The organism is Sulfitobacter sp. 1A12157 (assembly GCF_043557345.1).
GTDB lineage: Bacteria > Pseudomonadota > Alphaproteobacteria > Rhodobacterales > Rhodobacteraceae > Sulfitobacter.
Genome location: NZ_JBIFFV010000006.1, coordinates 55,472 through 108,898 on the forward strand (window position 1 = coordinate 55,472; position 53,427 = coordinate 108,898).

The 53,427-nt window shown below is 64.3% G+C and carries 61 protein-coding genes (2 of these 61 only partly in view); 31 read left to right on the plus strand and 30 right to left on the minus strand.

What is annotated here, in order from left to right; all coding sequences use genetic code 11:
• From sdhA to ACGYLC_RS11680, 6 genes are all read right to left on the minus strand, one after another.
• Window positions 1-629 carry the 5' end (the start) of a succinate dehydrogenase flavoprotein subunit gene (gene sdhA / locus ACGYLC_RS11655; RefSeq protein ID WP_394423067.1) on the minus strand. 1,177 nt of this gene lie to the left of the window's left edge, so only the first 629 of its 1,806 coding nucleotides appear in the window; the start codon lies at window positions 627-629; its stop codon lies beyond the left edge, outside the window.
• A 29-nt stretch (window positions 630-658) separates the two neighbouring features.
• A complete protein-coding gene (sdhD, locus tag ACGYLC_RS11660; protein ID WP_067261896.1) occupies window positions 659-1,030 on the minus strand; it encodes a succinate dehydrogenase, hydrophobic membrane anchor protein in 372 nt (123 codons plus the stop codon).
• Between the two features lie 11 nt (window positions 1,031-1,041).
• A complete protein-coding gene (sdhC, locus tag ACGYLC_RS11665) occupies window positions 1,042-1,425 on the minus strand; it encodes a succinate dehydrogenase, cytochrome b556 subunit (RefSeq protein ID WP_067261898.1) in 384 nt (127 codons plus the stop codon).
• 253 nt (window positions 1,426-1,678) lie between these two features.
• Window positions 1,679-2,641, minus strand: a complete 963-nt coding sequence (gene mdh, locus ACGYLC_RS11670) for a malate dehydrogenase (RefSeq protein ID WP_394423068.1) — start codon at window positions 2,639-2,641, stop codon at window positions 1,679-1,681.
• A gap of 154 nt (window positions 2,642-2,795) precedes the next feature.
• Complete coding sequence (locus ACGYLC_RS11675) at window positions 2,796-3,911, minus strand: PRC-barrel domain-containing protein (protein WP_394423069.1); 1,116 nt, start codon at window positions 3,909-3,911, stop codon at window positions 2,796-2,798.
• Window positions 3,912-4,088: 177 nt separating this feature from the next.
• The gene (locus tag ACGYLC_RS11680) at window positions 4,089-4,415 is read right to left on the minus strand and encodes a hypothetical protein (protein ID WP_394399053.1); all 327 of its coding nucleotides are present in this window, start codon (window positions 4,413-4,415) and stop codon (window positions 4,089-4,091) included.
• Between the two features lie 304 nt (window positions 4,416-4,719).
• Between ACGYLC_RS11680 and ACGYLC_RS11685 the strand changes: the two genes are divergently transcribed.
• The 14 genes from ACGYLC_RS11685 (at window position 4,720) to lpdA (ending at window position 18,404) form a co-directional block, all read left to right on the plus strand.
• Entirely contained in the window at window positions 4,720-5,586 is an 867-nt protein-coding gene (locus ACGYLC_RS11685) for an HpcH/HpaI aldolase/citrate lyase family protein (protein ID WP_394423070.1), read from the plus strand.
• Window positions 5,583-6,140 carry an NnrU family protein gene (locus ACGYLC_RS11690; protein ID WP_394423071.1) on the plus strand — a complete coding sequence of 186 codons (558 nt, stop codon included), beginning with the start codon at window positions 5,583-5,585 and terminating at the stop codon, window positions 6,138-6,140. Before ACGYLC_RS11685 ends, ACGYLC_RS11690 begins: the two co-directional genes overlap by 4 nt.
• A 14-nt stretch (window positions 6,141-6,154) precedes the next feature.
• Window positions 6,155-6,358, plus strand: a complete 204-nt coding sequence (locus ACGYLC_RS11695; RefSeq protein ID WP_067261906.1) for a DUF1737 domain-containing protein — start codon at window positions 6,155-6,157, stop codon at window positions 6,356-6,358.
• On the plus strand, window positions 6,358-7,389 hold the full coding sequence (locus tag ACGYLC_RS11700) for a MaoC family dehydratase (protein ID WP_394423072.1): 1,032 nt from the start codon (window positions 6,358-6,360) through the stop codon (window positions 7,387-7,389). The genes ACGYLC_RS11695 and ACGYLC_RS11700 overlap by 1 nt, the downstream gene beginning before the upstream one ends.
• A gap of 223 nt (window positions 7,390-7,612) precedes the next feature.
• Window positions 7,613-8,806, plus strand: coding sequence for an ADP-forming succinate--CoA ligase subunit beta (gene sucC / locus ACGYLC_RS11705; protein WP_394423073.1), 1,194 nt, complete (start codon window positions 7,613-7,615; stop codon window positions 8,804-8,806).
• 135 nt (window positions 8,807-8,941) lie between these two features.
• Window positions 8,942-9,235 carry a hypothetical protein gene (locus tag ACGYLC_RS11710; protein WP_394399063.1) on the plus strand — a complete coding sequence of 98 codons (294 nt, stop codon included), beginning with the start codon at window positions 8,942-8,944 and terminating at the stop codon, window positions 9,233-9,235.
• A 73-nt stretch (window positions 9,236-9,308) separates the two neighbouring features.
• The gene (locus ACGYLC_RS11715; protein WP_394423074.1) at window positions 9,309-9,995 is read left to right on the plus strand and encodes a hypothetical protein; all 687 of its coding nucleotides are present in this window, start codon (window positions 9,309-9,311) and stop codon (window positions 9,993-9,995) included.
• Window positions 9,996-10,047: 52 nt separating this feature from the next.
• The gene (gene sucD, locus ACGYLC_RS11720) at window positions 10,048-10,935 is read left to right on the plus strand and encodes a succinate--CoA ligase subunit alpha (protein ID WP_067261915.1); all 888 of its coding nucleotides are present in this window, start codon (window positions 10,048-10,050) and stop codon (window positions 10,933-10,935) included.
• Between the two features lie 305 nt (window positions 10,936-11,240).
• Window positions 11,241-14,201 (plus strand): 2-oxoglutarate dehydrogenase E1 component, encoded by a 2,961-nt coding sequence (locus ACGYLC_RS11725; protein WP_394423075.1) that lies wholly within the window; start codon window positions 11,241-11,243, stop codon window positions 14,199-14,201.
• 3 nt (window positions 14,202-14,204) lie between these two features.
• Entirely contained in the window at window positions 14,205-15,791 is a 1,587-nt protein-coding gene (gene odhB / locus ACGYLC_RS11730; RefSeq protein ID WP_394423076.1) for a 2-oxoglutarate dehydrogenase complex dihydrolipoyllysine-residue succinyltransferase, read from the plus strand.
• A gap of 79 nt (window positions 15,792-15,870) precedes the next feature.
• Window positions 15,871-16,254, plus strand: coding sequence for an MAPEG family protein (locus tag ACGYLC_RS11735; RefSeq protein WP_394399071.1), 384 nt, complete (start codon window positions 15,871-15,873; stop codon window positions 16,252-16,254).
• 11 nt (window positions 16,255-16,265) lie between these two features.
• Window positions 16,266-16,529 (plus strand): hypothetical protein, encoded by a 264-nt coding sequence (locus ACGYLC_RS11740; protein ID WP_394423077.1) that lies wholly within the window; start codon window positions 16,266-16,268, stop codon window positions 16,527-16,529.
• Window positions 16,526-16,921 (plus strand): MAPEG family protein, encoded by a 396-nt coding sequence (locus ACGYLC_RS11745; RefSeq protein WP_394423078.1) that lies wholly within the window; start codon window positions 16,526-16,528, stop codon window positions 16,919-16,921. The genes ACGYLC_RS11740 and ACGYLC_RS11745 overlap by 4 nt, the downstream gene beginning before the upstream one ends.
• Window positions 16,922-17,015: 94 nt before the next feature.
• Entirely contained in the window at window positions 17,016-18,404 is a 1,389-nt protein-coding gene (lpdA, locus tag ACGYLC_RS11750) for a dihydrolipoyl dehydrogenase (RefSeq protein WP_394423079.1), read from the plus strand.
• Window positions 18,405-18,791: 387 nt separating this feature from the next.
• Here the strand turns inward: lpdA and ACGYLC_RS11755 are convergent, their stop codons facing one another.
• From ACGYLC_RS11755 to ACGYLC_RS11770, 4 genes are all read right to left on the minus strand, one after another.
• A complete protein-coding gene (locus ACGYLC_RS11755; protein ID WP_394423080.1) occupies window positions 18,792-19,178 on the minus strand; it encodes a hypothetical protein in 387 nt (128 codons plus the stop codon).
• 104 nt (window positions 19,179-19,282) lie between these two features.
• On the minus strand, window positions 19,283-20,020 hold the full coding sequence (locus ACGYLC_RS11760; protein ID WP_394423081.1) for a lysophospholipid acyltransferase family protein: 738 nt from the start codon (window positions 20,018-20,020) through the stop codon (window positions 19,283-19,285).
• Window positions 20,017-20,925, minus strand: coding sequence for a cell division protein FtsX (locus tag ACGYLC_RS11765; protein ID WP_394423082.1), 909 nt, complete (start codon window positions 20,923-20,925; stop codon window positions 20,017-20,019). The genes ACGYLC_RS11760 and ACGYLC_RS11765 overlap by 4 nt, the downstream gene beginning before the upstream one ends.
• Window positions 20,922-21,599: a cell division ATP-binding protein FtsE gene (locus ACGYLC_RS11770; RefSeq protein ID WP_394423083.1), complete on the minus strand. Its 678-nt coding sequence runs from the start codon at window positions 21,597-21,599 to the stop codon at window positions 20,922-20,924. Before ACGYLC_RS11770 ends, ACGYLC_RS11765 begins: the two co-directional genes overlap by 4 nt.
• Window positions 21,600-21,755: 156 nt before the next feature.
• Between ACGYLC_RS11770 and ACGYLC_RS11775 the strand changes: the two genes are divergently transcribed.
• The gene (locus ACGYLC_RS11775; RefSeq protein WP_394423084.1) at window positions 21,756-22,748 is read left to right on the plus strand and encodes a zinc-ribbon domain-containing protein; all 993 of its coding nucleotides are present in this window, start codon (window positions 21,756-21,758) and stop codon (window positions 22,746-22,748) included.
• Between the two features lie 6 nt (window positions 22,749-22,754).
• On the opposite strand, the gene ACGYLC_RS11780 is transcribed toward ACGYLC_RS11775, so the two are convergent.
• From ACGYLC_RS11780 to argH, 6 genes are read right to left on the minus strand one after another with little or no spacing between them, the layout of a single operon-like run.
• A complete protein-coding gene (locus ACGYLC_RS11780; RefSeq protein ID WP_394423085.1) occupies window positions 22,755-25,307 on the minus strand; it encodes a DUF4175 domain-containing protein in 2,553 nt (850 codons plus the stop codon).
• Window positions 25,308-25,342: 35 nt separating this feature from the next.
• The gene (gene lysA / locus ACGYLC_RS11785) at window positions 25,343-26,608 is read right to left on the minus strand and encodes a diaminopimelate decarboxylase (protein WP_394399089.1); all 1,266 of its coding nucleotides are present in this window, start codon (window positions 26,606-26,608) and stop codon (window positions 25,343-25,345) included.
• A gap of 27 nt (window positions 26,609-26,635) precedes the next feature.
• The gene (locus ACGYLC_RS11790) at window positions 26,636-26,953 is read right to left on the minus strand and encodes a DUF2834 domain-containing protein (RefSeq protein WP_067262174.1); all 318 of its coding nucleotides are present in this window, start codon (window positions 26,951-26,953) and stop codon (window positions 26,636-26,638) included.
• Entirely contained in the window at window positions 26,953-27,114 is a 162-nt protein-coding gene (locus ACGYLC_RS11795; RefSeq protein WP_271689321.1) for a hypothetical protein, read from the minus strand. Before ACGYLC_RS11795 ends, ACGYLC_RS11790 begins: the two co-directional genes overlap by 1 nt.
• Window positions 27,111-27,290 carry a hypothetical protein gene (locus ACGYLC_RS11800; protein ID WP_394399095.1) on the minus strand — a complete coding sequence of 60 codons (180 nt, stop codon included), beginning with the start codon at window positions 27,288-27,290 and terminating at the stop codon, window positions 27,111-27,113. Before ACGYLC_RS11800 ends, ACGYLC_RS11795 begins: the two co-directional genes overlap by 4 nt.
• Window positions 27,287-28,678: an argininosuccinate lyase gene (argH, locus tag ACGYLC_RS11805; RefSeq protein WP_394423086.1), complete on the minus strand. Its 1,392-nt coding sequence runs from the start codon at window positions 28,676-28,678 to the stop codon at window positions 27,287-27,289. The genes ACGYLC_RS11800 and argH overlap by 4 nt, the downstream gene beginning before the upstream one ends.
• Before the next feature lie 23 nt (window positions 28,679-28,701).
• On the opposite strand from argH, the gene ACGYLC_RS11810 reads away from it, so the two are divergent.
• Window positions 28,702-29,271, plus strand: a complete 570-nt coding sequence (locus ACGYLC_RS11810) for a TlpA disulfide reductase family protein (protein WP_394423087.1) — start codon at window positions 28,702-28,704, stop codon at window positions 29,269-29,271.
• A gap of 30 nt (window positions 29,272-29,301) precedes the next feature.
• Here the strand turns inward: ACGYLC_RS11810 and ACGYLC_RS11815 are convergent, their stop codons facing one another.
• On the minus strand, window positions 29,302-30,369 hold the full coding sequence (locus tag ACGYLC_RS11815; RefSeq protein WP_394423088.1) for a Hint domain-containing protein: 1,068 nt from the start codon (window positions 30,367-30,369) through the stop codon (window positions 29,302-29,304).
• Window positions 30,370-30,567: 198 nt separating this feature from the next.
• Here ACGYLC_RS11815 and ACGYLC_RS11820 point away from each other — a divergent pair, with 198 nt between their 5' ends.
• Window positions 30,568-31,095 carry a winged helix DNA-binding protein gene (locus ACGYLC_RS11820; protein ID WP_394423089.1) on the plus strand — a complete coding sequence of 176 codons (528 nt, stop codon included), beginning with the start codon at window positions 30,568-30,570 and terminating at the stop codon, window positions 31,093-31,095.
• A gap of 39 nt (window positions 31,096-31,134) precedes the next feature.
• Here the strand turns inward: ACGYLC_RS11820 and gap are convergent, their stop codons facing one another.
• From gap to ACGYLC_RS11850, 6 genes are all read right to left on the minus strand, one after another.
• Window positions 31,135-32,136: a type I glyceraldehyde-3-phosphate dehydrogenase gene (gene gap, locus ACGYLC_RS11825; protein WP_394423090.1), complete on the minus strand. Its 1,002-nt coding sequence runs from the start codon at window positions 32,134-32,136 to the stop codon at window positions 31,135-31,137.
• Window positions 32,137-32,283: 147 nt separating this feature from the next.
• Window positions 32,284-33,564: an amidohydrolase family protein gene (locus ACGYLC_RS11830; RefSeq protein WP_394423091.1), complete on the minus strand. Its 1,281-nt coding sequence runs from the start codon at window positions 33,562-33,564 to the stop codon at window positions 32,284-32,286.
• Window positions 33,565-33,717: 153 nt separating this feature from the next.
• On the minus strand, window positions 33,718-34,662 hold the full coding sequence (locus tag ACGYLC_RS11835) for an ABC transporter permease (protein ID WP_394423092.1): 945 nt from the start codon (window positions 34,660-34,662) through the stop codon (window positions 33,718-33,720).
• Window positions 34,662-35,711 carry an ABC transporter permease gene (locus ACGYLC_RS11840; protein ID WP_394423093.1) on the minus strand — a complete coding sequence of 350 codons (1,050 nt, stop codon included), beginning with the start codon at window positions 35,709-35,711 and terminating at the stop codon, window positions 34,662-34,664. Before ACGYLC_RS11840 ends, ACGYLC_RS11835 begins: the two co-directional genes overlap by 1 nt.
• The gene (locus ACGYLC_RS11845; protein WP_394423094.1) at window positions 35,701-37,248 is read right to left on the minus strand and encodes an ABC transporter ATP-binding protein; all 1,548 of its coding nucleotides are present in this window, start codon (window positions 37,246-37,248) and stop codon (window positions 35,701-35,703) included. The genes ACGYLC_RS11840 and ACGYLC_RS11845 overlap by 11 nt, the downstream gene beginning before the upstream one ends.
• Window positions 37,249-38,256: a BMP family protein gene (locus ACGYLC_RS11850; RefSeq protein ID WP_394423095.1), complete on the minus strand. Its 1,008-nt coding sequence runs from the start codon at window positions 38,254-38,256 to the stop codon at window positions 37,249-37,251.
• A gap of 172 nt (window positions 38,257-38,428) precedes the next feature.
• On the opposite strand from ACGYLC_RS11850, the gene ACGYLC_RS11855 reads away from it, so the two are divergent.
• On the plus strand, window positions 38,429-39,763 hold the full coding sequence (locus tag ACGYLC_RS11855) for an aspartate aminotransferase family protein (RefSeq protein WP_394423096.1): 1,335 nt from the start codon (window positions 38,429-38,431) through the stop codon (window positions 39,761-39,763).
• 16 nt (window positions 39,764-39,779) lie between these two features.
• On the opposite strand, the gene ACGYLC_RS11860 is transcribed toward ACGYLC_RS11855, so the two are convergent.
• From ACGYLC_RS11860 to ACGYLC_RS11880, 5 genes are read right to left on the minus strand one after another with little or no spacing between them, the layout of a single operon-like run.
• Window positions 39,780-40,748, minus strand: coding sequence for a TonB family protein (locus tag ACGYLC_RS11860; protein ID WP_394423097.1), 969 nt, complete (start codon window positions 40,746-40,748; stop codon window positions 39,780-39,782).
• Window positions 40,745-41,134: a biopolymer transporter ExbD gene (locus ACGYLC_RS11865; RefSeq protein WP_271692015.1), complete on the minus strand. Its 390-nt coding sequence runs from the start codon at window positions 41,132-41,134 to the stop codon at window positions 40,745-40,747. Before ACGYLC_RS11865 ends, ACGYLC_RS11860 begins: the two co-directional genes overlap by 4 nt.
• A 2-nt stretch (window positions 41,135-41,136) precedes the next feature.
• Window positions 41,137-41,514: a biopolymer transporter ExbD gene (locus ACGYLC_RS11870; protein WP_394423098.1), complete on the minus strand. Its 378-nt coding sequence runs from the start codon at window positions 41,512-41,514 to the stop codon at window positions 41,137-41,139.
• Window positions 41,507-42,193, minus strand: coding sequence for a MotA/TolQ/ExbB proton channel family protein (locus ACGYLC_RS11875; protein WP_394399125.1), 687 nt, complete (start codon window positions 42,191-42,193; stop codon window positions 41,507-41,509). Before ACGYLC_RS11875 ends, ACGYLC_RS11870 begins: the two co-directional genes overlap by 8 nt.
• The gene (locus tag ACGYLC_RS11880) at window positions 42,193-42,645 is read right to left on the minus strand and encodes a hypothetical protein (RefSeq protein WP_394423099.1); all 453 of its coding nucleotides are present in this window, start codon (window positions 42,643-42,645) and stop codon (window positions 42,193-42,195) included. Before ACGYLC_RS11880 ends, ACGYLC_RS11875 begins: the two co-directional genes overlap by 1 nt.
• Window positions 42,646-42,924: 279 nt before the next feature.
• Here ACGYLC_RS11880 and ACGYLC_RS11885 point away from each other — a divergent pair, with 279 nt between their 5' ends.
• On the plus strand, window positions 42,925-43,383 hold the full coding sequence (locus ACGYLC_RS11885; RefSeq protein WP_394423100.1) for a beta-lactamase hydrolase domain-containing protein: 459 nt from the start codon (window positions 42,925-42,927) through the stop codon (window positions 43,381-43,383).
• Window positions 43,384-43,410: 27 nt separating this feature from the next.
• Here the strand turns inward: ACGYLC_RS11885 and ACGYLC_RS11890 are convergent, their stop codons facing one another.
• Window positions 43,411-43,716: an ArsR/SmtB family transcription factor gene (locus tag ACGYLC_RS11890; protein ID WP_394399131.1), complete on the minus strand. Its 306-nt coding sequence runs from the start codon at window positions 43,714-43,716 to the stop codon at window positions 43,411-43,413.
• 92 nt (window positions 43,717-43,808) lie between these two features.
• On the opposite strand from ACGYLC_RS11890, the gene ACGYLC_RS11895 reads away from it, so the two are divergent.
• From ACGYLC_RS11895 to ACGYLC_RS11920, 6 genes are all read left to right on the plus strand, one after another.
• Complete coding sequence (locus ACGYLC_RS11895) at window positions 43,809-44,243, plus strand: YeeE/YedE family protein (protein WP_394423101.1); 435 nt, start codon at window positions 43,809-43,811, stop codon at window positions 44,241-44,243.
• Between the two features lies 1 nt (window position 44,244).
• The gene (locus ACGYLC_RS11900) at window positions 44,245-44,685 is read left to right on the plus strand and encodes a DUF6691 family protein (RefSeq protein ID WP_394423102.1); all 441 of its coding nucleotides are present in this window, start codon (window positions 44,245-44,247) and stop codon (window positions 44,683-44,685) included.
• A complete protein-coding gene (locus tag ACGYLC_RS11905; protein ID WP_394423103.1) occupies window positions 44,685-45,602 on the plus strand; it encodes an MBL fold metallo-hydrolase in 918 nt (305 codons plus the stop codon). Before ACGYLC_RS11900 ends, ACGYLC_RS11905 begins: the two co-directional genes overlap by 1 nt.
• Before the next feature lie 50 nt (window positions 45,603-45,652).
• Window positions 45,653-47,377 (plus strand): SulP family inorganic anion transporter, encoded by a 1,725-nt coding sequence (locus ACGYLC_RS11910; protein ID WP_394423104.1) that lies wholly within the window; start codon window positions 45,653-45,655, stop codon window positions 47,375-47,377.
• A gap of 53 nt (window positions 47,378-47,430) precedes the next feature.
• On the plus strand, window positions 47,431-47,895 hold the full coding sequence (locus ACGYLC_RS11915; RefSeq protein ID WP_394399140.1) for a CreA family protein: 465 nt from the start codon (window positions 47,431-47,433) through the stop codon (window positions 47,893-47,895).
• Window positions 47,896-48,014: 119 nt separating this feature from the next.
• Window positions 48,015-49,163, plus strand: coding sequence for a lytic murein transglycosylase (locus ACGYLC_RS11920; protein WP_394423105.1), 1,149 nt, complete (start codon window positions 48,015-48,017; stop codon window positions 49,161-49,163).
• Window positions 49,164-49,324: 161 nt separating this feature from the next.
• On the opposite strand, the gene ACGYLC_RS11925 is transcribed toward ACGYLC_RS11920, so the two are convergent.
• On the minus strand, window positions 49,325-50,665 hold the full coding sequence (locus ACGYLC_RS11925) for a FliI/YscN family ATPase (protein ID WP_394423106.1): 1,341 nt from the start codon (window positions 50,663-50,665) through the stop codon (window positions 49,325-49,327).
• A 70-nt stretch (window positions 50,666-50,735) separates the two neighbouring features.
• On the opposite strand from ACGYLC_RS11925, the gene flgB reads away from it, so the two are divergent.
• The 6 genes in view from flgB to flhA are tightly spaced (at most 12 nt apart) and all read left to right on the plus strand, a layout consistent with a single transcriptional unit that may run on beyond the window.
• On the plus strand, window positions 50,736-51,140 hold the full coding sequence (flgB, locus tag ACGYLC_RS11930; protein ID WP_394423107.1) for a flagellar basal body rod protein FlgB: 405 nt from the start codon (window positions 50,736-50,738) through the stop codon (window positions 51,138-51,140).
• A gap of 9 nt (window positions 51,141-51,149) precedes the next feature.
• Window positions 51,150-51,560 carry a flagellar basal body rod protein FlgC gene (gene flgC, locus ACGYLC_RS11935; protein WP_067261031.1) on the plus strand — a complete coding sequence of 137 codons (411 nt, stop codon included), beginning with the start codon at window positions 51,150-51,152 and terminating at the stop codon, window positions 51,558-51,560.
• Between the two features lie 12 nt (window positions 51,561-51,572).
• Window positions 51,573-51,905, plus strand: coding sequence for a flagellar hook-basal body complex protein FliE (locus ACGYLC_RS11940; protein WP_067261033.1), 333 nt, complete (start codon window positions 51,573-51,575; stop codon window positions 51,903-51,905).
• Between the two features lie 3 nt (window positions 51,906-51,908).
• Window positions 51,909-52,178, plus strand: a complete 270-nt coding sequence (fliQ, locus tag ACGYLC_RS11945; RefSeq protein ID WP_067261035.1) for a flagellar biosynthesis protein FliQ — start codon at window positions 51,909-51,911, stop codon at window positions 52,176-52,178.
• Complete coding sequence (locus tag ACGYLC_RS11950; RefSeq protein WP_394423108.1) at window positions 52,175-53,008, plus strand: lytic transglycosylase domain-containing protein; 834 nt, start codon at window positions 52,175-52,177, stop codon at window positions 53,006-53,008. Before fliQ ends, ACGYLC_RS11950 begins: the two co-directional genes overlap by 4 nt.
• Window positions 53,005-53,427: the start of a flagellar biosynthesis protein FlhA gene (gene flhA / locus ACGYLC_RS11955; RefSeq protein WP_394423109.1), read on the plus strand. 1,662 nt of this gene lie beyond the right edge of the window; only the first 423 of its 2,085 coding nucleotides appear in the window; it begins with the start codon at window positions 53,005-53,007; its stop codon lies off the right edge, out of view. Before ACGYLC_RS11950 ends, flhA begins: the two co-directional genes overlap by 4 nt.

The following is a 53,427-nucleotide window of genomic DNA, read 5'->3' on the forward strand; positions in this document are numbered from 1 at the left end:
CCATAGCCGCCGGTGGCCAGCACCACCATCTTGGCGCTGAACAGATGCATGGTGCCGTCGTCGAGCTTCCAGCAGAGCACACCTTGGCAGACACCGTCGTCCGACATAATCAGGTCGATGGCGAAATATTCGATGAAGAATTCCGCGCTTTGCTTCAGCGACTGGCCGTAGAGCGTGTGCAGGATCGCGTGGCCGGTCCGGTCGGCGGCGGCACAGGTGCGCTGCACGGGCGGGCCTTCGCCGAATTCCGTGGTGTGGCCGCCGAAGGGGCGCTGATAGATCTTGCCTTCCTCGGTGCGCGAGAAGGGCACGCCGTAATGCTCAAGCTCGTAAACCGCCTTGGGCGCTTCGCGGGCGAGGTATTCCATCGCATCCGTGTCGCCCAGCCAGTCCGAGCCCTTGACGGTGTCATACATATGCCACTGCCAGTTGTCGGGGCCCATGTTGCTCAAGGACGCGGCGATGCCACCCTGCGCCGCCACGGTGTGGCTGCGGGTCGGGAACACCTTTGAGATACAGGCCGTGCGCAGCCCCTGCTCCGCCATGCCCAAAGTCGCGCGCAGACCAGCACCGCCTGCCCCCACCACGACAACGTCATATTCGTGGGTTTCGTATTCATATGCTGCCATTTAATCGGTCTCCCGTTTGGGCGTATTGTTTACAGGGCGAGCTTGGCGATGGCGAAAACGCCGACCGCTGCTGCGCCGTAGCTGATGATGGTCATCACGATGAGGGCGACTTTGTTGGCCAGCCCATGGACATAGTCCTCGATCAGCACCTGCACGCCGTCATTGAAATGTTTAAAGCCCACGATCAGCGTCAGCGCCGCCACGATGGCCGGGAAAGGACGCGCGTAATAGGCAAGGATTTCTTCATAGCTGCCGCCGAGCGCACTGCCGAAGGTAAAGACGAACAGCGGGATCAGGACCAACAGCGCCAGCGAAGAGACTTTCATCGCCCAGAAATGCGCGGTGCCGGTTTTCGCCGAGCCAAGGCCGCGGGCGCGTTTGCGATCTGTCATGTATGCCATGGTGTCGCTCCTCAAACGATGATGATGGTCAGGATGGTCAGCACGACCGATCCGATCAGCACGGTCCAGCCCAGCTTTTCCGCGGTGGGGATATCGAGCATCCGGCCCGTGTCCCAGATCAGGTGCCGAACGCCGGCCAGCGTGTGATACCACAGACCTAGGAGAGACAGGGTAAAGACCAAATCACCGAACCAGCTGGTCATGATCCCGTTTACCGTGTCGAAATACTCAAGCGACGTGGCGGCGGCGAGGAACCACCACACGATCAGCAGCGCGGTGATCAGCATCGCGTTGCCGGTGATCCGAGTGAGAATCGACGTCATAGAAGTCAATTGGGGGCGATAAATCGTCAAATGCGGGGAAAGCGGGCGGTTACCCCGGTTCACATCGGCCATGGCGCGGTCCTTTGTCCTGTGCTTTGTCCTGTGCTTTGCATCTTGATAGCGGTTTTTACAGGACTGTCACGGGGAACTGCGGGGAATCTGCGGGGTTTGGCCGGTGTTTCGGTGGAAAAATGACAGAGTGATGTGGTCCTGCCCGCTTTTGTGATCACAGCAGATTATCGTGTGATCACAAAACCTCCCCCTTCCCCGAACGAAAAAGCGCGCCCCGATTGGGACGCGCTTTCGAACGCATATGCGGTGAGGCTCAGGCGAGGGTTTCGTCGATGCCTTTGCACGCTTCGACCAGACCTTTGACCGCGTTGACGGAGTTGTCGAACATCGCCTGCTCGTCTTTGTTCATCGAAATCTCGACAACACGCTCGACACCGCCCGCGCCGATCACCGTGGGCACGCCCACGTAGAAACCGTTCAGGCCGTAGGCGCCATCGACATGCGCCGCCGTAGGCAGCACGCGCTTTTGGTCTTTGAGATAGGCCTCGGCCATCTCGATCGCGGAGGTGGCAGGCGCGTAGAAGGCCGAACCGGTCTTCAGCAGGCCCACGATCTCGGCGCCGCCGTCACGGGTGCGCTGTACGATCGCGTCGAGCTTGTCCTGTGTGGTCCAGCCCATCTTGACCAGATCCGGCAGCGGGATGCCCGCAACGGTGGAGTAGCGCACCAGCGGCACCATCGTGTCGCCGTGACCACCCAGAACGAAGGCGGTGACGTCTTTCATCGACACGTTGAACTCGGTCGCGAGGAAGTGGCGGAAACGCGCGCTGTCGAGAACCCCTGCCATGCCGCAAACCTTGTTGTGCGGCAGGCCCGAGAATTCGCGCAGCGCCCAAACCATCGCGTCGAGCGGGTTGGTAATGCAGATCACGAAAGCGTCGGGCGCGTGTTTGGCGATGCCTTCGCCCACGGATTTCATAACCTTGAGGTTGATGCCCAGAAGGTCATCGCGACTCATGCCCGGCTTGCGGGCGACACCGGCGGTGACGATGCAGACATCTGCGCCCGCGATATCGGCGTAATCCTGAGTGCCCGACATGGTGGCGTCGAACTTGCCCGATGGGCCCGACGACGCGATATCGAGAGCTTTGCCCTCAGGGGTGCCCTCGGCAATGTCGAACAGGACGACATCGCCCAATTCTTTCAACGCTGCGAGATGGGCGAGAGTGCCGCCGATTTGCCCCGCGCCGATAAGCGCGATTTTGGGTCTGGCCATGGTCATGTCTCCGACAGAGGTTTCATTTGCGCCGGAGATACCGAAATGCACGGTCCCGTGCAAGTTGCAGCATTTAGCAGCGGCTAACCCCTGCCCTCACCACGAAAAAGGCCGCCCCGAGGGGCGGCCGATTGCTGAACCTTAAGGCGAATAATTATTCACCTTGGTACTCAGGCTGCGATTCCAGACGCTCTTCGGTGCTGTCGATGTAGATGCGCACGTCGTCGCCTTCCACGTTTTTCAGAACCTGAAGTTCATCAAAAGTCACGGCCACCGGCTTTTCGCCCAGACCAAGGAAACCGCCCACGTTGATGACAACACGGTCAACCTTACCGTCGTCGCCGATCAGCAGCGTGTCGATCTCACCCACGGTCTCATCGTTGGCACCATATACATAGGAGCCTTCGAGGTCATCGGCGCTCATCTGTTGGATCATCTCGGCTTCGGCGGCGGCATAGCCTTCACGCTCGACTTCCGGGCGCGGCAGCAGTTCACGCTCAACAGTCTCGTTGCCTGTGATCACGGTGGTGTTGGCTTCGGCTTCGTTGACAGCTTCTTCTGTCTCGGCCTCAGCGTTCTCCATCATGGTTTCGGCTTCTTGCGCCATTTCCTCGGATTCGGCCTCTACTTCGTTGGCCATCTCTTCGGTCTCGGCTTCAAGGTTCTCGGCCGCCTTCTCTGCGTCCTGAGCCATCTCCTCGGTCTCGGCCTCTACTTCATTGGCCATTTCCTTGGTCTCGGCTTCGGCCTCATTGGCCATCTCTTCAGCTTCGGTCTCGCCGTTGACGACGGTGACGTTCGCGTCAGTCTCTTTCATGGCGTCGCCTTCCATAGGCTCGCCGTCCATCACGGGGCGTTCGAACTCAGGCGCCTGCTCCAGCATCTCTTTCGAGGTGTTCACAACGAGGAAACGGTCACCGTCTTCGTCGTTCAGGATTTGGATCTTGTCCATGGAGATGGAAACGTCACGCTCGCCCAAGCCAAGGAAACCGCCGACGCCGAGGATCACGGCAGTCACTTCGCCGTCCTGCGACACGATGATGTCGTTAATCTCACCGATGTCGTCCCATTCCTGCTCTGCGCCATTGGCGACAGGGGTGGCCGCGTCAACTTCGGCTTCGGAGTTGTAGATGCGCATGCCGATCAGGTCGGACGCAAGGAAATCTGTCTGCTCGACAGCGACGTTGCCAAAGCCCTCGGAATGCGCCTCAGCAAAGGCTGCGCCGGACATGGTCAGTACGATGGCCGTCGTGCTCAGAAAACGTTTCATTGTAAGTCTCCTTCCAAAAACGAGCGTTGCTTGCTCTTCTGGAACCACAACCCGGATGGCCCTATCCAGTTCCACGGCCAGACAAATAAATAGCGGGCCTTTGCCCGAGAACCGCCAAGACCCAAACAGAAAAAAGGCGACCATGGGCCGCCCGTGTCTTCCCGATATGGCTCGCTTTCAGGCGTCCTCGCCCTTGGCAGGCAGCTCTTCTGTCAGCGCCTCGAACCCTTGGCCCGAGGCGACCAGACAGGTGATGCCATTGACCCCGGTCACGGTGATCGTCCAACTGCCCGTCTGGTCAGAGGCGAAAACCTCGACCACTGCATTATCGCCGCCCAAGCCCATGGACTGGCGCGTTTCGCCATAGCCATCCGCCAGCCGCAGCACCACATGATCGCGCGGCGCGCAATTGCGCGGCGTCTGCGCCTCGGTCGTGGTGGCCAGCACAATCGCCGAAGCGGCGGTGAGCGCCGCGAGGTGAAGAAATTTAACGAAACCTGTCATAGCATCTGCCTTCGCATCGAAAGGCGTGATCCTTGGGGGGGGTGAAATGCGCCATCTTTCGCACCGGCCCCAAAGCAGCCTTGGTTGAAATGACTGCATCCGCTGCGCCGAGTGTTGCCTCAGATGCGATGCAAAAGACAGTGCGCCGCAAGGCTGAAAGACTGGTTAATTCGCCGCGCGGAAATCTCTGCAACGGCTTCGCTGCGTCGCGGCATGTTTTGCCTTGAAGTTTTCGCACAAAAATGCCCCTCTGTGCGCAACAATGTTAGGCGGCCAGCGCGCCGCCCTACCCGAGGAGCCTTTCATGACCGCCACAACCCGCCCCCTGCGTTCCGTTCTCTACATCCCCGGCTCCAAGCCCCGTGCCTTGGACAAGGCCCGTGGATTGGCCTGCGACGCCGTGATCTTCGACCTCGAAGATGCCGTCTCCCCCGACGAGAAAGTCGCTGCACGTGAAACATTGGCCGAGGCACTGGCCGAGGGCGGCTACGGCGCGCGGATGCGGGTGGTGCGGATCAACGGGCTCGACACCGAATGGGGCGCCGATGACGCCCGCGCCGCTGCCGCGATGCAGCCCGATGCGATTCTCTTGCCCAAGGTCGGCTCCCCCGCCGACCTCGAAGCGCTGGCCGAGATCGTGGGCGACATCCCCCTCTGGGCGATGATGGAAACCCCCGGCGCCATGCTCAACGCCGCCGCCATCGCCGGACACCGCCAGTTGCAGGCCATGGTCATGGGCACCAACGATCTGGCGAAAGACCTGCAAACCCGCTTCCGCCCCGACCGCCTGCCGCTGATCACCGGCCTCGGCCTTTGCCTGCTGGCCGCCAAGGCCCATGGCGTGGCGATCATCGACGGGGTGTATAACGCGTTCAAAGACGAAGACGGGCTGCGCGCCGAATGCGAACAGGGCCGCGACATGGGGTTCGACGGCAAGACCCTGATCCACCCCGCGCAGCTCGACATCGCCAATGCCGCCTTCACCCCGTCGGAGGCGGAAGTCGCCCTCGCCCGCCGCCAGATCGACGCCTATGGAGAGGCGCAGGCCGCAGGTCAGGGCGTGGCGGTCGTCGACGGTAAAATCGTGGAGAATCTCCATGTTGCCACCGCCCGCGAAACACTGGCAAAACTGGCGGCAATTGCAGCCATGAGCCCGGAGCCTTCGCCATGACAGTTCTCATCCTCGGCCTGATCCTTTGGATCGGGGCCCATCTCTTCAAACGCCTGATGCCTGTCCAACGGGCGCAGATGGGCACCGCAGGCCGAGGCGCAGTGGCCGCCGCATTGGTCGTGGCACTCGCCCTCATCATCTGGGGGTATCGCGCGGCGGAATTCATTCCGGTCTGGACCCCGCCGAGCTTCCTAACCCACCTTAACAACCTGTTGATGGTGCTGGCCTTCTGGGTCTTCGGCTCCAGCGCCGCCAAGGGCGCCAAGGCATGGCCCGCCTATAAAACCCGCCATCCGCAACTGCTGGCGGTGAAAATCTGGGCCACGGCGCATCTTCTGGTCAACGGCGATCTCGCCTCTATCCTGCTCTTTGGCACCATGCTCGGCTGGGCGGTGAGCGAGGTGATCCTGATCAACCGCGCCGAGCCGGGCTGGACACCCCCGCCCCACGCAGGCCGCGCCACCTATATCCGCCTCATCGTGATCTCCACGATCCTTTTCGTTCTCGTCGCCGGCATTCACACATGGCTTGGCGTCATCCCCTTCCCCCATTGACCCCGGAGCCTTCCATGAAAGTTTACCGCTTCCTCTCCGAAGAAGACACATCCGCCTTTTGCCACAAGGTCACCGACGCGCTGAACAAAGGCTGGGAGCTTTACGGCTCCCCCACCCAGACATGGGACCACAAGGCCGGGGTCATGCGCTGCGGCCAAGCCGTGGTGAAAGACGCCCCCGGCACCTATTCGCCCGATACCAAATTGGGCGAGCAGTAATGAGCAAGACCAACCGGGGCCGCTTCTTTGAGGATTACACACTGGGCGAGGTGCTGCATCACGCGGTGCCCCGCACGGTCGGCGCGGGCGAACGCGCGCTCTATCACGCGCTCTACCCCGCGCGGCACGCGCTCTATTCCGCCGACAGTTTCGCCCAGTCCTGCGGGCTGAAGGCCAGCCCGCTCGACGATATGATCGCCTTTCACATCGTCTTTGGCAAAACCGTACCCGATGTCTCGCTCAATGCCGTGGCCAATCTGGGTTATGCCCAAGGCCGTTGGCTGCGCCCCGTCTGGCCCGGCGACACGCTGCGTGCGCAAAGCGAGGTCATCGGCCTCAAGCAAAATTCCAACGGCAAGACCGGCGTGGTCTGGGTCCGCACCACCGGGCTGAACCAGAATGACGAAATGGTGCTGGACTATGTCCGCTGGGTCATGGTGCGCAAAGCCGACCTCGACGCCCCCGCGCCCGAAACCACCCTGCCGGATCTCCCCGATGCGCTGAGTGTGGATCAATTGCATATCCCGCAGGGCCTCGACTTTACCAATTACGACTTCGCCCGCGCCGGGGAGCCGCACCGCTGGGGCGACTACGTGGTCGGCGAAAAGATCGACCATGTCGACGGCGTCACGATTGAGGAAGCCGAACACATGATGGCCACGCGCCTGTGGCAGAACACCGCCAAGGTGCATTTCGACACTTCCGCCCGCCCCGACGGTTCGCGGCTGATCTACGGCGGGCATGTGATCTCTATGGCGCGGGCGCTGTCCTTCAACGGGCTGGCCAATGCGCAGATGGTCGTGGGGCTGAACGGCGGCGCCCATGCCAACCCCTGCCTTGCAGGCGATACCGTCCGGGCATGGACCGAAGTGCTCGACAAGGCCGAGACTTCGGCCCCCGGTGTCGGCGCGCTGCGTCTGCGCCTTGTGGCAACCAAGGGCGGCGCCCCCTTCGAGCTGCGCGATGAGGCCGGAAAATACCGCGCAGAGGTTTTGCTTGACCTCGATTATTGGGCGCTCATGCCGCGCTGACTGGCCGGTCCGCCCCTTGAGCGGGGCGGCCTATCCCCCCTTAATCAAGCAAAAATCAGCCGATTCGGAGCCTTTGAGCGGAAATGTGATCACACGTATTTATCGTGTGATCACAAATCTCATTTTTAGCTGGCCAAACCCCGCTTTCTCCGAAAAAACCCTTACAGGAACGAGAGTCATCCCCATACTACGGGGCAACTGGAACAGAAACGGGACCGTTTTCATGAACATCCACGAATATCAGGCAAAAGCCCTCCTGCGCAGCTATGGCGCCCCTGTCTCCGACGGCCGCGTTGTGCTGAAGGCAGAAGACGCCAAGAACGCAGCCGGCGAAATGGACGGGCCCCTTTGGGTTGTCAAAGCGCAGATCCACGCAGGCGGTCGCGGCAAGGGCAGCTTCAAGGAAGCCGCCGCTGGCGAAAAGGGCGGTGTGCGCCTTGCCAAATCCGTGGAAGAAGCGGCCGAGGAAGCCAAGAAGATGCTGGGCAAAACGCTGGTCACGCATCAGACCGGCCCCGCAGGCAAGCAGGTCAATCGCATCTACATCGAAGACGGCTCTGACATCGAGCGTGAGCTGTACCTCGCCCTGCTGGTCGACCGCCAGACCAGCCGCATCTCCTTTGTCTGCTCCACCGAAGGCGGCATGGACATCGAAGAAGTCGCCGAAGCGACACCTGAAAAAATCCTCAGCTTCTCCGTCGATCCGGCCACCGGCTACCAGCCCTACCACGGCCGCCGCGTCGCCTTCTCGCTGGGTCTTGAGGGTGCCGCCGTCAAGCAATGCGTGAAGCTGATGGGTCAACTCTACCAGGCCTTCATCGAGAAGGACATGGAGATGCTCGAGATCAACCCGCTGATCGTCATGCCCGGCAACGAACTCAAGGTGCTCGACGCCAAGGTCGGTTTCGATGGCAACGCCATGTACCGCCAGCCCGACATCGCCAACCTGCGCGACGAGACCGAGGAAGACGCCAAGGAACTCGAAGCCTCCAAATACGACCTGAACTACATCGCGCTCGACGGTGAGATCGGCTGCATGGTGAACGGCGCGGGCCTCGCCATGGCCACAATGGACATCATCAAACTCTACGGCGCGGAGCCTGCCAACTTCCTCGACGTGGGCGGTGGTGCGACCAAAGAGAAAGTCACCGAAGCCTTCAAGATCATCACCTCCGACGAGAACGTCAAAGGCATCCTCGTGAACATCTTCGGCGGCATCATGCGCTGCGATGTCATCGCCGAAGGCGTGGTCGCCGCGGTCAAGGAAGTCGGCCTGAAAGTGCCGCTGGTCGTGCGCCTTGAGGGTACCAACGTCGAAGAAGGCAAGGCAATCATCAACAACTCCGGTCTCGACGTCATCGCCGCCGACGACCTGAAGGATGGCGCGCAGAAGATCGTGAAAGCGGTCAAAGGCTAAGCCTTTTCGGCCAGTCCCGCCCGGCCCCCGCGCCGGTCGGGACTGGCCGTTTCCAACGTTCCTGCCGCCCCGCTGCGGCAGGGGCAAATGCGACGACACGGCGCCGCGCCCACCCGATTACGCAATGAGGTCAGTATGGATCACTCTCCCAAATCCTCCCCCGTTCTGACGGGTATTGCGCTATTGGGGGCGGGCATTTTGATCCAGCAATGGCAACCCGGCGCGCTGCGCCTGCCCGAACCGGCCAACCACCGGCGCCACGACCGCGGGCTGCGCCGCGCCGCGCGGAAATCCCGCGACGGGCTGGCGATGATCCTGCCGTCGAACCTCACCGGCTCCATTGGCCGCAGCCTGATGATCATGGGTGCGGGTCTGCTGACCCTGCGGGTGCTGGACCTGCTGGTCGATCAAGATGAGCAGCTTTACTGATGCCCGCGCTGTCGCTCGCCCCCCTTACCCAACACGCGGCCAAGCGCGACAGCGCCCCGCGAAAGGCGGCCCTATGACACCGGCGTTTGCCTCTTCCCGCGCGGGCTGGGGGGTGATCCTTGCCCTGATCCTGGCCTTTGCCGCGCAGATGGTCGTTGTGAACGGCCTGCCCGCCGCCACCCAAAGCACGCTGCTGGCCGAAGGCGGCTTTTACGAAAGCCTTTCGGTCGTAGGTTACATCCTTTGCATTCTCGCATTGGTCTGGACCCTGCGCGGCGCGGTGCTGCGGGTCTGGTATCTGCCGCTGGTGCTGGCGGTCATGGCCGCGCGGGAACTGGACCTCGACAAAAGCCTCTTCTCCCGCGGCCTCTTCAAAGCCCGGCAATATACCGGTGAGGGCGTCCCGCTGGGCGAGCGGCTGATCGCCGCACTGATCCTTGCGCTGATCGTCACCGCGATCCTGCTGATGCTCTGGCGTCACGCCCGCCCCTACCTCACGGCCCTGTTTCGGGGCCGCGCTTGGGCCGGGGCCGTGCTGCTGGGGATCGGTTTCACCGTCGCATACAAACTGCTCGACGGCATCGCGCGCAAACTCGCCCCCTTGGGGATCGAGATTTCCGCCGATGCCGAACGCACCGCCTTCGTCGTCGAGGAGATCGGGGAGCTTGGCATCCCGGTCATGTTCCTCGCCGCCATCCTGCTGTGGCCCGGCCCTGCGCCTGCCACGGCCCATCCCACCAACCGGGCGCACCGCGTCTGACGCCCCCGGGGCCTGCCCCCGGGATTAAACATCACCGACCAAGGAAGAAATCATGGCCGTACTAGTCAACGAAAACACCAAAGTCATCTGTCAGGGTCTGACCGGCTCGCAGGGGACGTTCCACACCGAACAGGCCATCGCCTATGGCACCAAGATGGTCGGCGGCGTGACCCCGGGCAAAGGCGGTCAAACGCATCTCGACCTGCCGGTCTTCAACTCCGTGCACGAGGCCAAACACGCGACCGAGGCGAATGCCTCCGTGATCTACGTCCCGCCCCCCTTCGCCGCCGACTCGATCCTCGAGGCGATCGACGCCGAGATGGAACTCATTGTCTGCATCACCGAAGGCATCCCGGTTCTGGACATGGCCCGCGTCGCCCGCGCGCTCGAAGGCTCCAAATCGCGCCTGATCGGGCCGAACTGCCCCGGTGTCATCACGCCCGACGCCTGCAAGATCGGCATCATGCCGGGCCATATCCACCGCCGCGGCTCTGTCGGCGTCGTGTCGCGCTCGGGCACGCTGACCTATGAGGCCGTGAAGCAGACAACCGACATGGGCCTCGGCCAGTCCTCGGCCGTGGGCATCGGCGGCGACCCGATCAAAGGGACCGAGCATATCGACGTGTTGGAGATGTTCCTTGCCGATGACGAGACGCAATCGATCATCATGATCGGTGAAATCGGCGGCTCCGCCGAAGAGGAAGCGGCGCAATTCCTCGCCGATGAGAAGAAGAAGGGCCGTTGGAAGCCCACGGCCGGTTTCATCGCGGGCCGCACCGCCCCTCCGGGCCGCCGCATGGGCCACGCGGGCGCGATTGTCGCCGGTGGCAAGGGCGACGCAGAGAGCAAGATCGAGGCGATGAAAGAAGCCGGGATCGTGGTCGCCGACAGCCCCGCCACATTGGGCGAAGCGGTCAAAGAAGCGATCGACAAGGGCTGATGCCTGCCGGGCGGGCCACGGCCCGCCCATTGACCCACTCTGCAAAGCGCTATGTTTTGCGGGGTCTTGATGAAAACCACCCGGCGCCGCCGACAGCGAAGGAGGGCAAGATGCACATACAGACCGCGGTCAATCTCTGCCCGCTTTCGCCCGGCGCCGGCCCGCGGGCAAGCGCCCGACCCGGCGGCCCGGCAAAGCCCTGCACCTCCGCCTTCAATACCTATGGCCCCCCGCGCCGGGCCTGACTATAGACCGACCCTGATTCTGACCCTGTCCCGTCTGCCCCGCCGAACAAAGGTGACCCAATGACCGACCAACCCGCCAACGAACAATTCCATGCCTCTTCCTTCATGGAAGGCGACAACGCGGAATATCTTGAGGCGATGTACGCCCGCTATGCCAACGATCCCAACGCGGTGGACGAGGCATGGCAAACGTTCTTTGCGGCGATGGGCGATGACGCCGAAACCGCGCAGGCCGAGGCCGCTGGCCCCTCTTGGGCACGCCCCGATTGGCCCCCCGCCCCCCAAAGCGAGGTGATGGGCGCGCTGACCGGCGTCTGGCCCGAACCGACCGAGGCGAAGGCCGCAGGCGAGAAGATCAAGAAAAAGGCCGAGGAAAAGGGCGTTCCCGTTTCCGACGACCAGATCCGCGCCGCCGTGCTCGACAGTATCCGCGCGCTCATGCTGATCCGCGCCTACCGGATCCGTGGCCACCTCGCCGCAACGCTCGACCCTCTGGGCATGCGCGACATGGGCGAACAGCCCGAGCTTGACCCCAAGTCCTACGGTTTCACCGATGCCGACATGGACCGCCCGATCTTCATCGACAATGTGCTGGGCCTTGAAGTGGCCACCATGAAGCAGATCGTCGACATCGTCCGCTCGACCTACTGCGGCACCTTCGCGCTGCAATATATGCATATCTCCGACCCCGAACAGGCCGGTTGGCTGAAAGAGCGGATCGAAGGCTACGGCAAGGAAATCGCCTTTACCAAGGAAGGCCGCAAGGCGATCCTGAGCAAGCTGGTCGAAGCCGAAGGTTTCGAAAAGTTCCTGCACGTCAAATACATGGGCACCAAGCGTTTCGGCCTCGATGGCGGCGAAAGCCTTGTTCCGGCGATGGAGCAGATCATCAAGCGCGGCGGCCAGTTGGGCGTGAAGGACATCGTCATCGGCATGCCCCACCGGGGCCGTCTGTCGGTGCTGGCCAATGTCATGCAAAAACCCTACCGCGCGATCTTTAACGAATTCCAAGGCGGCAGCTTCAAGCCTGACGATGTGGATGGCTCGGGCGATGTGAAATACCACCTCGGCGCCTCCTCCGACCGTGAGTTCGACGGCAACTCCGTGCACCTGTCGCTCACCGCGAACCCCTCCCACCTAGAGGCGGTGAACCCCGTGGTGCTGGGTAAGGTCCGCGCCAAACAGGACCAATTGAACGACCAAGACCGCACCGCCGTCATGCCCGTGCTGCTGCACGGCGACGCGGCTTTCGCGGGCCAAGGGGTCGTGGCCGAATGTTTCGCGCTGTCCGGCCTCAAGGGCCACAAGACCGGCGGCACCATGCATATCGTGGTGAACAACCAGATCGGCTTCACCACCGCGCCGCATTTCTCGCGCTCCTCGCCCTATCCGACCGACAACGCGCTGGTCGTGGAGGCACCGATCTTCCACGTCAACGGCGATGATCCGGAGGCCGTGGTCCACGCCGCCCGCGTCGCAACCGAGTTCCGCCAGAAGTTCCACAAGGACGTGGTCATCGACATCTTCTGCTACCGCCGCTTCGGTCACAACGAAGGCGACGAGCCGATGTTCACCAACCCGGTGATGTACAAGAGCGTCAAGAAACAGAAAACCACACTGAGCCTCTATACCTCGCGTCTGGTGGCCGACGGTCTGATCCCCGAGGGGGAGATCGAAGACATGAAGACCGCCTTCCAGAACCATCTCAACGATGAGTTCGAGGCCGGGAAAGACTACCGCCCGAACAAGGCAGACTGGCTCGACGGCAAATGGTCCGGCATGGACAAAAAGAACAAGTCCTACCAGCGCGGCAAAACCGCCATCGCCCCCGAAACGCTGCAAGACGTCGGCAAGGCGATCACCACCGCGCCCGAGGGCTTCCCCCTGCACAAGACCATCGGCCGTCTGCTCGACGCGAAAAAGAAGATGTTCGAAAGCGGTGAAGGCTTTGACTGGGCCACGGCAGAGGCGCTCGCCTTCGGCTCCCTGCTGACCGAGGGCTATAAGGTCCGCCTGTCGGGTCAGGACAGCACGCGCGGCACCTTCAGCCAACGGCATTCGGCCTTCATCAACCAAGAGAACGAAGATCGCTACTATCCGCTGAATCACATCCGCGAGGGTCAAGCCGACTATGAGGTCATCGACTCCATGCTCAGCGAATATGCGGTATTGGGGTTCGAGTATGGCTATTCGCTGGCCGAACCCAACGCGCTGACGCTCTGGGAAGCGCAGTTCGGCGACTTCGCCAATGGCGCGCAGATCATGTTCGACCAGTTCATCTCCTCCGGTGAAAGCAAATGGCTGCGCATGTCGGGCCTCGTCTGCCTGATGCCGCATGGCTACGAAGGTCAGGGGCCCGAGCACTCCTCGGCCCGTCTGGAGCGTTTCCTCACCATGTGCGGCGGCGACAACTGGATCGTGGCGAACTGCACCACGCCCGCCAACTACTTCCACATCCTGCGCCGTCAGTTGCACCGCAGCTACCGCAAGCCGCTGATGTTGATGACACCGAAATCGCTGCTGCGCCACAAACTGGCCATCAGCAAGGCCGACGAATTCACCACCGGGTCCAGCTTCCACCGGGTGCTTTGGGATGACGCCGAAAAAGGCAACTCCGACACCAAACTGGTCGCGGATGACAAGATCAAGCGTGTGGTGATGTGTTCGGGCAAGGTCTATTACGACCTGCTGGAAGAGCGGGACGCCCGCGGCATCGACGACATCTACATCCTGCGCTTTGAACAGTTCTACCCCTTCCCCGCGCAATCCGCGGTCAGAGAGCTGGAGCGTTTCAAAGAGGCCGAGATGATCTGGTGTCAGGAAGAGCCCAAGAACCAAGGGGCTTGGTCCTTCATCGAGCCCAACATCGAATGGGTTCTGGGCCGCATCGACGCGAAACATGGCCGCGCCTCCTATGTGGGCCGCGCCACTTCGGCCTCGCCCGCCACGGGTCTGGCCAGCCAGCACAAAGCACAACAAGCCGCCCTCGTTGACGAGGCGCTGACCATCAAAGGAAAGTAAACCATGACAAGCGAAGTACGCGTCCCAACGCTGGGCGAATCCGTCACAGAAGCCACCGTTGCCACATGGTTCAAGAAACCCGGCGATACCGTCGCGGTGGATGAAATGCTCTGCGAGCTGGAAACCGACAAGGTGACCGTCGAAGTGCCCAGCCCCGTCGCCGGCACCCTGAGCGAGATCGTGGCCCAAGAAGGCGACACCGTGGGTGTCGACGCCCTTCTGGCCAATGTCAGCGAAGGCGACAGCGGCTCTGCCGCCGCGCCCAAGGCCAAGGAAGCCGCCGAAGATGCCGGTGCCGCCTCCCAGTCCGACCGTGGCGGCGATGCGCCCAAAGCCATCGACGCAGGCGCTACCGAAGTCGCCGCCCGCGAAGGTCAAAGCATCGACGTACAGGTGCCCACCTTGGGCGAGTCGGTGACCGAAGCGACCGTAAGCACTTGGTTCAAAAAGGTCGGCGACAAGGTCGAAGCCGATGAGATGCTTTGCGAGTTGGAGACCGACAAGGTCAGCGTCGAAGTCCCCGCCCCCGCCGCAGGCGTGCTGGCCGAGATCTTTGCCGAAGAAGGCAGCACCGTCGAAGCCTCTGCCACGCTGGCCGTTCTGACCACCAGCGCAGGCGCCGCCGCCCCCAAGGGCGAAGACGCCAAATCCGGTGCCGGTGCCGCGCCTGAGACCAAGCCCGCCGGTGGCAAGGATGTCGAAGACGCGCCTTCCGCCAAGAAAGCGATGGCCGAAGCAGGCATCAGCCGCGATCAGGTCACAGGTTCGGGCCGTGACGGTCGCGTGATGAAGGAAGACGTGGCCAAAGCCGTGGCCGCCGGCACCTCCTCCGCCCCGAAGGCCGAGGGGAAACCCGCAGCCCCCCGCGCTGCCTCCGCCCCCGATGACGCCGCCCGCGAGGAGCGGGTCAAGATGACCCGCCTCAAGCAGACCATGGCGCGCCGCCTGAAGGAAGCGCAGAACACCGCCGCGATCCTGACGACCTTCAACGAGGTCGACATGACCGAGGTCATGGCCCTGCGCAACGCCTACAAGGCCGACTTCGAGAAGAAGCACGGCGTGCGGATGGGCTTCATGTCCTTCTTCACCAAGGCCTGCTGTCACGCGCTGAAGGAAATCCCCGAGGTCAATGCCGAAATCGATGGCACCGACGTGATCTACAAAAACTACGTCCACATGGGCGTCGCCGCAGGCACGCCCACGGGCCTCGTGGTGCCGGTGATCAAGAATGCCGACGCGATGTCCTTTGCCGAGATCGAGAAGGCGGTGAACGCCATGGGCAAGAAGGCCCGTGACGGCAAGCTCACCATGGCCGACATGACCGGCGGCACCTTCACCATCTCCAACGGTGGCGTCTACGGCTCGCTGATGACCGCGCCGATCCTGAACCCGCCGCAGTCCGGCATCCTCGGCATGGCCAAGATTCAGGACCGCCCGATGGCGATCAACGGCGAAGTCGTGATCCGTCCGATGATGTATATCTCGCTCAGCTACGACCACCGCCTGATCGACGGCAAGGGCGCGGTGACCTTCCTTGTGCGCGTCAAGGAGATGCTCGAAGATCCGCGCCGTCTGTTGATGGATCTGTGATACTATGGGCGGGGGGCGACCCCCGCCCTATCTACCTGTGGACCCGTGGATTTTCCCACATAGCGAAAGGACACAGACCATGACCGAAACCACCCTCCTCGCCGCCTATGGCCTTCTGGTCATGCTGACGATCCTCTTGCAGGTACTGGGGGCCACCCGGCAGCTGTCGATGGGCTACCTGATGTCCTCGCGCGATGAGACGCGCACCACCACCGGCATGACCGCCCGTCTGGGCCGCGCGCTTGATAACTCTGTCGTGGCCATGGCGATCTTCGCCCCCGCCGTGCTGCTGGTCGAGATCTTGGGCCGCAACAACAGCGCCACTTTGCTGGCCGCACAGGTCTTCCTGCTGGCACGCATCATCTATCTGATCGTCTACGCCCTTGGCGTGCCGACGATCCGCACGCTGGCGTGGCTCGCAGGCTATGCCGCCACCGCCGTTCTTTATTTCCACGCGCTCTGAAAGGCATTCCCATGCAGATGATCTGCCACTTCGACGTCACCGATTTCGCCGCTTGGAAAGACGCATTCGACGCCGATGCCGAGGCGCGGCGCAATGCGGGGCTCTCGGTGCTGCAAATCTGGCAACACGCCGACAGCAGCACGAAAGCCTCTGTCCTGTTGGATGTGAACGACCGCAAAAAGGCCGACGATTGGCTCGCCCGGTCCGATGCGCTCAGCAGCGATGACAGGGGCACCGTGACCAGTTCCACCGCCTATTTCGTGAAATCCGCATGAGCGCCGAGCTGACCGTTCTGACCCTCGCGGCCCTGCTGCAGGGGGTGCAATTCGTGCTCTACGCCGTGCCCGCCAACCGGGAGCTTGGCCCCGGCTACACCATGTCGGCGCGCGACCGTGAGCCGTCGCGCGCGATGAGCGACCGCACCGCCCGCTTGGGCCGCGCACTCGACAACCATTTCGAAGGGCTGATCCTTTTCGGCATCGCCGTGGGCGTGGTGCAGATGTCGGCCCAGAACACCGCCTTCACCGCCGCCTGCGCTTGGGTCTATCTCATCGCCCGGCTGCTCTATGTTCCCGCCTATGCGCTTGGCCTGCGCCCGCATCGGTCGTTCATCTGGATCGTCGGTTTCGCCGCGACCATGCTGATGCTGCTGGCGGCTCTCGTTTAACCCTTTCCCAAACACCCGCAGGCAGCGGCGCTTGCACCTGAAACCCGCGCCTCATACCTTGCCTGCACCACCCGACTGCTAAGGAGACCCCCCCATGTCGAGCTATGATGTCATCGTGATCGGCTCCGGCCCCGGCGGCTATGTCGCCGCCATCCGTTGCGCGCAACTGGGCCTGAAAACCGCCTGTGTCGAAGGCCGTGAGACCCTCGGCGGCACCTGCCTCAACGTGGGCTGCATCCCCTCCAAGGCGCTGCTGCACGCCACGCATATGCTGCATGAGGCCGAGCATAATTTCGAAGAGATGGGTCTCAAAGCAAAAGCGCCGACCGTCGATTGGAAGCAGATGCTGACCTATAAGGACAAGACAATCGAGACCAACACCAAGGGCATCGAGTTCCTGTTCAAGAAGAACAAGATCGACTGGCTCAAGGGCTGGGGCTCGATCCCCGAGGCGGGCAAGGTCAAGGTCGGCGATGAGGTCCACGAGGCCAAGAACATCATCATCGCCTCGGGCTCCGAAGCGGCTGGCCTGCCGGGCGTCGAGGTCGACGAGAAGACCGTGGTAACCTCCACCGGCGCGCTGGAACTGGGCAAGATCCCCAAGAAGATGGTGGTGATCGGCGCAGGCGTGATCGGGCTGGAACTGGGCAGCGTCTATGCCCGTCTCGGCACCGAGATTACGGTCGTCGAATATCTCGACGTGATCACCCCCGGCATGGACCCAGAGGTGCAAAAGACCTTCCAGCGCATGCTGAAAAAGCAGGGGTTGAACTTCGTCATGGGTGCCGCCGTGCAGAAGACCGAAGTCACCAAGGGCAAGGCCACGGTTAGCTACAAGCTGCGCAAGGACGACAGCGAACATGAGATCGAAGCCGATGCCGTGCTCGTCGCCACAGGCCGCAAGCCGGTGGTCAAAGGCATGGGGCTCGACGATCTTGGCATCAAGATGACCGAGCGCGGCCAGATCGCCGTGAACGAGCATTGGGAGACCTCCGTCAAAGGCGTCTATGCCATCGGTGACGTGATCGAAGGCCCGATGCTCGCGCATAAGGCCGAGGACGAGGGCATGGCCGCCGCCGAAGTCATCGCAGGCAAACATGGCCATGTGAACTACGGCGTGATCCCCGGCGTGATCTACACCCACCCGGAAGTCGCCAGCGTGGGCGAGACCGAGGCGACGCTGAAGGAAGCGGGCCGGGCCTATAAGGTCGGCAAGTTCTCCTTCATGGGCAACGCCCGGGCCAAGGCAGTCTTTGCCGGTGACGGTTTCGTCAAGCTGATCGCCGACAAAGAGACCGACCGCATCCTTGGCTGCCACATCATCGGCCCCGGCGCGGGCGATCTGATTCACGAGGTCTGCGTGGCGATGGAATTCGGCGCCTCGGCGCAGGATCTGGCGATGACCTGCCACGCGCACCCGACCTATTCCGAGGCCGTGCGCGAGGCCGCTCTGGCCTGCGGCGACGGGCCGATCCACATGTAATGCAAAGGGGCGGGCCAAGGGTCCGCCCCTTTTCGTTGCGCAGACGGCGCCCGCTGCGGCTATCGCGGGTTAACACCCCTGCCCTACAACCTCCCCCGTCGCGACATTCACGGAAGACGAGGCCCCTCGCGGGGTCATGTCGATACGTAGAGACATGCAGGGTGACGCCTGTTCTTTCCACCTCCCCCGGCGGCGCCGCCACTTTAACGGCTTCCCAGATATCCGAGATTGCGTCCCGCGAAACCGTCGTTTCAGCGGGCACTATGGCATGCCGGCGCCGCCCGGCCAGCGACCGGGTGGAACATGCCAACCCCTGCTCCGCACAAGCAAAAACGGCCCGCCTAGATTAGACAGGCCGCTCAAGACTGGCTTTATACGCCCGAAGGTCTAATCAGCTTTAGCCGGAGCTACTCGCCGGAAAGTGATCCCGCAATTTTTCTGGATGCTCATTTTCTCCAAGGCTTCTAACTCGCCTTTCAGGCGCCCCAGTTCTGCCGCGGTCTGCTTGTCGCCCTTGATAAAGAAAGCGGCCGGCCAGAACACGACCAGCGCCACGCCGGTGGCGACCGCGTCATCGCTGGCTTTTTTGTTTTGAACGCCGGAGAGTTCGCCAACCTTAGCACTCACGCGGTTCGCTTCGGCCACCAATTGCTTGCAAGAGTAAGATTGGTAAGTCACTGGCGACACATAGGACGGAGCAATTGTGTCGGCCTTTTGAGCACAAGCGCTTACAGAAACCGCTGCCAACGCAAGCGATGCTATAATTTTCTTCATTTTAAAGTCCTTAACGAAAAATACACCTCTTCGTAGACTTACAAGCTTGAAGGTTCCAGAGGAAATTCAATCTAAGCGCGAATTTCGTCGCGTCACCTATACGCCTACCCCGCCTCCGCAGGCTGCCATCCGGCCTCGCGCAGCAGCGCGTCGGAATGGCTCTCCACCTCCTGCTCCAGCCGGGCCATGAAGGCGCGCTTATCCAGCCCCGGCTCGATCGGCGCCAGAAACTCCACCACGGCCAAGCCCGGGCGGCGGTAAAGGCCACGGCGCGGCCAGAAGTAGCCCGCATTTGTCGCCGCAGGCACGCAGACCTGTCCCAGTTGATCGTAAAGCACCGCCGTGCCGACCTTGTAAGGCGCGCTGAGCCCCGGGGCGACACGGGTGCCTTGGGAATAGATCACGATCTGCCCCGGCTCCACCCGGCCTGCGTTCACGTCTTCCATCATCTTGGTGATCGCCTGCCCGCGCTTGCCCCGGTTCACGGCGATCATCTGCATCCGCTTGGTGTATTGCCCGATCACCGGCGTCCAAAGCACCTCGCGCTTCATGATGAACTTGGCCCGTGGCAGGGCGTGGAAGATCATGATGATATCGAGGAAAGACTGATGTTTGGCCGCGATCAGAACCTCACCCTCGGGGACTTGGCCGCGCACCTCGCAGCGCAGCCCGATCAGCCAACGCGCCGTCCACATCGCCCAAGCGGCATAGGCTTTGCAAGCCGCATAGGCGCCGCGTTTGGAAAACATCGCCCAAGGCGCAAAGGCCAGTCCGATCACCGGCATCGCCACGGTCACCTGCACGATATAGAGGATCGAGCGGACCCATTGCAGCAGCTTCATGTCAACTCCCTCAATGTACGCCGCGCGGCGGCCCCGGTGGCGGCAAAGGCGACCGCACCCACAAGGAACGGCACCATCAGCGGCACCGCCCAATGCCAGCCTTGGAAGCCCAGGCCGGTCAGAAACCCGCCCGCCTCGCCCGCGTCGGGCAGCAACACCACCGCGATCATGCCCAAAGCCGTGCCCGCCGCCGCACCCAGAAGCGCGCGCAGGGTGAAACGGCGGATGAAGGCCCGCGCGATATAGTCATCGGTCGCCCCCACCAGCCGCAGCACCGCGATCACCTGCGCATTGGCGGCAAGCGCCGCCTGCGCGGCAAGCGTCACCATCGCGGCCACCGCAGCCCCGATCAACAGGGTCGATATCCAGCCCAAGAGGCGCAAACGGCCCGCGGCCGCCACCAGCGGCGCGCGCCAACGGCTGTGATCGTCCAGCACCGCGCCCGGCACCTCGGCCGACAGGCGCAGGCGCAGGCCCACGGGGTCCAACCCCTCGCCCTCCTCGACCACTTCGATCAGCCGCGGCACGGGCAGGTTCTCCATCGCCAGTTCGGGGCCGAACCACGGGGCGAGCAACTCTTCTTGCTCCGCATCCGTCAGCGCACGGGCCGAGGCCACGCCCTTGGTCGTCTGCAACACCTTCAAAGCCGCCTCCGTCTGGGCCGCACGTTGATCCAAGGGGGCCACAATCCGCACCGTTGCCGACTGCGCCAACTCCTGCCCCCAGACCTGCGCCAACCGGCCCGAGGCCAGCGACAGCGCCAAGGCAAAAACCGCCAGAAAGGCCATCGCCGCCGCGGCGAAAAGGGTCAGTTGCGCGGTGAAACCCGAAGGCGGCACCACACGGTCGGCCTGCCGGTCGCCTTTGAAAATCGCGCGCAGGGCGCCCAGATCGAAGCGTTTCACAAATCCGCCCCCGCCAGTTGGATACGCCGGTTCGCGATGCGCAAGACGCGGGCCTGCACATGCGCCTTGGTGGCGCGGATGAGGCCCAGATCATGGGTTGCGATCAACACGGTCTTGCCCATGCGGTTCAACTCGATCAGCAGGCGCAGCAGCCGCTGGGACATGTCCCAGTCGATATTGCCCGTCGGCTCATCCGCGAGGATCACATCGGGCGACATGATCACCGCGCGCGCCAAGGCGGCCCGCTGCCGCTCCCCGCCCGAAAGCTCAGGCGGCAGGGCGTCGGCGCGGTTGGTCAGGCCAACCCAAGACATCAATTCTTCCAGATCGGTGCCCCCCGCCTCGGCCCCACGGCCCGAAACATTGAGCGGCAGGGCCACATTCTCGGTCAGGGGGAGATGGTCGAGGAATTTCACGTCCTGATGCACCACACCGACACGGCGGCGCATCAGCGCGATGTCATCGCGCCCCAGCCCGCGCACGTCTTGCCCGAACATCCGCAAATGCCCCGCCGTGGGCAAAAGCGCCCCGTAGCAGAGCTTCATCAAGGTGGTCTTGCCCGCGCCCGAGGGGCCGGTCAGGAAATGGAAGGATCCGGGGGCGAGTTTCAGCGTGATGTCAGACAGCAATTCGCCCCCGCCATAGCTGTAGGCCACATTTTCGAGCTCTATCACGCATCCACCTTAAAAAACTTCGACCTGTTGTGCCTCAGCACCGGAAAGGATTCAATCACTCAGAACCCCAGCACCCTGCCCAGATATCACTTTTCCTACGTTATTCTAGGACATATGCTGCCCGTTACGATCTCAGAGCACCGAACGAACCCAGGAATGACCATGCGGCTGATCTGCCCCAACTGCGACGCGCAATACGAAGTTCCCGACGATGTGATGCCGGCGGCGGGGCGTGATGTGCAATGTTCCAACTGCGGGCAGACGTGGTTCCAACATCACCCCGACAACGCGCCGGAGGCCGAAGAGGATGATTTCGCCGACGACGTGATGCGGATGAAGCAGCGCGGCCCGGATGAGGACAGCGAAGCCGCCGCAGCGGCCAGCCTGCCTGATTTGCAGCCCTTCGGCGATGAAGAGGAAGACGCGCCCTTTGACGACGGTCAAGACGACGACTTCGAAGACGCATCCGACCCCGAGGAGGAAGCCCCCCAGCCTGCCCCTGCCCCTGCCGCACCGGCGCGCCGCCCCCTCGACCCCGCCATCGCAGAGATCCTCCGCCAAGAAGCCGCGGCAGAGCAAGAAGCCCGCCGCCGCCGCCAATCGGAACCGCTGGAAAGCCAGCCGGACCTCGGCCTAGACGACGCGCCCCGGCCCCAGCCGCAGCAGGCCCCCGAGATCGCCGCGGACGATCATGTGCCCGAGGATGAAGACACCCGCCGCGCCCAAGAGGCTCGCCTGCGCATGGCCAAGATGCGCGGAGAGCCGGTGCCGGAAAGCGAGGTTGACGCCTATGGCAGCGCCTCGCGCCGCGATCTTCTGCCCGATATCGAAGAGATCAACTCGACCCTGCGCCATGACCGGCAAGAGGGCAGGCAGGCCGGGCCGACCCCCACCGCCGCGCTCGACCGCCCCGAAAAGCCGCAGAAATCCGGCGGGTTCATGCGTGGGTTCACCATAATGATCGTCTTGGCGGCCCTTCTGGCGGCGGTCTATGTCTACGCCCCCGAGATCGCGCAGTCCCTGCCGCAGGCCGATCCCTATCTGTCGTCCTATGTGGCATGGATGGACGATGCGCGGCTCTGGCTCGATGGGCAGTTGCAAGACCTGCTGGTCTGGCTCGACACCGTGGCGACCCAATCGCAGGGGTAAGCCGGGTCAAAACCGATCTAACAGCCTGTTGAGGTAATCCCGCTCGACCTCGGGCCGCTCCGCCTCGCCTGAACGGCGGCGGATTTCGTCGAGCAACCGCCGCGCGCGGCCCTGATCGTCTGGCCCCTGCGCCAGCGGCGCGTCCGAGCTGTTGGCCCCGCTGCCGCCCTGCTCACGCCCAAGCGGATCGCGCCCCTCGCCGCGCTGATCGCCCCCCTCTGCCGTGCCTTGGCCGGGCTGGCCTGCGCGCTGCTCCTGCTCCATCGCCTCACCGAGGGCGCGCATCCCCTCGCGCAGCGCTTCCATCGCCTGCGCCTGATTGTCGATCGCCTCGGCCAGTTCGTCGCGGCGCAACGCCTCTCCGGCGCGGTCCATCGCCGCGCCCGCGCGGTCCAGCGCGTCGCGGGCCGCGTCCCCCTCAGCCGTGCCCTGCCCGGGCGAACGCCCCTGCTGGCGGCGCAGCTCGTCGCGCAGCGCTTGCTGGCGACCGGCGAGCCCTTCCTCGCCCCCGTCTTCACCGGAGGGGCCGCCCTGCCCGCGCCGGCCCTCATGGCTCTCGCCGCGCCCTTGCCCGCCGTTGCGGCCCTCGTTGCCGTCACTTTCGCCTGCGCCGGTGCCGGGGTTGAACTGCTCTTGCAGATCACGGAAGGCCTGATCGCTTAAGCCCTGCTGCTCCCGCAGCGTGTCTGACAGCCCCTCCATCGCCTGCTCACTGGGCGAATTGCCGCCCTGTCCGGGCTGGCCTTCGGTGACGCGCATATTCTCCATCATTTCCTGCAACTGGCGCAGCGCCTCGGCGGCTTCGGCCATACGGCCCTGTTCCATCAACTCCTGAATGCGGTCCATCATGCGTTGCAGATCGTCTTGGGTCATCTGCATCGCCTCGCCCTGCGGCTGCTGGTTTTCGCCCCCGCCTTTCTGCGCCTGCTGGCGCTGAAGTTGTTCAAGGTAATCTTCGGTGGCGCGGCGCAGCTCGTCCATCAGTTCGGCGATCTCGGCCTCGGAGGCACCATTCTTCATCGCCTCGTTCAACCGATCCTGCGCGCGACGCATCCGGTCGAGCGCATCGGCCAAGACGCCTTCTTCCAATTCGATCGCCAGCGCCCATAGGTCTTCGGCCAGCTCGGTCTGCACCTCTTCGTCCAGCCCGTAGCGCGCGCGCAGTTCCAGCCGCCGGATCACCTGCTTGAGCCGCAGTACCGTCACCTCCGACCGTAGGTCATCGCCGGGGGCATAACTCACCGCGCGCAATACCTGCGCGATGCGCGGCGCATTGGCGCGGGACCACAAAAGATCGCGCCGCATCTCGATCACCGCCGCCGCCGCCGGATCGAAAAAGCGCCGCCCCGGCAGGGTCAACTGGCTCCCCTCGGTCACGGCCTGCTGTTCGGAGGCGTCCAAGACCGAAAGTTGCAGCGACACCGGCAAATTGGCCCATGGGTGTTTCGAGAAATTCTCGATCAGCCTCTCTTCGAAATCCCGCCGGTCGCCGCTGATCGGCATGGGCAGCGGCACCACGATCTCGGGCCGCGGGTCGGGGTCGACGGTCAGACCATAGCGCCGGTCGACCGAGGCCAGATCGAGGCTGATCCGCGCCTCACCGGCTTCGACGCCATAATCGTCGCGCGCAAGGAACGGCAGGCTCATCTCTCCCAAAGCAGTCACCTCGGGCGGGCCGAGCCTTTCGACCTGCGGCGCGGCATCGGGCAAAAGCGTGATTTGCCACGCCCGCGCGCCCGGCCCGTCGATGCTGATCTCCCCGCTTTGGCGCAGGGTGAAATCCTGCGCGGGTTCCGAAGACGCCGCCACTTCCCGGCCCGAGACGCTCTCAGCCACCGTCAGCGCGCCCAATTCGCCATAGAGCCGCAGGGTGATCAGCGTGCCCTCAGGCAGCGACAGCGCCCCGCCCTCAAGATCGTTGAGGTAGAGCGTCGGCTTGCCGGTATGACGCGGCGGCTCGGCCCAGCCTTCCCAAACGGGGCCGGAGGCCAGCGTGCCGCCCGCCCCGCCGGGGGCCAGATGCGTCACCTCGCCCAACCGCCAGACGGATCCGAAGACAAGCGCCACGATGAACCCAAGCAGCGCCACATAGCGCAGCGCATAGGGATCGGCCTGCGCGACCCGAAGGTCGCCCTTCACCGGCTTCGCCGCAGCCGCCCGCGCGGCCATGCGCCGCTGATGCGCCTGCCAGACCGCCGCCGAGGCGGCATCGCCCGCGCCAATCGCCTGATCGTCCAAGAGCGCGCGAATGGGCCGCCCCGGCAAGCTATCATCCAAACGCGCCAACGCCGCCGCGCGGGATGGCAGGCGGAAACGGCGCAGCGCAAAGACCAGAGTAAAGAGGGCCGCCAGACCGATTACGGCCAGCACGGCCCAAAGCACGCCGCCCGCCAGAGCATCCTGCGCCCCCATCATCAGCGCCGCCAGCACCGCCAGCACCAGCGCCAGCATGGGCCAGAGCGCCTGCACCAGCGCCTCGGCCAGCATCCCTGCCCAGGTCAGCCGCAGGGGCCAGCGCAAAGCGCGCAGCCTGTCTGTCCTGTCAGTGGATGTCTCCATGCGTCACGCTCCGGTGGCCCGGCGGCGGGATGCCGTCAGAGCCATTCAGGGATGGTATCGCGGTTTATCATTTCGTCAAAGCTTGGCCGTGGGCGGATAACCGCGAATTGATCGCCGTTCACCAGCACCTCGGGGATCAGGGGCCGCGAGTTATACTCGCTGCTCATCACCGCGCCGTAAGCCCCGGCAGAGCGGAAGGCCACCAGATCGCCTGAGCCCAACACCGGCATCATCCGCTGTTTTGCGAAAGTATCACCGGATTCGCAGACCGGCCCCACGATATCGACGGGGCGCGGCTCGGCCCCCGGGGCGGGTTCATTGAGCGGCACGATGTCATGCCATGCGTCATACATGGCGGGGCGAATGAGATCGTTCATCGCGGCATCGAGGATCAGGAAATCGCGGCCTTCGCCGGATTTGAGATAGATCACCTCGCTCACCAGCACACCTGCGTTGCCCGCGATCAAGCGGCCCGGCTCGATCTCGACCTCGCAGCCCAGATGCCCCAGTTTGCGCTGCACCATCGCGCCGTAATCCGTGGGCAGCGGCGGGGCGGAATTCGAGCGCTCGTAAGGGATGCCCAGGCCGCCGCCAAGGTCGAGCCGCCGGATGTCATGGCCATCGGCGCGCAGCACCTCGGTCAGTTCCGCGACCTTGCCGTAAGCCTGCTCAAAGGGCGCCAGATCGGTCAATTGGCTGCCGATATGCACGTCGATGCCCACGATCTCGAGCCCCGGCAGCTTGGCCGCCATGGCATAGACTTCGCGGGCGCGGGCGATGGGGATGCCGAACTTGTTCTCGCTTTTGCCGGTGGCGATCTTGGCGTGGGTTTTCGCGTCCACATCCGGGTTCACGCGAATGGTGATCGGGGCCACTTTGCCCAATTCCCGCGCCACGACATCCAGCAGGATCATCTCTGGCTCGCTCTCGACGTTGAACTGGCGGATGCCCCCCGTGAGCGCCAGTTCGATCTCCTCCCGGGTCTTGCCGACGCCGGAGAAGACGATCTTATCGCCCGGCACGCCCGCCGCTTTCGCCCGGCGGTATTCCCCGCCCGAGACCACATCCATCCCCGCGCCCGCCTGCGCCAACGTGCGCAAAACGGCTTGGTTGGAATTGGCCTTCATCGCATAGCAGACCAGATGGTCCATGCCCGAGAGCGCGTCGTCAAAAAGGTGGAAATGGCGCAGCAGCGTGGCGGTGGAGTAGACATAGACGGGCGTGCCCACGCTGGCCGCGATCTCGGCAAGACTCACGTCCTCGGCGTGCAACACACCGTCTTTATAGAGAAAATGATCCATCTGCGCTTGGCCCCATGTCGTCGCCGCTTATCTGATGGGCGCTGTCCGCAGGAAAAGATAGAGCGGCAGGCCACAGCTCACCCCAATACAGAACGTGGCGGGAATGGCAATCAGGCTGAGGAAATTGCGCCGCACGGCGACCTCGGCAATGATCCAGATGGTCAAGGTGACGGCCGCGATGGTCAGATCCCAGACCAGCCCGCTGGCGGCGGCATTGGCGTGCCATGCGTCCACCATGGCGCTCAGGCTCCAGCCTTCGGCGTTGAACCATGTGACGAAGTAATACATCGGATGGACCGCCCCCCAGACCGCGAGGGCGAGGTAGAGCATCCGCAAAAGCGACATCAGAAACTCTTGACCACGCCGACGGTGGCATAGCCCGACAGGCTGATCCCCGGCTCGGTCGGCGGTGTGGGCGCGGCCTGCCGTGGGGCGGACTGCGGCGGTGTGCAAGCGGCCAAGGCAAGCGCCCCGGCCACCAGCGTGATCTGCAAAAGCGGCCTCATGACCCGGCCCCGAGCATCAGCGAGAACGGCCCGCGGCGCAGCCCCACCGCCGTCCCCACCGAGACGCCCGAAGAGGACATGGTGATGCTGCTGCTGGCCGTGGGCCGCACCGGCTCCCCATCCGCGCCACAGGCGGCAAGGCTCAACAGGGATAGGGCCGCAAGGAGGCGTTTCACTTCAGGATTTCCTTCCAACGCTCAATCTGGGCACGCACCTGCGCGGGCGCGGTGCCGCCATAGGACATGCGCGAGTTTACCGAATTTTCGACGCCAAGCACGTCAAAAACGTCCTCCGTGATCTCGGCATGGACCGATTGCATCTGCTCTAGCGTCAGGTCGGGCAGATCACAGCCCTGCGCCTCGGCCATGGCGACCAGCGTGCCGGTGACGTGATGCGCGTCGCGGAACGGCAGGTTCGGCACCCGCACCAGCCAATCGGCCAGATCGGTGGCGGTGGAAAAGCCCGAGCCCGCGGCGGCGGCGAGGTTCTCACGCTCGGCGGTCATGTCGCCCACCATGCCGGTCATCGCGGCCAGCGCCAGCATCAGGTTGTCGGCAGCGTCAAAGACCTGCTCTTTGTCCTCCTGCATGTCCTTGGAATAGGCCAGCGGCAGCCCCTTCATCACCATCATCAGCGCGGTGTTCGCGCCGAAAATGCGGCCCACCTTGGCGCGGATGAGCTCGGCGGCATCGGGGTTCTTCTTCTGCGGCATGATCGAAGAGCCGGTCGAGAAGCGGTCCGACAGCGCCACGAAACGGAACTGCGCGGAGGACCAGATCACCAATTCCTCGGCGAAGCGCGACAGGTGCATGGCGCAGATGCTGGCGGCTGACATGAATTCCAGCGCGAAGTCGCGGTCGCTCACCGCGTCGAGGCTGTTCGCGGCGGGGCGGTCGAAACCAAGCGCCTCTGCCGTCATCTCGCGGTCAATCGGGAAGGAGGTGCCCGCCAGTGCGGCGGCCCCCAGCGGGCATTCGTTCATCCGCGCCCGCGCATCGCGGATGCGCGACAGATCGCGGCCAAACATCTCGACATAGGCCATCATGTGATGCCCCCATGTCACGGGCTGCGCGGTTTGCAGATGGGTAAAGCCGGGCATGACCCAATCGGCCCCCGCTTCGGCCTGAGACAAAAGCGCGCGGATCAGCGCCTGCAGCCCTTCGTCGGCGGCGTCCAATTGGTCGCGCACCCAAAGCTTGAAATCGGTGGCGACTTGGTCGTTCCGGCTGCGGCCCGTGTGCAAGCGGCCTGCGGGCTCTCCGATCAGGTCTTTCAGCCGTGCTTCCACGTTCATATGGATGTCTTCGAGCGCGGCGGAGAATTCGAACCGGCCCTCTTCGATCTCTGACAAGATTGTGAGAAGCCCTTCCCGTATCGCGTCGGCGTCGTTATCAGTCAGGATGCCTGTGGCTGCCAGCATGGCGGCATGGGCACGCGACCCTTTGATGTCTTGCGCGGCCATCCGTTTGTCGAACCCGATCGAGGCGTTGATCGCCTCCATGATCGCATCCGGTCCGGCGGCGAAACGCCCGCCCCACATTTTGTTCGAGGTCGTGTCGGTCATGTTGAATACCCTTGGAGGGACGTATGAAAAATCTTGTGCTCGGCCTCGTTTATACGCTGCTTGTCGCAGGTGCAAACCCCGCCCTTGCCGGAACGGCTGACCTCGCGGGGCTGCGCGAAGGGGACATGAAGAAACTCGTGATCCATGACGCGCCGCAGGCGACCTCTGACGTGACCTTTGAGCGCGAGGACGACGGCGAGGCGATGTCGCTGGCGGATTACGAAGGCAAGGTCGTGCTGGTAAACTTCTGGGCCACATGGTGCGCGCCCTGCCGCAAGGAGATGCCGCAGTTGAACGCCTTGCAAAAGGAATTCGGCGGCGATGATTTTCAGGTGCTGACCATCGCCACGGGGCGCAACTCTGAGGAAGGGATCAAACGGTTCTTCGAGGAAGCGGGTGTCGACAGTCTGCCCCGTCACCAAGACCCGAAGCAAAAGCTCGCCAGCCAGATGGGTGTGTTCGGCCTGCCGATCAGCGTGATCCTAGACCGTGAGGGGCGCGAGATTGCCCGGTTGCAGGGCGATGCGAAATGGGATTCCGACAGCGCCCGCGCGATCATCGCAGCCCTGATCGAAGAAGGCGCCGAGAGCTAAGCGGCCAGGTCGGGCCTCCGCGCCCGGCCCTCACGCCACATGTTGCAGGATCGCGGCCTCCGAGGTGCTGAGATTGCGCCGCGCGAAACCGCCATAGCTGTGCGGGTCCGTCTCTAGCTGCGGATGCGCCGCCAGCAGTCGCGCCCGGTCCTGCGCGCCAAGGCTGGTGAGCGGGGCCGAGGCGGGATGAAAGCTCTCGGTCTCGACACCATTGGCCCACATGACCTGATGCGCGGCCAGCAGGACGTGGATATAGGTCACCTCGCGCAGGGACGTATCGCTGGCCACGCTGCGCCCGTTGATCAAGTCCTTGGCGGCGACCAGCACTTCGTCACTGTTGAAAAGATCACGGGCCTGAGCGCCTTGCAGCACGATCCGGTGGTCGGGTGAGACCAGCAGCGGGGCGTCGGGCCGGGCAATCCCCAAGGCACCGGGGCGGAAGCGCACGGGGCGCAGATGCGGCATGGCATGCAGCCGCGCGCCGCTCATCCGGCGGCTGCCGATCCACGTTAGCGGCTGCGCGCCATTGTCCTTGGTCTGGATCAGATCGCCCTCGCGCAACTCTTCAATCAGGGCGCTGCCCTTGGGCGTGCGGATGCGGGTGCCGGGGGTGAAACAGATTACCCCGCCGCGCTCGGGCTGGTCAGCGCGCGCGGGGGTCAGGGTGCTGTGCATCACCCAAAGTTCACTGTCGCGCGGGGGCAGTTCATCGACGAACATCAAGAGCGGCATCCGCCCCGGGCCTGCGTCAATCAGGGTGACGGTATAGGTCCGCGCGCCATTGGTAACCATGAAGCTGTCGTCGGGCAGCGGGGCCGTGCCCACGGCGCGGCGTGACGTGGGCGGCATCATGCCCCCCTCCTCTAGTGCGGCCCCGATCAGGCGCTGCACTTTGCGGGCCGCGCGTTTGCGCAACCGCTCTGCCCCGTCCGCCATATCCAGCCGCAGCACATCATTCGGCCCATCCACCCGGATGGTATCCCCGCGCCACGCCCAGGCCGAGCCCAGTTCGAGCCACTGCACCGGCGCGGCCTCCAGACCGTCGATCTCTGTTTGCGACCAGCTGATGACAAACGTGCCCCGAAAGCCCGTTTTCATAACTGCTCTGCCTGCCTCGTTTCTTATTGCCAGCAGTCTAGCAAAGCCGGGGGTCGCGCGAAAGATGGCGCGAATGTGGCGGCGAAACCTGTTGCAAATTGATCTTCGCCCCTGCGGCACCGGCGAAGCGCTGCGAAACGCTTGTAAATTGTCAGCGTCTTGGTAACGTCAGAGCGGTCAAACAGCCGGAGGCACCGCATGTCGGTAGAAGTACCCCCCACCCCGTCACGCCGCATCGTCTCGTCGCGCCATTTGGCCGAGGGCGATGGCTGGGAGGCCTCGGAACTCGAATACGGCATGATCATCGCCTACTATGCCTTCACCCGCTGGATGTCGCGTTGCATGGCGGCGGCGGGGAACGGCGAACTGACGCCGCTGGAAATCCTCGTGCTGCACAACGCCAACCACCGGGGCCGGGAGAAGCGGCTGACGGATATTTGCTTCCTACTCAACATCGAAGACACCCATACGGTGAACTACGCGCTGCGCAAGCTGGTGAAGGCCGAATTGCTGAGCGCAGAGAAACGCGGCAAGGAGGTGTTCTATCGCACCTCGCCTGCGGGTGCCGAGCTATGCGAAGCCTATCGCGCGATCCGTCAGGCGTGTTTTCTGGATGGCTTGCCGCGCCCCGATATCTCGGGCGAGGAACTGCGCAAGATCGCGGCGCAGCTTCGGGCGATGTCGGGGCAATATGACCAAGCGAGCCGCGCGGCAGCCTCGCTGTAGAGCGCAGGCGCGAGGGCTGCCCCCCGCGCCCGCCAAAGCTTAGATCAGCGCGGCAATGGCACGCGCGGTGTCGTTCATGCGGTTCGAGAAACCCCATTCATTGTCATACCAGCTGACCACGCGGATCATGCCGCCATCGGTCACCCGCGTCTGATCGGGCGCGAGGGTGGAGGAATGCGGATCGTGGTTGAAATCGGTCGAGACCAGCGGCGCGGGCTCATAGGCCAGAACGCCTTTCAATGCGCCCTTGGCCGCCTCTTGCATCGCGGCGTTCACCGCCTCTGCCGTCGCGGGTTTCTTGGGCATGATACACAGGTCCACGAGCGAGACATTGGCCGTCGGCACGCGCACGGCGGACCCTTCGAGCACGCCCTTCAGATGGGGGATCACCTCGGAAATCGCGGCGGCGGCGCCGGTCGAGGTCGGCACCATCGACAGGGCGGCGGCACGGCCGCGATAGGGGTCGCGGTGCGGGCTGTCATGGGTCGGCTGGTCGCCGGTATAGGCGTGGATCGTGGTCATATAGCCAGTCTCGATCCCGAAGCTGTCGTCGAGCACCTTGGCCACCGGAGCGAGGCAGTTGGTGGTGCAGGAGGCGTTGGAGACAATCACGTCTTCGCCGGTCAGCTCATCATGATTGACGCCGTAGACCACGGTCCGGTCCACACCCTTGCCGGGGGCCGAGATCAACACGCGTTTGCTGCCATTCTCCAGATGTTTCGCCGCCGCGTCGCGGGCGGTGAAGAAACCGGTGCATTCATAGGCCACATCAACGCCGCCCCATGGCAGTTTCGCCGGATCGCGCTCTGCCGTCATGCGGATGCTCTGGCCCGCCACATGCAGGGTGCCATCTTTCAATTCCGCATCCACCGGCAGGCGGCCATGCACGGAGTCGTATTTCAATAGGTGCAGCAGGTTCTCGGCATCGGTCAGATCGTTGATGGCAACGACTTCGATCCCGTCAAAGCCGTTCTCGATCAGCGCGCGCAGCACGCAGCGTCCGATGCGGCCAAAGCCGTTGATGGCGATTTTAGTGGTCATGGTGAATCCTCCGGTGGCCCGGTGTTGGGCGGATTGGCGCGGTTAGCGCTAACATAGCACCGGGTGTGGCGGAGTTCAATTGGCCTCAGGTAGGAAATCGGCGCCCTGTTTCAAGGCGCCGATTTTGGGGCTGTTTTCAGCTCGGTGTCATGAATGCGCGCGATGGCGGCGGCGCACGCTGTCGGGCCGCCCGGGCAGGCTGAGCCGCGCGTCGTTGCGCGCTTGGCGTGAGATGACGCGCCCCTTGGCCACCACGCAGAGCCGGTCGGGCCGCAGGCGCAGCGCCTCGATCGGGTTGCCGGCGTCCAGCACCGCCAGCGAGGCCTGCGCGCCGACCTTGAGGCCGTAGTCCGAAAGGCCGAGGATGCGGGCGTTGACCTCGGTCACCATCTCGAAGCAGCGGCGCATCTCCTCGGGCGAGGTCATCTGCGCCACATGCAGCCCCATGAAGGCCACGTCGAGCATGTCGCCCGTGCCCATGGAATACCACGGGTCCATCACGCAGTCCTGACCCCAGCCGACGTCGATGCCCATGGCCTGCATCTCCTTCACCCGCGTCAGCCCGCGGCGTTTCGGGTAGGTGTCGTGGCGGCCCTGCAGGGTGATGTTGATCAGCGGATTGGGGATCGCGGCGACCTGCGCTTCGGCCATCAGCGGCAGCAGCTTCGAGACGTAGTAATTGTCCATCGAATGCATCGAGGTCAGATGCGAGCCGGCCACCCTGCCCTGTAGCCCAAGGCGTTGGGTCTCATAGGCCAGCGTCTCGATATGGCGCGAATGGGGGTCGTCGGTCTCGTCGCAATGCAGGTCGACCATGAGACCGCGCTCGGCAGCGAGCTCGCAGAGGGCGGTGACGGAACGCGCGCCATCGGCCATGGTGCGCTCGAAATGCGGGATGCCGCCCACGACGTCGACGCCCATATCGAGGGCGCGAATGGTGTTCTCATGCGCCGTGGGGTCGCGGTAGAGGCCGTCCTGCGGGAAGGCGACGAGTTGCAGGTCGATGTAGTCTTTGACCGTTTCGCGCACGTCGAGCAGGGCTTCGACGCCCAGAAGACGGTCGTCGCAGGTGTCGACATGGCTGCGGATGGCCAGAAGGCCCAATGAGGCGGCCCAATCGCAGTATTCCAGCGCGCGGGCTTTGACCTCGTCCTGGGTCATCACCTCTTTGAGTTCGCCCCAGAGGCCGATGCCCTCCAGCAGGGTGCCCGAGGCGTTGATGCGCGGGGTGCCGTAGCTGAGGGTGGCGTCCATGTGGAAATGCGGATCGACGAAGGGCGGGCTGACGAGGTCGCCGCTGGCGTCGATGGTCTCGCGCGCCTCTGCGGTGGAGAGGTCTTCGATGGCGGCGATGCGGTCGCCCTTGATGCCGATGTCGGTGACGCGGCCGTCGGGGAGCGTGCCGCCTTTGATGATGAGGTCGAACATGGGTTGGTCCTTTTCAGTTGTGTCCCGCCCGGACGCAGGCCGGGCAGCCCCCGGCCGCCCCCGTTTTGCCGGAGGCAAACCTACGGTTTGACGGCGGGGGCTTCACCCCCACCCGCGGCCGGGAGCAGCCCTTAGCGATCTGTAGCGAGCCTTTCAGCGCTCACCCTTATTAAACGGCACCATCAGCGCCGCTGGCACCTGCGCCCGGCGCGACATGACGACAAGCGCGAGGATCGACAGGATATAGGGCGCCATCAGGAAAATCTGGTAGGGGATGTCGGCACCGAGCGGCGTCTGCTGCACGCGGATTTGCAAGGCGTCGAAGGCCGCAAAGAGCACCGCGCCCAGAAGCGTCTTTCCCGGTTTCCACGAGCCAAAAACCACCAGCGCGATGCAGATCCAGCCGCGGCCGTTGACCATCTCGAAGAAGAAGGAGTTGAAAGCCGACATGGTGAGAAACGCCCCGCCCACGGCCATCAGCCCGCTGCCAACCATGACCGCGCCGATGCGGATCGCCGAGACGCTGAGCCCCTGCGCCTCGACCGCCGCCGGGTTCTCCCCCGCCGCGCGCAGGGCGAGGCCCATGGGCGTGCGGTAGAGCACCAGCGTCACCACCAGCACCAGCACAAAGGCCAGATAGGTCAGCGGGGTCTGGTTGAAAAGCGCGGGGCCGATCACCGGGATCTCGGACAGAAGCGGGATTTCCAGCGGCTGGAAGGCCTCGATCTTGGGCGGCGAAGTCACTTCGGGCAGCGCGAGGCGGTAGCAGTAATAGGTGAGCGAGGTCGCCAGAAGCGTGATGCCAAGGCCGACGACATGCTGGCTGAGGCCGAAGGGCACCGTCAGCACGCCATGCACCAGCCCGAAGGCCATGCCCGAAAGCATCGCCACCGCGACGCCGAACCAAAGCCCGCCGCCGAGGTAGACGGTGAGCCAGCCCGCGAAAGCGCCGACGACCATGATGCCTTCGATGCCGAGGTTCAGCACCCCTGCCCGCTCGCAGATGAGCTCGCCCAAGGCGGCAAAGATCAGTGGCGAGGCGATGCGGATTGCGGCGGTCCAGAAGCTCGCCTGAAGGAGGATGTCGAGAATGTCCATCAGTCGCGCCTCACCCGGAATTTCGTGAGCATGATCGCCAGCACCATCGCCAGCAGCGCCAGCGCCAGCATGATGTCGGCAAGGTAGGTGGGCACACCGGCGGCGCGGCTCATGCTGTCGGCCCCGACGAAAATGCCGGCGACAAAAAGCGCCGCGACGACCACACCAAGCGGGTTCAGCAGGGCCAGCATGGCGACGATGATGCCGGTGTAGCCAAAGCCCGGCGAGATATCCAAGGTGAGGTTGCCCTTGAGCCCTGCCACCTCGGAAAAGCCCGCGAGCGCCGCAAGCCCGCCCGACAGCAGCGCCGTCTTGATCAGCACCGCGTTCACCGGGATGCCCGCGAAACGCGCCGCCGCAGGGTTCAGCCCCACCGCGCGCATCTCGTAACCCAGCGTGCTGCGGCGCTGGATCACCCAGACAACAAGCGCGGAGATCAGTGCGAGGGCGAAGCCCCAGTGCAGCCGCAGCCCCTCGGCGATGCGCGGCAGACGCGCCTCCCCGATCAGCCGCGCGGACTTGGGCCAGCCGAGGCCCATCGGGTCCTTCAGCGGACCTTCGAGCAGCATCGAGACCCAGAGCAGCACGACGAAGTTCAGCAGGAGCGTGGTGACCACCTCATCGACGCCGACGCGGGTCTTGAGGAAGGTCGGCACCAGCAGCACTACGGCCCCGGCGAGCATGGCGGCGAGGGCAATCGTCGGCAGCAGCGCAAAGCTTGGCCATGCCAGCGCGCCGGTGCCCAGCACCACGGTGACCACCGCGCCCATGTAAAGCTGCGCCTCGGCGCCGATGTTCCAAAGTTTGGCGCGGAAGGCGACGGCGACGGCGAGGCCGGTGAAGATCAGCGGCGTGGCGCGGTTGAGCGTTTCCAGCAGGGCGAATTTCGAGCCGAAGGCGCCTTTGACGATCAGGCCCAGCACCGAAAACGGCTGCGCGCCCGCGACCATCGCCAGCAGAGAGGCCACGACCACGGTGGCGAAAAGCGCCAGCGCGGGCAGGCCCAGTGAGCGGGTCCACGTGGGGTTGGCGACGGGTTCAAGCCGCATGAGAGGTCTCCTCGAATCCATCGCCGGCCATCCAGACGCCCAACTCGGCGGGGGTGAGCGCGCCACGGGCGAAGGGGGGCGAGAGGCGGCCTTCGGAGATCACATGGATCACGTCCGACAGCGCCGTGACCTCGTCGAGGTCTTCGGAAATCAGCAGCACCGCCGCCCCGCGGTCGCGGGCGGCCAGCAGTTGTTCGTGCACGTAGGTGAGCGCGCCGATGTCGAGGCCGCGCACCGGCTGGTTGGCCAGCACGACCGAAGGCGCGGTTTCCAGCACCCGGCCCAAGATCAGCTTTTGCATATTGCCGCCCGACAACAGGCGGATGCGGGTTTCCGGGCCGGGGCAGCGCACATCATAGCCTTGGATAATCTTGGCCGCGAAATCGCGCGCGGCGCGCCAGTTCATCCAGCCGTGGCGGGAAAAACCGGGGCGGGAATAAAGCTCAAGCACCGCGTTCTCGGTAAGGTCGAAATCGGCGATGGTGCCGGTCTTGTGGCGGTCTTCGGGGATGCGGGCGATGCCCGCGCCGATGGCGGCATGGGGCGACCAGCCGCGCGGCGCGTCGCCCTTCACGTGGAACGTGCCGGAGGCGGGGCGAATGAGCCCGCCGATCAGATCGGCAAGCGCGGTCTGCCCGTTGCCGGAGACCCCGGCGAGGCCGGTGATCTGGCCTGCGCGCAGCGCGAGATCGACGTTTTTCAGCCCCGGGGCGCTGCCGACATCCGGTGTCGAAACACCTCGAAGCGTCACCAGCGCGGCACCGGGATCGGCGCGGCGCACGACGGGTGCCGCGACTTCGCTGCCCACCATCATCTGCGCCATGGCAGCGCGGTCGGTCTCGGCGGTCTTGGCCTCGGCCACCAGCTTTCCGTGACGCAGCACCACGACGCGGGAGGAGATCGCCATGACTTCATGCAGCTTGTGGGAAATGAAAATGACCGAAAGGCCAAGGGCGACGGCCTTGCGCATGGTGGCGAAGAGGTCTTCGGTCTCCTGCGGGGTCAGGACGGCGGTCGGCTCGTCGAGAATGAGGATACGCGCCTCGCGGTAGAGGGCTTTCAGGATCTCGACCCGCTGCCGTTCGCCCACGCTGAGGCTGCCGACCTGCGCATCGGGGTCCACGCGCAAACCGTAGTCCGCCATCAGCGCCACGATCTTTTGACGTGCCTGCGTCCTGCCAAAGCCGGGCCGCCAGATCGAGCGGGTGCCGAGGACGATGTTTTCCAGAACAGACATGTTGTCGGCCAGCGTGAAATGCTGGTGCACCATGCCGACACCAGCGGCGAGCGCCGCGCGGGGGTTGCCCGCGGGCAGACGCTCTCCAAACACTTCGACATGGCCTTCGTCGGGCGTGTAATGGCCGAACAGGATATTCATCAGCGTGGTCTTGCCCGCGCCGTTTTCGCCCAGCAGGGCAATGACTTCGCCCTGCCGCAGATCGAAGCTGATCGCGTCATTGGCGGTGAGCTTGCCAAAACGCTTGGTAATGCCTTCGAGGCGCAGGACCACCCGCGCCTCGGGGTTTTGATCGGTCATTTAGTTGGACTTCGGCTCTTCGTCGTTGATCTCGACCGTGAAGGACCCGTCGCGGATCGCCTGCTCGCGCTCCTCGATGAGGTCCATCGCCTCTTGCGGAACCTTGCCCTCGAAGGTGCCCAGAGGGGCGAGCGAGGAGCCACCCTCGGCCATGAAGGAATAGCGTCCGTAGTCGTCGGCCTTGAACTCCCCGGCCTTCACCGCGGCGATGGCGGCGTCGAGCGTCGGCTCGAAATGCCACAGGGCGGAGGCGACGACCGTCTCGGGGTATTCTCCTTGCGTGTCGATCACGTTGCCGATCGCCAGCACGCCCTTCTCCTGCGCCGCGTCCGACACGCCGAAACGCTCGGCATAGAGCACGTCGGCCCCCTGCTCGACCATGGCGAAGGCGGTTTCCTTGGCCTTGGGCGGGTCGAACCAGGAGCCGATGAAGCTGACCTGGAACTTGATCTCGGGGTTCATTTCCTGCGCGCCGGCCATGAAGGCATGCATCAGGCGGTTCACTTCCGGGATCGGGAAGCCGCCGACCATGCCCATGTTGCCGCTCTCGGTCATCGACCCTGCGACGATGCCCGAGAGATACGCGGCATCCTGAATATAGTTATCGAAGACCGCGAAATTCGACAGCGCCTCGTCCTGCTTGAAGCTGGACCCCATGAGGAAGGCGACCTCGGGATAATCGGCGGCGACCTCGCGCGCCTCGGCCTCGGCGCCGAAGACTTCGCCCACGATCAACTGGTTGCCGGCTTCGGCATATTCACGCAGCACGCGGGCATAATCGGTGTTGGAGACATTCTCGGTGAAGGTGTACTCGATGTCGCCCCGCGCCTGTGCTGCTTCGGCGGCCTTGTGGATGCGGCTGACCCACTGCTGTTCCACCGGCACGGTATAGACGCCCGCGACCTTGATCGACTCGGCGGCCAGCGCGCCCTGCGGCAAAAGGCTGGCACCTGCCAGCATGGCCGCCGTGCCCAATAGGAAGCGGCGTGTGAAATTGCGTTGTGTCATTTTATCCCCCGTTGGTTAGGTATTTTACCGTTTGATAAAATATTTTACCTGTCAAGCTTCTCCTGACCCTAGGTCAGCCCAAGCTTTTCCGAATAGGCGCCTTGTGCTGATTAATGTGGCAGTCAGCAGGCGAAGCGGTAAATAGGGTCGACCCCAAGGATCGGATTCTACGATGAGCCATGTATTGCACCGTAACCTGCGCGCCACGCAACCTGTGATCGTCCGCGGCGAAGGAAATTTCCTCATTGATGACAAAGGGAAGCGCTATCTGGACGCCTGTGGCGGCGCGGCTGTGTCGAGCCTTGGGCATGACAATGCCGCCGTGCGCGCCGCCGTTGCCGCGCAGATGGACAAGCTTGCCTTTGCCCATACTGGCCTTTTCACCAACGCCCCGGCAGAGGCGCTGGCCGACCATCTGATCGCCCGCGCGCCTGAGGGTACGGGCGAAGGCCGGGTCATGTATCTGGGCAGCGGGTCCGAAGCGATGGAGGCGGCGCTGAAGCTGGCGCGGCAGTACCATCTGGAGCGCGGCGACACGGCGCGCGCCAAGATCATCGCCCGCGCCCCGAGCTATCACGGCAACACACTGGGCGCGCTGGCGGTGGGCGGCCATGCCGGGCGCCGCAAGCCCTTCGCCCCGATGTTGATGGAGGTGGAACATATCGACGCCGCCTATGCCTACCGGCTGCAACGCGCGGGCGAGAGCACGGCGGATTTCGCGCGGCGCTTGGCGGATCAACTGGAAGCGCGGATCGTCGAGCTGGGGCTGGAGACGGTCGCCGCCTTCGTGGCCGAGCCGGTGGTCGGCGCCTCGCTCGGCTCGCAGCCCGCACCCGAGGGGTATTTCAGACATGTGCGCGAGATCTGCGACCGCCACGGCGTCTTGCTCATCGCCGATGAGGTGATGTGCGGCATGGGGCGCACCGGCAGCCTGTTTGCGCTGGAGCAGGAAGGGATTTGCGCCGATATCACCACCATGGCCAAGGGGCTCGGCGCGGGCTACCAGCCGATCGCGGCGGTGATGGCGCGGCAAAGCGTGATCGAGGCGATCATGGCGGGCAGCGGCAACCTGTGGAATGGGCACACCTATATGTCCCATGCGGTGGCCACGGCGGGCGCGCTGGCGGTGCTGCAAGAGGTCGAGAGCCGCGATTTGCTGAGTGCGGTGCGCGCCCGGGGGCAGCAGTTGGAAACCGCGCTGCGCGACCGCTTTGGCCAGCACGCCCATGTCGGAGACATTCGCGGGCGCGGGTTGTTTTGGTCGATCGAACTGGTGGCCGAGCGCGAGAGCAAGACGCCCTTCGACGTCAGCCGCAACCTTGCGGGCAAGATCCAACGCACCGCGATGGAGGCGGGGATGATCTGCTACCCCTCGCAGGGCTGCGCCGATGGCACGGCGGGGGATCACGTTCTGCTGGCCCCGGCCTTTACCTCCCCGCCCGAGGAAATCGAGATGACGGTCGAGATGCTGGGCGCGGCAGTCGATGGGGCGATCGCGGAGGGCTGAGCCCTCCGCCTGCCCGTTATCGGCCTTTGATCTGGATCGAGAAGTTGCGCCGCGCCCCGGCGGGCGGGCGCGGGAATGGGGCGGCCTGTCGGATGATGCCAAGCGCCGCCTGATCCAGCGCCGCCGACCCGGAGCTGCGGGCCACGCGGACCCCTGCCAACTGCCCGCCCCCACCGATGGAAAAGGCGATCGTCGCCGTCCCGCGGGAGCGGACGCGCGGCTTGCCGACGCGGGCGATGCGGCTCATGACTTGGCCCGGATAGTTGCTGGCTGCCGCATTCCCCGCAGGCGCCGCGGCACGCTGTTGCGCGCCCGATTGCGCGGCATTGCCCGCGCGGCTGGCGGTCTGCGCGCCCTTGGTATTGTTGCGCTTTGCATTGCCACGCGTGGTTTGCTTGGGCTTGGGTTTCGGCTGCGGCTTGGGCTTGGCCTTTTTGGCCGCCTCGGCCGCGCGTTCGGGATCGCGGCGCTGTGGGCGCCGCGACAGGCGCGGCGCGTCATCCTCGGCCTCGGCGGTGAGGGTTTCGACCGGCGGCACCGGAGCCGCGGCCGTGATGGTTGGCGTGGCCTCAGTCGTCTCGGGCGGGGTTTCGACCGGGGTCAGGGCGGGCAAGACCGGCGTCTCTGTCGGCGAGGCGGCGGGCGGGGCCACGGGCATGGGTTCAGCCTCCACCGCCTGCACCGGCTCTGCGACGGCCGAAGGCGTGGGGGTGAGCGTGGGTTCCGGCGCGGGGGTCGGCGGCAGCGCCTCTGCGGTCTCAAGCGGTTCGGGCGCGGGGGTTGGGGTGATTTCTTCGACCGGTTCGGCATCCAATGTGCCGATGGCCATATCCTCGAACCGCGTGCCAAGCTGGGCTGCGGCGGGCGCGCCGCCGCCTGCGATCTTGGCGCTGTCGTCGATCTGGGCGAGTTGCGACACCCCCACGACGAGGCTGGCCGCGACGCCGATGGACAGTGTTTTGGCGAGACCGGAACGGGGGATCATTGCAGCGCCCTTTCGGTGACAAGCATGACGCGCGCGGCCCCTGCCCCGCGCAGCTCGCGGGTCAGTTCCACAAGGCGGCGGGCGGGCAGTGCGCGGTCGGGGAGGAGCCGGACGGTGTCGCGCTCTTCTTCGGGCAGCGCGTCGATGAAATCGGCCACGCTGGCGCGGTCTTGGCCTGCGTAGGTCATGCGGCCATCGGCATGGACCACCAGCGCATTCGGCGGGGCGCGGCCCTCAAGCTCGCGGGTTTCGACGAGGTTGAGATCGGAGTCCAGCGGCTGTGACAGGGTGCCTGCGACCATAAAGAAGACCAGCATCAGAAAGACGATGTTGATCAGCGCGATGGTCGGTTCGCGTTGCGGTTTGGCCTTGGCGATGGGTCGCATGGTCAGCCCTCCAGAACCGAGACGCTGAGCCCCGGCAAGGCGCGCAGCGCGATGAGCAGATCGGCCAGCGCCTGCGCCTCGACCTCGGCCCCGAGCGAGACCAAAAGCGGGGTGCCCTCTTCGGCCTCGGCCAAGGGGCTGGCGGTCAGCGCGTCAAGCGCCAGCGCATCGCCGTTAAGGCGCAGCCCCTCGGTGGTTAGTTGCAGGAAAAACGGTTTCGCCCCCGTCTCGGCCCCTGCCCGGGATGTCGCTGCGGCCAATTCGATCTCGGCAAATTTTGAGAAGGTCGAGGTCAGCATGAAGAACAACAACAGCAGGAAGATCACGTCGATCAGGGAGGTCATGGAGAGGCGGTTGCGCCGCCGGCGTGGCCTAGCCATGGGCTGGCCGGGGCGCGGCGGCGGCAAAGGGGGTGGCAGCGGGCGCAGCGGCAGAGGCCGCGTTCTGGCCCGGGTGCAGCACGGTCAGGATCGCCTTGTCGGCGATGACGCGTTCAGTCTCCATACGTTGCTCAAGCCAGCTGAGCACCAGCGCGGTCGGCATGGCCACGACAAGCCCCACGGCCGTGGTCAGAAGCGCCACCCAGATGCCACCGGCGAGGATCGACGGGTCCACTTGAGAGCCCGCATCCTGCAAGGCGCGGAAGGCTTCGATCATGCCCAGAACCGTGCCGAAGAGACCCAAGAGCGGGGCAAGCTGCGCCACGGAATCGAGCAGGCGGAAACCGCGCTCAAGCTTGGCAAAACGCATCTCGGCCTCGGCCTGCAAGCGCGAAGCACCGGCCTCGGGCGCGGACATGGCCAGTTCGATCACCGGGGCAAGGTAGCTTTTCGACCGGCCCAGCGCCGAACGGGCGGCGGCGGCATCGCCGCGCTCCCACGCGTTGACTGCTTCGGAGAGCGCCCGGTGACGGCCCACGGCGGCAGCGCGGAACTGCCATGTCTTATAAAGGGCGACCGCAAGGGTCAGCACGGCCACGGCCATCAGGATCACCACCACCGGGCCACCGGTTTCGGCAATGCCCCGCAGGGGGGTCAGCAATTCATCGAGTTGTTCCATCAGCCCAGCACCTCGATCTCGGTCCGGGTCGCCGGGGCGAGCGCGCTTTCGCAGGTGCCCGCCTCGATCCCCGCGCCCTCACAGCTTTGCGCGCCGTTAAAGAGGATGCGGCCAAGGTTCTCGCAGGTGGTTTGCGGCACCACGAATTGACGCACGCGCGGGCGGCCAACGGGGAGTTCGCCGAAATCGAAGAGCGTCAGCCGGTTCACGGTGCCTTCGCGGTCGAAGAGCACGGTTTCATAGACCGCCTTGTCGAGCGGGGCGGAAAGCTCGTTGGTGATGAGGAAGGTCAGCTTGCAATTGGCCTCTGTGGTGTCGGCGGCATTGAGCTCGACCTTGAGCGTGGGCGCGGGCGCGGCGCTGGCCGGGGTCGCGGCGGTTGTCTCGGCGGCGGCGCCTTGGGCGATGGTCAGGGACAGGGCCGCGAGGAACGCGGAACGAAAATGCGGCATGGGGGTGGCTCCCGATGGGTTTGTCTTTGATCACGGCGCAGCGTTGGGGCGCCTGCCCCGGCAGGGCAGAATCGTCGCAACACCTCTTGCGCCAAGCGGAATTTCTGCCTGCTGCCTAGCAAAACCGGGCGGCGGTGACAATCCTGACTTTAATACTCGGATTAAATGGGTGTGGTGCTGCCCATTTGACAGGCAGGGAACAGTTGCTCCGGGTTGGTGTTGGGAAGCTGAAACCACGACATGCGAGACGACCGCATTCGCGCAGAGAAGGAGGCCAGAATGACCGACGACAGCCAAAAGATCGCGACCATCGACCCTGCCCATACCGTGGCCCTGTTCACGCCGGACGCCAAAGCGCTGGAGCAGGCAGCTTCCGCCGGCATGAAAACGGTGGTGAACTTCCGCGCCTCGGATGAGAAAGGCGGCCTGTCCCCCGATGCGGAGCGGCTGGTGGCCGAGAAACTGGGGTTGAACTACCTGCACCACCCGGTCACGCCAGACACCCTTGGCCCCGAGACGGTGGATGAATTCCGCAAGTCACTGGACGACCTGCCCCAGCCGGTGTTTCTGCACTGCGCTTCGGGCAAACGTGCAGGGGCGATGACCTTGATGGCGCTCGCGGCGGATAAGGGCTGGGACGGTGATACGGCCTTGCAGGAGGGCAAGGCCCGCGGCATCGACCTGACCGAAGAGAAGATCGGCCAGTTGGTCAAATCCTACGCGGATAGCAAAGCCTGAGAGAAACGCCCGGTTTTACCGGGCATTTTACTTTTGCGTGCAGTAAAGGCCGTGCAGCGTTTCCAGAACGGCCACGGCCTCCTGCCCCTTGACGCGGTAAAAGATCGTCTGACCCGCCCGGCGGCTGTCGACCAGACCGGCATCTTTCAACTTTTTCAACTGCTGCGACATGGTGGATTGCGACAGACCGCAGGCCTGCGCCAAATCCCCCACCGAGCGCTCCCCCCCGATCAGACGGCACAGGATCTGCAACCGCGCCTCCGATGCAAGCATCGTCATGAGCGCCGCAGCCCCGGCGATATCGCCCTCCAGAAAGTCATCCGTGTTTTTCATATTAGCATCATTGAATATTATGAGTGCGTAATATATACTACTTTACAGTCTGACACAAGCCAGCCGCTTGGCGGGCCGTAAGGAGTAGAGAGATGGAAACCGAATTCACACCATGGCTGTCGTTGGGCGGCGGCGCGATGATTGGGGTCTCGGCGGTGCTGCTGATGGCCACGAACGGGCGCATCGCAGGGATCAGCGGGCTAACCTCACGGCTATTCGCCCGCGACAGCGACAGCGAAGCGCGGGGCGTGTCGTTTTTCTTCGTACTGGGGCTTTTGCTCGCGGCACCGCTTTGGTTGCTCGTGTCGGGCGGATGGCCGCAGCAATGGGTGCCCTCGAACCCCGTCTTGATGGCCGTGGCCGGGTTGCTCGTCGGCTTTGGTGCGACCTATGGCAATGGCTGCACCTCGGGCCACGGGGTCTGCGGGATCAGCCGAGGCTCGGCGCGGTCCATCGTGGCGACGGTGACTTTCATGGCGACGGCAGTCGTGACCGTCTTTGTCATGCGCCATGTGATCGGAGGGTGACGTGAAACAGCTCTTCGCCCTCCTCTCCGGCCTCTTGTTCGGCATCGGCCTGATCGTTTCCGGCATGGCCGACCCGGCCAAAGTGCTGAACTTCCTTGACGTTTTCGGCACATGGGATCCCAGCCTTGCCTTTGTCATGGGCGGCGCCATCGCGGTGACGGCACCGGGGTTCGCATGGCTGTTCCGCAGCCGTCAGACCCCCTATTTCGATCGCAAATTCCGCCTGCCCACCCGCAATGATCTTGAGCCGAAACTGCTGACCGGCGCCGCGATTTTCGGCATCGGCTGGGGCTTGGGCGGCTTTTGCCCCGGCCCGGCATTGACCGCCCTGCCCATCGCGGCCAGCGGCACTTTGATCTTTGTCCCCTTCATGCTGGGCGGCATGTGGATCGCCCGGCACAGCCCTGATTTGACCTCTAAAACCAAGAAAGGACCAGCCTGATGAGCGACCCTCTCAATTCACCCGTCGTGCGCCACTCCCCTTCGACAGGGGCAGGCAGCCCCGATGTCTGGGGCATCTATGAACCCGACACCGGTTCGATCCAGTACATCTGCGCCGATCCGGCGACGAAGAAGGCCGCGCTGATCGACGTGGTGTGGAACTTCGACCCGAAGAACTACAAGTTCACCACGGAAAGCATGGATCAGGTGCTGGACCTCGTAAAGGAGAACAGTCTGAGCGTGGAATGGGTACTCGACACCCACCCGCATGCGGATCACGTCATGGCCTCGGCCCAGTTGAAAGAGCGGACGGGCGCGCCCAATGCCATCGGCGCGCTGGTGCCTGAGATCGCCAAGATTTGGGCCGATCTTTACAACCTGCCCAACGCCTTCGACCCCGACCGCGATTTTGATCGCCTGTTTCAGGAAGGCGAGACCTTCAAGATCGGCGAGTTGGACGCCAAGGTGATGCTGTCGCCCGGGCATACGCTGGGGTCGATCACTTACGTCTGCGGCGATGCGGCTTTTGTGCATGACACGCTGATGCAGCCCGATGCCGGCACCTCGCGGTCGGATTTCCCCGGCGGCACGACCGAGGAGTTGTGGGACTCGATCCAAGACATCCTCGCTCTGCCCGGCGACACGCGACTTTACATCGGCCATGACTACGGCACCGATGGCCGCGATGAGCCGCAGTGGGAGGCCACGGTGGACGAACACCGCGCCCATAACATCCATGTCAAAGATGGCACCAAGCGCGAGGATTATATCGAGCGCCGTCAGAAACGGGACGCGACCCTGTCGCTGCCCAACCGCATCCTCGCCGCATTGCAGATCAACCTGCGCGGCGGGCGGCTGCCCCCGGCGGAGGATGACGGCCATCACTACCTGAAACTGCCCGTGAACCGTTTCGACTGAGCCAACCGGGTGGCCCCTTGGGGCCGCCCCTAGCTGACGGATCGCCGCCCATGACCCTTCCTTCGCTTTCGCATTATCTGCCGATCCTCGACTGGGGGCGGCGCTATGACCGCGGCCAGTTCACCGGGGATATGATCGCGGCGGTGATCGTCACGATCATGCTGATCCCGCAATCGCTGGCCTATGCGCTCTTGGCGGGCATGCCGCCCGAGGCCGGGATCTATGCCTCCATCGCGCCCATCGTGCTCTACGCCATCTTCGGCACCAGCCGCGCGCTCGCGGTGGGGCCGGTGGCCGTGGTCTCACTGATGACGGCGGCGGCGGTGGGCGAGATCGCGCAGAGCGGCACGGCGGGCTATGTCACGGCGGCGCTGACGCTGGCCTTCCTGTCGGGCGCGATGCTTCTGGTGCTCGGGCTGCTGCGGCTCGGGTTTCTGGCGAATTTCCTGTCGCATCCGGTGATCGCGGGGTTCATCACCGCCTCTGGCATCCTGATTGCCGCCAGCCAGTTGCGGCATATTCTGGGGATTGAGGCGGAGGGCCATACCCTGCCGCAGATCCTATCCAGCCTCTGGGCGCATCTGGGGGAGGTCAATGCCATCACCCTCGGGCTGGGGCTGGCCGCGACCGCCTTCCTGTTCTGGGTGCGGGGCGGGTTGAAGCCGCTGCTGCGGCGTTTGGGGCTGGGGCCGCGTATGGCGGATATCGGCGCCAAGACCGGGCCGGTGCTGGCGATCGTGGCGACGACAGTGGCGGTCTGGGCCTTTGATCTCGGCGCGCGCGGCGTGGCCATCGTAGGCGAGGTGCCCCAAAGCCTGCCGCCGCTCACCCTGCCCTCCTTCTCCCCCCACCTACTGTCGCAGCTTCTTGTCCCGGCACTGCTGATCTCGGTCATCGGCTTTGTCGAGAGCATCAGCGTCGCCCAGACCCTGGCCGCGAAGAAACGCCAGAGGATTGACCCGGATCAGGAGTTGATCGGCCTTGGCGGCGCCAACCTTGGCGCGGCCTTTACCGGGGGTTTTCCGGTCACCGGGGGGTTCTCCCGCTCGGTGGTGAATTTCGACGCGGGCGCCGAGACCCCCGCCGCGGGCGCCTTCACCGCGGTCGGGCTGGCGCTGGCGGCGCTGTTCCTGACGCCGCTCATCCACTACCTGCCCAAGGCCACGCTGGCCGCCACGATCATTGTCGCGGTGCTGAGCCTCGTGGATTTCTCGATCCTGAAACGCGCATGGGTCTTCAGCCACGCCGATTTCGCCGCCGTCAGCGTGACGATCCTGCTGACGCTGATCTTCGGCGTCGAGGCTGGGGTCAGCGCGGGGGTCGTGACCTCGATCCTCGTGCATCTTTACAAGACCTCGCGCCCGCATATGGCCGTGGTGGGCCGGGTGCCGGGGACCGAGCATTTCCGCAACGTGCTGCGCCACGAGGTCGAGACCCAGCCCCATGTTCTGAGCCTGCGGGTTGACGAGAGCCTCTATTTCCCCAACGCACGGTTTTTGGAGGATCAACTGGCCCAATATGCCGCCGACAAGCCGGAGCTTACGGATGTGGCGCTGATGTTCCCGGCGGTGAACGAGATCGACCTTTCAGCGCTGGAGTCGCTCGAGGCGATCAACACGCGGCTGAAGGACGCCGATATCCGCCTGCACCTGAGCGAGGTCAAAGGCCCGGTGATGGACCGGCTGAAGCGCAGTCATTTTCTGGATGAACTGACCGGCGAGGTCTTTCTCAGCCAGCATGAGGCGGCCTGCGCGCTGGCCAAATCCCGGCGGTGAGGCCACCGTGCGAATTTTCAGGAACCGCGCCGCCCGCTGCGCGTTGGCCTGCCATGAACAAGACATTTGCCCGCGCCGCCGCCCTCTCCGCCAGTATTTTCGCCACCGCCGCCACTGCCGAGGAGGTGGGCAAGGTGGATGTGGATTGGCTGGGCAATGACATCATCGTCGAAGCCGTGGCCGACCCCAAGGTGAAGGGCGTGACCTGCCATCTCGCCTATTTCGAACGCGGGCTGATTGACCGGTTGCAAAAGGGCAATTGGTTCGAAGATCCGTCAAACTCTTCGATCTCCTGCCGCCAGACCGGCCCGATTGAGATCGGCGATATCGACCGTGGCGACGAGGGCGAAAACGTCTTTAGCGAGCGTCGCTCGATCATCTTCAAGACTTTGAAGGTCAAGCGTATTTTCGACGAAGCGAACAATACGCTGATCTACATCAGCCACAGCCAGCAGGTGCAGGACGGCTCGGCCAAGACCTCCATGTCGACGGTGCCTTTGTACCAGCCCGGCCAGTAGAGCCAAAAGCCGAAGATCGCTTAGGCAAAGCCTTGCCATCAGCGCGATCCCGCCTTGTCGGGCTTCCTGCCTGCGATATGCTGCGCGGAAAGGCAACATCGCAGCGACAGGCAGGTTTTATGAGACATTCACGCAGAACATTCGCATTCGGCCTTGCCGCATTGGGGCTGACCTCGGCCTGTTCGACCGGGGGCGGCGCGCTTGGCCCCGCGGCGGCGGCGGGGGTGCCGGACGATCTGCGCCCCGTGCCCAACGCGGGCTATGACGCATGGGTCGCGGCCTTCAAAAGCCGCGCCTCTGCACAGGGAATTTCGGCCAGCACCTTGGCCCAAGGATTTCGCGGCGCGGGCTATCTGCCCGGCGTGGTCAAGCGCGACCGCAACCAGACGGAATTCAGCCGCAGCTTGGAAGATTACCTCGCCATCGCCGCCTCGGACGAGCGGGTGTCGAAGGGGCGCGCGGCCTTTGCCCGGCACCGCAGCACATTGAACGCGATTGAGAGCCGCTACGGCGTGGCCGCAGAGATCGTCGCGGCGGTCTGGGGCTTGGAGAGCTTCTTTGGCGAGCGGCGCGGCAATGTGCCTGTCGTCTCGGCCACCTCGACATTGGCCTATGACGGGCGGCGCGGGGCGTTCTTTGAAAAACAGTTGATCGCCGCGCTGAAGATCCTGCAAAACGGTGACATCACGGCCGACCGGCTGACCGGCTCTTGGGCCGGGGCCATGGGACATACGCAGTTCATCCCCACCTCTTACCAAGTCTTCGCGGTGGATTTCACCGGCGATGGGCGGCGCGATATCTGGTCGGAAGACCCCAGCGATGCGCTGGCCTCTACCGCCGCATATCTGTCGCGCAACGGCTGGACGCGGGGCGTGAAATGGGGCGGCGAGCTGGGCAGCCTCCCCGCCAGCGCGGGGTCGGTGATCCAGCCGCAGGCGGGCGGGCCGCAGTTCGTGGTGACCAGCAACTTCCGCGCGTTGAAACGCTACAACAACTCCGACAGCTATGCGATTGGCGTGGGCCATCTGGCGGATCGGATCGCGGGCGGCGGGCCGCTGCGCGGCAGTTTCCCGCCCGACGCCAATGGGCTGACCAAGGACGACCGCATCGCGTTACAGCAACGGCTCACCGCGCGGGGATTCGATACCGATGGCGCGGATGGGGTGATCGGGCCGAACAGCCGCAAGGCGATCAGCGCCTATCAGGCCAGCGTGGGCCTGCCCGCGACGGGTGAACCTTCGGTCGAGTTGCTGCGCCGGTTGCAGTAGGCGACGTAGCTCGGTCCTTCCCACCCTCCACGCTGGGGCGGGCGGCGAGGCAATCGGGGCAACGTTTTTATACCACGGAGGGCAGCGCCGCCCCAGGGGGGCGGGTCGGCGCTGCCCGGCCTGCGACCGGGCGACCCGAGAAGGTCAATCTGCGGTAAGGTCTAGCCCGGGCTGATGCCTGCGCTGTCGAGCATCCCCGCCACCTCGGCGAAAGAGGATTGTGGCGGGGTGTGTTCAGCCTTGCGCTGGCTGAGGAAGGTTTCGCAAGGTCCGGCAAAGGCGATGGCGCGGTCAAGCTCGGGGTTGCTGCCCGCGCGGTAGGCCCCGATACGGATCAATTCCTCCATATCCGCATGGGCCGCCAGCGCCTTATGGGCGGCGGTGAGGAGCGTATATTCCACATCACTGTGGCAATCCGGCAACGTTCGAGAGACGCTCGCCAGCAGGTCAATCGCCGGGTAGCGGCCCTTTTCGGCGATCTTTCGGTCGAGCACGATATGCCCATCAGTGATCCCGCGCACCGCGTCGGCGATGGGATCGTTCATGTCGTCGCCATCCACCAAAACGGTGAAAATCGCGGTGATGTCGCCCTTGCCAACCGGCCCCGGCCCGGCGCGTTCCAGCATCTGGGGAAGCTCCGAAAAAACCGTCGGCGGATAGCCCTTGGCGGTGGGCGGTTCGCGCGAGGCGAGGCCGATTTCACGCTGCGCCATGGCGAAGCGGGTGACGCTGTCCATCAAGAGCAGCACATGTTGGCCCTGATCGCGGAAATGTTCGGCCACGGCCATGGCGGTCCAAGCGGCTTGGCGGCGGGTCAGCGGTGGCTCATCGCCCGTGGCGACGACGAGTACCGCCTTCTCCATCCCCTCGGGGCCGAGGTCGGAGGCGATGAAATCCTGCACCTCGCGCCCGCGTTCGCCAACCAGTGCCATGACGACCACATCGCACTCCGTATAGCGTGCCAGCATGGCCATAAGCGTCGATTTCCCGACGCCGGAGCCTGCGAAAATGCCCAAGCGCTGGCCCTGACAAAGCGGGGTGAAAACATCGAGCGCGCGCACATGGGTCGCCAGTTTCGGCCCGATGCGCTTGCGGTCGAAGGCGCCGGGCGGGGCGGCGCGCAGCGGGCGGGGCTCGTTGCCCTCGGGCAGATGCCCTTTCCCGTCGAGCGGTGTGGCCGACGCGCTGATCACCCGGCCCTTCCAGCTTTCATCGGGGCGGATCACATCGCGGCCAATCGCGACCTCGACCCGGTCGCCCGCCGCGACCCCGCGCCATGAGCCGAAGGGAAGCAATTCCGTACCGTGGCTGCCCAGCCCCACCACCTCGGCTTGGACCGGCCCGTCGGAGCCATGCACGATACAACGCTCGCCGATGCCCAAGACCCGCTCCAACCCCACGGCGGTCAGCGTGATGCCGGTGATCGCGCGCACTTCGCCGGTGATCTCGGCCTCGCCTGCCTCGCGGGCGAAACTGGTCAGCTCGGAAAAGAGTGTCTGCATGGATAAATTTCCTCTAGGAGCGCGGGGCAATATTTACTATACAAGGATTAAACAGGCTATAGGCAAAAAAATGAACTTGTCTAATCTTTCTATTCTTGGACTGGCGTCAGACCGGATGCAGTGGCTCTCGACCCGGCAAAAGGTCGTGTCGGAAAACGTCGCCAATGCCTCGACCCCGAATTACAAGGCGCGCGACGTGTCGTCCTTTGAAACGATGCTCAGCGGCGAGTTGTCGCGCGATACCGGGCTGGTGACCACCCATGACAAACACTTCACCGGCGTCGCCCATGGCACGCCCGGCGTGCGCGAGGTGACGGATGGCCACGCCAAGGGCACCACGTTGGATGGCAATACCGTGAACCTCGAAGAACAGGCCGTGAAGGCCGCCGAGATTGGCGATCATTACAGGTTGGCCGCACAGCTTTACCGCAAAAGCTATGACATGCTGACCATGGCCGTCACCGGAAACAGGTAAGGAAAGCCCATGGATCCGCTTCAGTCCATCGCCAAGATCGCCGCCAGCGGGATGACCGCGCAGACCGCGCGTTTGCGGGTGATCTCGGAAAACGTGGCCAATGCCGATTCAACGGGCACCACGCCCGGCGCCGATCCATTTCGCCGCAAGACCATCAGTTTCTCGGAGTTGATCGACCGCAATGGCGGCGGCTCTTTGGTGGAGGTCGACCGTATCGGGCGCGACCAATCTCCCTTTCGCCGCGATTATGACCCGGCGCATCCGGCGGCGGATGAAACCGGCTATGTCAAACGCCCCAATGTCGATCCGATCATCGAGATGGCCAATATGCGCGAAGCCTCGCGCAACTATGAGGCCAATATGAACATGTTCGAGTCGGGCCGCCGGATGCGCGGTCAGATGCTCGACCTGCTGAAGTGAGGCTGACCTGAGATGAGCGATCCCGCCTCCCTGATCTCGACCGCCGCGGTCCGTGGTGCCTATCGCACCTCGCAATCGCTGACGGCGCAAAAGGGTGAAGCCATCGCCGAAGAGGCCGGTGCCAGCGCCAATAGTTTCACCAATATGGTGCAGCAAGCCTCGGAAAGCGCGCTGGAAACGGTGCGCGAGGGCGAAGCCGTGGCCCAAGCCGGGCTGCGCGGTGAGGCGGATACCCAGCAGGTTGTCGAAGCCATGCTGGCGATGGAATCCACCGTCAAAGTGGCCGTCTCTGTGCGCGACCGCTTTGTCGAAGCCTATCAGGAAATTCTGCGGATGCCGATCTAGGCCATGACCGAAACCCAGACCTATGACATCATCTCTGCTACCGTCTGGGCCGTGCTTCTGGCCTCGGGTCCGGTGTTGGGGGTGGCGCTGGCGATTGGTCTGGTGATCGCGTTCTTTCAAGCGCTCACGCAGATTCAGGAAATGACGCTGACCTTCGTGCCCAAGATCGTGATGATCTTTGTCACCCTGCTGGCGGCGACGCCCTTCATGTATGCGACGCTGAAGAACCTGTCGGACACGATTTTCGACCTCGTGCAGAACGGTGGGCTATGAGGGGCTGGCGGCATATCGCGGCGGCGGCCCTTCTGGGTGCCGCGCTCGCCTCCCCCACTCTCGCGCAGGGCTGGGGGTCTTTCTATGAGCCGTCACAGAAAAACGCGGTGACCAAGACTGCGCGGAGGCTGGCCACCAAGGGCGGGCCTGAAGGCGTCTGCATCCGCGAGATCCTTGCCGCCCAAACCCGGCATGGCATCCCCGACAATCTGCTGCTGGCCATCGGCCTGCAAGAGGCGGGCACCCGCCGCAACGGGCATTTCACCGTCTGGCCCTATGCGGTCAATGCCGCGGGCGAAGGGCGGCTGTTCGACAGCCGCACTGCCGCGCTGGATTGGATTGCAGAGCGTCAGGCAAGCGGCATCCGCTCGATCGACGTGGGCTGTATGCAGATCAACATGCGCTGGCACCCGGATGCTTTCGACAGCCCCGTCCAGGGGTTCGATCCACGGGTAAACGTCGACTACGCGGCGCGTTTCCTCAAGCGCTTGCACCGGCGCACGGGCAGTTGGCTACAGGCGGCGGGGTCGTACCACTCCTTTGAGCCGGAATACCGCGACACCTACCTCGACCGGCTGCAAAAGAACATTTCCGCCGCCAATGCGCGGCTGCCGGAGTTTCAGGCGCTGGCCAGCGCCAGCCCCGTTCCCGCGCGTCCGCGCAAGACGGCCCGCAACACGTCGACCAGTTATGACAGGCTGGCGGCCAAGGCCACATGGGGCGCGCAGATCGGCGGGGCGGCGAACGCGCGGCGTTCGCTTTATTCGGCCCATGAGATGCAGCCGGTTCTGCCGCAGTTCACCACCGTCCGGGCGGAGGATGCGGGATGAGCACGAAACCCAACACCCTCTTGCCACAACTGAGCATGTTTGGCGCCAATAAGGACGTGAGCTTTGCCGTCGGCATGGCGTTGGTGCTGGCGGTGCTGTTCCTGCCGCTGCCGCCGATCCTGCTGGACTTCGGGCTGGCGCTGTCGCTCTCGCTCTCGGTGCTGATCTTCATGGTGGCGCTTTGGATTCCGTCCCCCTTGCAGTTCAACTCTTTCCCGACGCTGCTGCTGGTCACCACCATGCTAAGACTGTCGCTCAACGTGGCCTCGACCCGGCTGATCCTCAGCGAAGGCCATGCGGGAATGCATGCGGCGGGGGATGTGATTCAAGGGTTCTCCAAGTTCATTGTGGCGGGCAATTTCGTCATCGGCGTGGTGATCTTTGCCATCCTCGTGATCATCAATTTCGTCGTGATTACC

Excerpts from the sequence above, each read along its gene's own strand:
- ACGYLC_RS11920 (WP_394423105.1), top strand. The coding sequence starts at position 48,015 with ATGAGACATTCACGCAGAACATTCGCATTCGGCCTTGCCGCATTGGGG.
- sucD (WP_067261915.1), top strand. The coding sequence starts at position 10,048 with ATGGCCGTACTAGTCAACGAAAACACCAAAGTCATCTGTCAGGGTCTG.
- sucC (WP_394423073.1), top strand. The coding sequence starts at position 7,613 with ATGAACATCCACGAATATCAGGCAAAAGCCCTCCTGCGCAGCTATGGC.
- ACGYLC_RS11740 (WP_394423077.1), top strand. The coding sequence starts at position 16,266 with ATGCAGATGATCTGCCACTTCGACGTCACCGATTTCGCCGCTTGGAAA.
- ACGYLC_RS11855 (WP_394423096.1), top strand. The coding sequence starts at position 38,429 with ATGAGCCATGTATTGCACCGTAACCTGCGCGCCACGCAACCTGTGATC.
- ACGYLC_RS11710 (WP_394399063.1), top strand. The coding sequence starts at position 8,942 with ATGGATCACTCTCCCAAATCCTCCCCCGTTCTGACGGGTATTGCGCTA.
- lysA (WP_394399089.1), bottom strand. The coding sequence starts at position 26,608 with ATGGATCATTTTCTCTATAAAGACGGTGTGTTGCACGCCGAGGACGTG.
- ACGYLC_RS11715 (WP_394423074.1), top strand. The coding sequence starts at position 9,309 with ATGACACCGGCGTTTGCCTCTTCCCGCGCGGGCTGGGGGGTGATCCTT.
- ACGYLC_RS11685 (WP_394423070.1), top strand. The coding sequence starts at position 4,720 with ATGACCGCCACAACCCGCCCCCTGCGTTCCGTTCTCTACATCCCCGGC.
- flgB (WP_394423107.1), top strand. The coding sequence starts at position 50,736 with ATGAACTTGTCTAATCTTTCTATTCTTGGACTGGCGTCAGACCGGATG.
- fliQ (WP_067261035.1), top strand. The coding sequence starts at position 51,909 with ATGACCGAAACCCAGACCTATGACATCATCTCTGCTACCGTCTGGGCC.
- lpdA (WP_394423079.1), top strand. The coding sequence starts at position 17,016 with ATGTCGAGCTATGATGTCATCGTGATCGGCTCCGGCCCCGGCGGCTAT.
- ACGYLC_RS11795 (WP_271689321.1), bottom strand. The coding sequence starts at position 27,114 with ATGAGGCCGCTTTTGCAGATCACGCTGGTGGCCGGGGCGCTTGCCTTG.
- ACGYLC_RS11865 (WP_271692015.1), bottom strand. The coding sequence starts at position 41,134 with ATGCGACCCATCGCCAAGGCCAAACCGCAACGCGAACCGACCATCGCG.
- ACGYLC_RS11940 (WP_067261033.1), top strand. The coding sequence starts at position 51,573 with ATGAGCGATCCCGCCTCCCTGATCTCGACCGCCGCGGTCCGTGGTGCC.
- flgC (WP_067261031.1), top strand. The coding sequence starts at position 51,150 with ATGGATCCGCTTCAGTCCATCGCCAAGATCGCCGCCAGCGGGATGACC.
- ACGYLC_RS11735 (WP_394399071.1), top strand. The coding sequence starts at position 15,871 with ATGACCGAAACCACCCTCCTCGCCGCCTATGGCCTTCTGGTCATGCTG.
- ACGYLC_RS11690 (WP_394423071.1), top strand. The coding sequence starts at position 5,583 with ATGACAGTTCTCATCCTCGGCCTGATCCTTTGGATCGGGGCCCATCTC.
- ACGYLC_RS11830 (WP_394423091.1), bottom strand. The coding sequence starts at position 33,564 with ATGTTCGACCTCATCATCAAAGGCGGCACGCTCCCCGACGGCCGCGTC.
- argH (WP_394423086.1), bottom strand. The coding sequence starts at position 28,678 with ATGACCGACACGACCTCGAACAAAATGTGGGGCGGGCGTTTCGCCGCC.
- ACGYLC_RS11885 (WP_394423100.1), top strand. The coding sequence starts at position 42,925 with ATGACCGACGACAGCCAAAAGATCGCGACCATCGACCCTGCCCATACC.
- odhB (WP_394423076.1), top strand. The coding sequence starts at position 14,205 with ATGACAAGCGAAGTACGCGTCCCAACGCTGGGCGAATCCGTCACAGAA.
- ACGYLC_RS11790 (WP_067262174.1), bottom strand. The coding sequence starts at position 26,953 with ATGTCGCTTTTGCGGATGCTCTACCTCGCCCTCGCGGTCTGGGGGGCG.
- ACGYLC_RS11840 (WP_394423093.1), bottom strand. The coding sequence starts at position 35,711 with ATGCGGCTTGAACCCGTCGCCAACCCCACGTGGACCCGCTCACTGGGC.
- ACGYLC_RS11880 (WP_394423099.1), bottom strand. The coding sequence starts at position 42,645 with ATGCCGCATTTTCGTTCCGCGTTCCTCGCGGCCCTGTCCCTGACCATC.
- ACGYLC_RS11910 (WP_394423104.1), top strand. The coding sequence starts at position 45,653 with ATGACCCTTCCTTCGCTTTCGCATTATCTGCCGATCCTCGACTGGGGG.
- ACGYLC_RS11835 (WP_394423092.1), bottom strand. The coding sequence starts at position 34,662 with ATGGACATTCTCGACATCCTCCTTCAGGCGAGCTTCTGGACCGCCGCA.
- ACGYLC_RS11810 (WP_394423087.1), top strand. The coding sequence starts at position 28,702 with ATGAAAAATCTTGTGCTCGGCCTCGTTTATACGCTGCTTGTCGCAGGT.
- ACGYLC_RS11725 (WP_394423075.1), top strand. The coding sequence starts at position 11,241 with ATGACCGACCAACCCGCCAACGAACAATTCCATGCCTCTTCCTTCATG.
- ACGYLC_RS11905 (WP_394423103.1), top strand. The coding sequence starts at position 44,685 with ATGAGCGACCCTCTCAATTCACCCGTCGTGCGCCACTCCCCTTCGACA.
- ACGYLC_RS11870 (WP_394423098.1), bottom strand. The coding sequence starts at position 41,514 with ATGGCTAGGCCACGCCGGCGGCGCAACCGCCTCTCCATGACCTCCCTG.
- mdh (WP_394423068.1), bottom strand. The coding sequence starts at position 2,641 with ATGGCCAGACCCAAAATCGCGCTTATCGGCGCGGGGCAAATCGGCGGC.
- sdhD (WP_067261896.1), bottom strand. The coding sequence starts at position 1,030 with ATGGCATACATGACAGATCGCAAACGCGCCCGCGGCCTTGGCTCGGCG.
- ACGYLC_RS11775 (WP_394423084.1), top strand. The coding sequence starts at position 21,756 with ATGACCATGCGGCTGATCTGCCCCAACTGCGACGCGCAATACGAAGTT.
- ACGYLC_RS11680 (WP_394399053.1), bottom strand. The coding sequence starts at position 4,415 with ATGACAGGTTTCGTTAAATTTCTTCACCTCGCGGCGCTCACCGCCGCT.
- ACGYLC_RS11860 (WP_394423097.1), bottom strand. The coding sequence starts at position 40,748 with ATGATCCCCCGTTCCGGTCTCGCCAAAACACTGTCCATCGGCGTCGCG.
- ACGYLC_RS11745 (WP_394423078.1), top strand. The coding sequence starts at position 16,526 with ATGAGCGCCGAGCTGACCGTTCTGACCCTCGCGGCCCTGCTGCAGGGG.
- ACGYLC_RS11815 (WP_394423088.1), bottom strand. The coding sequence starts at position 30,369 with ATGAAAACGGGCTTTCGGGGCACGTTTGTCATCAGCTGGTCGCAAACA.
- ACGYLC_RS11700 (WP_394423072.1), top strand. The coding sequence starts at position 6,358 with ATGAGCAAGACCAACCGGGGCCGCTTCTTTGAGGATTACACACTGGGC.
- ACGYLC_RS11890 (WP_394399131.1), bottom strand. The coding sequence starts at position 43,716 with ATGAAAAACACGGATGACTTTCTGGAGGGCGATATCGCCGGGGCTGCG.
- gap (WP_394423090.1), bottom strand. The coding sequence starts at position 32,136 with ATGACCACTAAAATCGCCATCAACGGCTTTGGCCGCATCGGACGCTGC.
- ACGYLC_RS11675 (WP_394423069.1), bottom strand. The coding sequence starts at position 3,911 with ATGAAACGTTTTCTGAGCACGACGGCCATCGTACTGACCATGTCCGGC.
- ACGYLC_RS11845 (WP_394423094.1), bottom strand. The coding sequence starts at position 37,248 with ATGACCGATCAAAACCCCGAGGCGCGGGTGGTCCTGCGCCTCGAAGGC.
- ACGYLC_RS11850 (WP_394423095.1), bottom strand. The coding sequence starts at position 38,256 with ATGACACAACGCAATTTCACACGCCGCTTCCTATTGGGCACGGCGGCC.
- ACGYLC_RS11950 (WP_394423108.1), top strand. The coding sequence starts at position 52,175 with ATGAGGGGCTGGCGGCATATCGCGGCGGCGGCCCTTCTGGGTGCCGCG.
- ACGYLC_RS11755 (WP_394423080.1), bottom strand. The coding sequence starts at position 19,178 with ATGAAGAAAATTATAGCATCGCTTGCGTTGGCAGCGGTTTCTGTAAGC.
- ACGYLC_RS11780 (WP_394423085.1), bottom strand. The coding sequence starts at position 25,307 with ATGGAGACATCCACTGACAGGACAGACAGGCTGCGCGCTTTGCGCTGG.
- ACGYLC_RS11760 (WP_394423081.1), bottom strand. The coding sequence starts at position 20,020 with ATGAAGCTGCTGCAATGGGTCCGCTCGATCCTCTATATCGTGCAGGTG.
- ACGYLC_RS11695 (WP_067261906.1), top strand. The coding sequence starts at position 6,155 with ATGAAAGTTTACCGCTTCCTCTCCGAAGAAGACACATCCGCCTTTTGC.
- ACGYLC_RS11875 (WP_394399125.1), bottom strand. The coding sequence starts at position 42,193 with ATGGAACAACTCGATGAATTGCTGACCCCCCTGCGGGGCATTGCCGAA.
- ACGYLC_RS11915 (WP_394399140.1), top strand. The coding sequence starts at position 47,431 with ATGAACAAGACATTTGCCCGCGCCGCCGCCCTCTCCGCCAGTATTTTC.
- sdhC (WP_067261898.1), bottom strand. The coding sequence starts at position 1,425 with ATGGCCGATGTGAACCGGGGTAACCGCCCGCTTTCCCCGCATTTGACG.
- ACGYLC_RS11895 (WP_394423101.1), top strand. The coding sequence starts at position 43,809 with ATGGAAACCGAATTCACACCATGGCTGTCGTTGGGCGGCGGCGCGATG.
- ACGYLC_RS11925 (WP_394423106.1), bottom strand. The coding sequence starts at position 50,665 with ATGCAGACACTCTTTTCCGAGCTGACCAGTTTCGCCCGCGAGGCAGGC.
- ACGYLC_RS11820 (WP_394423089.1), top strand. The coding sequence starts at position 30,568 with ATGTCGGTAGAAGTACCCCCCACCCCGTCACGCCGCATCGTCTCGTCG.